This window comes from Streptomyces sp. NBC_01506, assembly GCF_045040295.1.
GTDB lineage: Bacteria > Actinomycetota > Actinomycetes > Streptomycetales > Streptomycetaceae > Streptomyces.
The window spans coordinates 3,054,459-3,112,129 of record NZ_CP109422.1 but is presented as its reverse complement, the minus strand read 5'-3'; the positions used below and the strand labels follow the sequence as shown (position 1 = coordinate 3,112,129).

General features: G+C 69.4%; 47 protein-coding genes (1 of these 47 only partly in view). 27 read left to right on the top strand and 20 right to left on the bottom strand.

Annotation, left to right across the window (positions count from 1 at the left end):
* Window positions 1-65: 65 nt before the first annotated feature.
* From OG329_RS13280 to OG329_RS13265, 4 genes are all read right to left on the bottom strand, one after another.
* Window positions 66-656, bottom strand: coding sequence for a malonic semialdehyde reductase (locus OG329_RS13280; protein WP_405795135.1), 591 nt, complete (start codon window positions 654-656; stop codon window positions 66-68).
* Between the two features lie 184 nt (window positions 657-840).
* The gene (locus OG329_RS13275; RefSeq protein ID WP_405795133.1) at window positions 841-1,092 is read right to left on the bottom strand and encodes an exodeoxyribonuclease VII small subunit; all 252 of its coding nucleotides are present in this window, start codon (window positions 1,090-1,092) and stop codon (window positions 841-843) included.
* A 99-nt stretch (window positions 1,093-1,191) separates the two neighbouring features.
* Window positions 1,192-2,445, bottom strand: coding sequence for an exodeoxyribonuclease VII large subunit (xseA, locus tag OG329_RS13270; RefSeq protein ID WP_405795131.1), 1,254 nt, complete (start codon window positions 2,443-2,445; stop codon window positions 1,192-1,194).
* A 101-nt stretch (window positions 2,446-2,546) separates the two neighbouring features.
* Entirely contained in the window at window positions 2,547-4,052 is a 1,506-nt protein-coding gene (locus OG329_RS13265; RefSeq protein WP_405795129.1) for an APC family permease, read from the bottom strand.
* Between the two features lie 85 nt (window positions 4,053-4,137).
* On the opposite strand from OG329_RS13265, the gene OG329_RS13260 reads away from it, so the two are divergent.
* A complete protein-coding gene (locus tag OG329_RS13260; protein ID WP_405795127.1) occupies window positions 4,138-5,166 on the top strand; it encodes a 4-hydroxy-3-methylbut-2-enyl diphosphate reductase in 1,029 nt (342 codons plus the stop codon).
* Window positions 5,167-5,200: 34 nt separating this feature from the next.
* Window positions 5,201-5,938, top strand: coding sequence for a polyphosphate--glucose phosphotransferase (gene ppgK, locus OG329_RS13255; protein WP_405795125.1), 738 nt, complete (start codon window positions 5,201-5,203; stop codon window positions 5,936-5,938).
* A 204-nt stretch (window positions 5,939-6,142) separates the two neighbouring features.
* Here ppgK and OG329_RS13250 read toward each other — a convergent pair whose 3' ends face one another.
* Entirely contained in the window at window positions 6,143-6,823 is a 681-nt protein-coding gene (locus OG329_RS13250) for a DUF6542 domain-containing protein (protein WP_405795123.1), read from the bottom strand.
* A gap of 267 nt (window positions 6,824-7,090) precedes the next feature.
* Here OG329_RS13250 and ychF point away from each other — a divergent pair, with 267 nt between their 5' ends.
* From ychF to OG329_RS13215, 7 genes are all read left to right on the top strand, one after another.
* Entirely contained in the window at window positions 7,091-8,179 is a 1,089-nt protein-coding gene (gene ychF, locus OG329_RS13245) for a redox-regulated ATPase YchF (RefSeq protein ID WP_383640270.1), read from the top strand.
* Window positions 8,180-8,289: 110 nt separating this feature from the next.
* The gene (locus OG329_RS13240) at window positions 8,290-8,772 is read left to right on the top strand and encodes a cupin domain-containing protein (protein ID WP_405795121.1); all 483 of its coding nucleotides are present in this window, start codon (window positions 8,290-8,292) and stop codon (window positions 8,770-8,772) included.
* 140 nt (window positions 8,773-8,912) lie between these two features.
* Window positions 8,913-9,665 (top strand): GntR family transcriptional regulator, encoded by a 753-nt coding sequence (locus OG329_RS13235; RefSeq protein ID WP_405795119.1) that lies wholly within the window; start codon window positions 8,913-8,915, stop codon window positions 9,663-9,665.
* Between the two features lie 267 nt (window positions 9,666-9,932).
* The gene (locus OG329_RS13230; protein WP_405795117.1) at window positions 9,933-10,112 is read left to right on the top strand and encodes an SPOR domain-containing protein; all 180 of its coding nucleotides are present in this window, start codon (window positions 9,933-9,935) and stop codon (window positions 10,110-10,112) included.
* A 66-nt stretch (window positions 10,113-10,178) separates the two neighbouring features.
* Window positions 10,179-10,598: an NUDIX domain-containing protein gene (locus tag OG329_RS13225; RefSeq protein WP_405795115.1), complete on the top strand. Its 420-nt coding sequence runs from the start codon at window positions 10,179-10,181 to the stop codon at window positions 10,596-10,598.
* Window positions 10,599-10,687: 89 nt separating this feature from the next.
* A complete protein-coding gene (locus OG329_RS13220) occupies window positions 10,688-11,113 on the top strand; it encodes an ATP-binding protein (RefSeq protein ID WP_405795113.1) in 426 nt (141 codons plus the stop codon).
* Between the two features lie 148 nt (window positions 11,114-11,261).
* Complete coding sequence (locus OG329_RS13215; protein WP_405795111.1) at window positions 11,262-13,820, top strand: SpoIIE family protein phosphatase; 2,559 nt, start codon at window positions 11,262-11,264, stop codon at window positions 13,818-13,820.
* A gap of 92 nt (window positions 13,821-13,912) precedes the next feature.
* Here OG329_RS13215 and OG329_RS13210 read toward each other — a convergent pair whose 3' ends face one another.
* The 9 genes from OG329_RS13210 to OG329_RS13170 all read right to left on the bottom strand — a co-directional run bounded on the left by OG329_RS13210 (window position 13,913) and on the right by OG329_RS13170 (window position 26,832).
* Window positions 13,913-14,623 (bottom strand): PspA/IM30 family protein, encoded by a 711-nt coding sequence (locus tag OG329_RS13210; protein ID WP_405795110.1) that lies wholly within the window; start codon window positions 14,621-14,623, stop codon window positions 13,913-13,915.
* Window positions 14,624-14,664: 41 nt separating this feature from the next.
* Complete coding sequence (locus tag OG329_RS13205) at window positions 14,665-16,707, bottom strand: TPM domain-containing protein (RefSeq protein WP_405801806.1); 2,043 nt, start codon at window positions 16,705-16,707, stop codon at window positions 14,665-14,667.
* Between the two features lie 229 nt (window positions 16,708-16,936).
* Window positions 16,937-18,430 carry a glucoamylase family protein gene (locus OG329_RS13200; RefSeq protein WP_405795109.1) on the bottom strand — a complete coding sequence of 498 codons (1,494 nt, stop codon included), beginning with the start codon at window positions 18,428-18,430 and terminating at the stop codon, window positions 16,937-16,939.
* 174 nt (window positions 18,431-18,604) lie between these two features.
* Complete coding sequence (locus OG329_RS13195) at window positions 18,605-20,452, bottom strand: GH39 family glycosyl hydrolase (protein ID WP_405795107.1); 1,848 nt, start codon at window positions 20,450-20,452, stop codon at window positions 18,605-18,607.
* 116 nt (window positions 20,453-20,568) lie between these two features.
* Window positions 20,569-21,531, bottom strand: a complete 963-nt coding sequence (locus OG329_RS13190; RefSeq protein WP_405795105.1) for a carbohydrate ABC transporter permease — start codon at window positions 21,529-21,531, stop codon at window positions 20,569-20,571.
* Window positions 21,528-22,508 carry a carbohydrate ABC transporter permease gene (locus OG329_RS13185; RefSeq protein WP_405795103.1) on the bottom strand — a complete coding sequence of 327 codons (981 nt, stop codon included), beginning with the start codon at window positions 22,506-22,508 and terminating at the stop codon, window positions 21,528-21,530. The genes OG329_RS13190 and OG329_RS13185 overlap by 4 nt, the downstream gene beginning before the upstream one ends.
* 5 nt (window positions 22,509-22,513) lie before the next feature.
* A complete protein-coding gene (locus OG329_RS13180) occupies window positions 22,514-23,755 on the bottom strand; it encodes a sugar ABC transporter substrate-binding protein (RefSeq protein ID WP_405795101.1) in 1,242 nt (413 codons plus the stop codon).
* A gap of 239 nt (window positions 23,756-23,994) precedes the next feature.
* Complete coding sequence (locus OG329_RS13175; protein WP_405795099.1) at window positions 23,995-25,062, bottom strand: LacI family DNA-binding transcriptional regulator; 1,068 nt, start codon at window positions 25,060-25,062, stop codon at window positions 23,995-23,997.
* 111 nt (window positions 25,063-25,173) lie between these two features.
* On the bottom strand, window positions 25,174-26,832 hold the full coding sequence (locus OG329_RS13170) for an MFS transporter (protein ID WP_405795097.1): 1,659 nt from the start codon (window positions 26,830-26,832) through the stop codon (window positions 25,174-25,176).
* Window positions 26,833-26,947: 115 nt separating this feature from the next.
* Between OG329_RS13170 and OG329_RS13165 the strand changes: the two genes are divergently transcribed.
* Window positions 26,948-27,868 carry a TetR/AcrR family transcriptional regulator C-terminal domain-containing protein gene (locus tag OG329_RS13165; protein WP_405795095.1) on the top strand — a complete coding sequence of 307 codons (921 nt, stop codon included), beginning with the start codon at window positions 26,948-26,950 and terminating at the stop codon, window positions 27,866-27,868.
* 52 nt (window positions 27,869-27,920) lie between these two features.
* Here OG329_RS13165 and OG329_RS13160 read toward each other — a convergent pair whose 3' ends face one another.
* From OG329_RS13160 to OG329_RS13145, 4 genes are all read right to left on the bottom strand, one after another.
* The gene (locus OG329_RS13160) at window positions 27,921-28,805 is read right to left on the bottom strand and encodes a succinate dehydrogenase/fumarate reductase iron-sulfur subunit (RefSeq protein WP_405795093.1); all 885 of its coding nucleotides are present in this window, start codon (window positions 28,803-28,805) and stop codon (window positions 27,921-27,923) included.
* Entirely contained in the window at window positions 28,802-30,727 is a 1,926-nt protein-coding gene (locus tag OG329_RS13155; protein ID WP_405795091.1) for a fumarate reductase/succinate dehydrogenase flavoprotein subunit, read from the bottom strand. The genes OG329_RS13160 and OG329_RS13155 overlap by 4 nt, the downstream gene beginning before the upstream one ends.
* Window positions 30,728-30,748: 21 nt before the next feature.
* The gene (locus OG329_RS13150) at window positions 30,749-31,570 is read right to left on the bottom strand and encodes a hypothetical protein (protein ID WP_405795089.1); all 822 of its coding nucleotides are present in this window, start codon (window positions 31,568-31,570) and stop codon (window positions 30,749-30,751) included.
* Between the two features lie 130 nt (window positions 31,571-31,700).
* Window positions 31,701-31,940 (bottom strand): hypothetical protein, encoded by a 240-nt coding sequence (locus OG329_RS13145; RefSeq protein WP_405795087.1) that lies wholly within the window; start codon window positions 31,938-31,940, stop codon window positions 31,701-31,703.
* 321 nt (window positions 31,941-32,261) lie between these two features.
* Here OG329_RS13145 and OG329_RS13140 point away from each other — a divergent pair, with 321 nt between their 5' ends.
* From OG329_RS13140 to OG329_RS13080, 13 genes are all read left to right on the top strand, one after another.
* Window positions 32,262-34,745, top strand: a complete 2,484-nt coding sequence (locus OG329_RS13140) for an ABC transporter substrate-binding protein (protein WP_405795085.1) — start codon at window positions 32,262-32,264, stop codon at window positions 34,743-34,745.
* A 333-nt stretch (window positions 34,746-35,078) separates the two neighbouring features.
* Entirely contained in the window at window positions 35,079-36,965 is a 1,887-nt protein-coding gene (gene typA / locus OG329_RS13135) for a translational GTPase TypA (protein WP_405795083.1), read from the top strand.
* A 499-nt stretch (window positions 36,966-37,464) separates the two neighbouring features.
* Window positions 37,465-39,108, top strand: a complete 1,644-nt coding sequence (locus tag OG329_RS13130; protein ID WP_405795081.1) for an ABC transporter substrate-binding protein — start codon at window positions 37,465-37,467, stop codon at window positions 39,106-39,108.
* A gap of 148 nt (window positions 39,109-39,256) precedes the next feature.
* Window positions 39,257-40,183, top strand: coding sequence for an ABC transporter permease (locus tag OG329_RS13125; RefSeq protein ID WP_405795079.1), 927 nt, complete (start codon window positions 39,257-39,259; stop codon window positions 40,181-40,183).
* Window positions 40,176-41,153 (top strand): ABC transporter permease, encoded by a 978-nt coding sequence (locus tag OG329_RS13120; protein ID WP_405795077.1) that lies wholly within the window; start codon window positions 40,176-40,178, stop codon window positions 41,151-41,153. The genes OG329_RS13125 and OG329_RS13120 overlap by 8 nt, the downstream gene beginning before the upstream one ends.
* An 11-nt stretch (window positions 41,154-41,164) precedes the next feature.
* Complete coding sequence (locus OG329_RS13115) at window positions 41,165-42,223, top strand: ABC transporter ATP-binding protein (RefSeq protein ID WP_405795075.1); 1,059 nt, start codon at window positions 41,165-41,167, stop codon at window positions 42,221-42,223.
* Window positions 42,216-43,388: an ABC transporter ATP-binding protein gene (locus OG329_RS13110; protein WP_405795073.1), complete on the top strand. Its 1,173-nt coding sequence runs from the start codon at window positions 42,216-42,218 to the stop codon at window positions 43,386-43,388. The genes OG329_RS13115 and OG329_RS13110 overlap by 8 nt, the downstream gene beginning before the upstream one ends.
* A 170-nt stretch (window positions 43,389-43,558) precedes the next feature.
* Complete coding sequence (locus OG329_RS13105; RefSeq protein ID WP_405795071.1) at window positions 43,559-45,193, top strand: ABC transporter substrate-binding protein; 1,635 nt, start codon at window positions 43,559-43,561, stop codon at window positions 45,191-45,193.
* A 109-nt stretch (window positions 45,194-45,302) separates the two neighbouring features.
* Window positions 45,303-46,226, top strand: a complete 924-nt coding sequence (locus tag OG329_RS13100) for an ABC transporter permease (RefSeq protein ID WP_405795069.1) — start codon at window positions 45,303-45,305, stop codon at window positions 46,224-46,226.
* Window positions 46,219-47,199, top strand: a complete 981-nt coding sequence (locus tag OG329_RS13095) for an ABC transporter permease (RefSeq protein ID WP_405795067.1) — start codon at window positions 46,219-46,221, stop codon at window positions 47,197-47,199. Before OG329_RS13100 ends, OG329_RS13095 begins: the two co-directional genes overlap by 8 nt.
* A gap of 11 nt (window positions 47,200-47,210) precedes the next feature.
* Window positions 47,211-48,194, top strand: a complete 984-nt coding sequence (locus OG329_RS13090) for an ABC transporter ATP-binding protein (protein ID WP_405795065.1) — start codon at window positions 47,211-47,213, stop codon at window positions 48,192-48,194.
* Entirely contained in the window at window positions 48,178-49,311 is a 1,134-nt protein-coding gene (locus OG329_RS13085; protein ID WP_405795063.1) for an ABC transporter ATP-binding protein, read from the top strand. Before OG329_RS13090 ends, OG329_RS13085 begins: the two co-directional genes overlap by 17 nt.
* A gap of 283 nt (window positions 49,312-49,594) precedes the next feature.
* Entirely contained in the window at window positions 49,595-50,212 is a 618-nt protein-coding gene (locus OG329_RS13080) for a hypothetical protein (RefSeq protein ID WP_405795061.1), read from the top strand.
* Between the two features lie 38 nt (window positions 50,213-50,250).
* On the opposite strand, the gene OG329_RS13075 is transcribed toward OG329_RS13080, so the two are convergent.
* Window positions 50,251-52,431, bottom strand: coding sequence for a prolyl oligopeptidase family serine peptidase (locus OG329_RS13075; protein WP_405795059.1), 2,181 nt, complete (start codon window positions 52,429-52,431; stop codon window positions 50,251-50,253).
* 180 nt (window positions 52,432-52,611) lie between these two features.
* Here OG329_RS13075 and OG329_RS13070 point away from each other — a divergent pair, with 180 nt between their 5' ends.
* From OG329_RS13070 to OG329_RS13055, 4 genes are all read left to right on the top strand, one after another.
* Window positions 52,612-52,806 carry a hypothetical protein gene (locus tag OG329_RS13070; protein WP_147874013.1) on the top strand — a complete coding sequence of 65 codons (195 nt, stop codon included), beginning with the start codon at window positions 52,612-52,614 and terminating at the stop codon, window positions 52,804-52,806.
* Between the two features lie 37 nt (window positions 52,807-52,843).
* Complete coding sequence (gene mshB / locus OG329_RS13065; RefSeq protein WP_405795057.1) at window positions 52,844-53,758, top strand: N-acetyl-1-D-myo-inositol-2-amino-2-deoxy-alpha-D-glucopyranoside deacetylase; 915 nt, start codon at window positions 52,844-52,846, stop codon at window positions 53,756-53,758.
* Entirely contained in the window at window positions 53,755-54,378 is a 624-nt protein-coding gene (locus tag OG329_RS13060; RefSeq protein WP_405795055.1) for a DUF6113 family protein, read from the top strand. Before mshB ends, OG329_RS13060 begins: the two co-directional genes overlap by 4 nt.
* 206 nt (window positions 54,379-54,584) lie before the next feature.
* On the top strand, window positions 54,585-56,828 hold the full coding sequence (locus tag OG329_RS13055; protein WP_405795054.1) for a hypothetical protein: 2,244 nt from the start codon (window positions 54,585-54,587) through the stop codon (window positions 56,826-56,828).
* A gap of 292 nt (window positions 56,829-57,120) precedes the next feature.
* Here the strand turns inward: OG329_RS13055 and OG329_RS13050 are convergent, their stop codons facing one another.
* Window positions 57,121-57,671, bottom strand: partial view of a tetratricopeptide repeat protein gene (locus tag OG329_RS13050; RefSeq protein ID WP_405795052.1) — the 3' portion only. The gene runs 295 nt beyond the window's last position; only the last 551 of its 846 coding nucleotides appear in the window; its start codon lies off the right edge, out of view — the gene reads right to left on this strand; its stop codon occupies window positions 57,121-57,123.

Here is a 57,671-nt window from a genome sequence, read left to right as displayed (position 1 = left end):
GAGCGACGACGAGGCCGCCGCCCCGGGCAGGGGCGGCGGCCTCGTCGTGCGACGTTCCTGATGCCTCAGACGGTCGTGACGACCTCGTCGAAGGTCAGACGCGGGGAGCGCTCGCCCCAGGCGCCCTCGCCGGGCTTGCCGATGTTCACGATCATCAGGGGTGTGTGGTCGCCGTCCAGGAACTCCTTCTGGACGCCGGCGTGGTCGAAGCCGCTCATCGGGCCCGCGGCCAGCCCGGCGGCTCGGATGCCGACGACGAAGTAGGCGGCCTGGAGCGTGGCGTTCATCGCGGCGTTCTGCTCACGCACCGGGCGCTCGGAGAAGAAAGCGTCCTTGAGCCCGGGGGCGGTCGGCTGGAGCTGGGGCAGCTCCTCGTGGAACTCGTTGTCGGCGGCGAAGATCGCGACCAGCGGGGCGCTGGACGTCTTGGCCTTGTTGCCTTCGCTCATGTGCTTGACCAGGCGCTCGCGGGCCTCGGCGGAGCGGACCAGGACGACACGCAGCGGCGTCTGGTTGAAGGCGGTGGGGCCGAACTTCACCAGGTCGTAGATCGCCTGAATCTGCTCTTCGGTCACCGGCTCGTCGGTGAACGTCTTGGCGGTGTGGGCCTCGCGGAAGAGGAGGTCCTGGGCGGCGGGGTCAAGAGCGAGGGACATGGGGGCGTACCTTCCGAACGGGCAGGTCGATCGAATGATCGATCAAACGACTCCGCAACCGTACGCCTGGGTGTATTAACTTTCAACTAAAACCGGGGCTGCGGTGACTCGCTTCACACGATGTTGACAATGCGCGTTCTGCGACGGCGGCCGGTGGTCCCCTCCCGGCCCGGGGTCTCGGGCGTCAGGACTCGGGGTCGGGGGCGGGCGCCGGGTCCGCGAGCGAGGCGTCGAGGCGGGCGCGCGCGCCGTCCAGCCAGCGGCGGCAGACCTTGGCCAGCTCCTCGCCCCGCTCCCACAGGGCCAGCGACTCCTCCAGCGTCGTACCGCCGGTCTCCAGACGGCGCACGACGTCGATCAGCTCGTCCCGCGCCTGCTCGTAACCGGGCGCGTCCGCGCCGGCGGCCGTTGCTGTCCCACTGTCCGTCCTGTCCATGTAATCCACCCTAAATCCGGTCTGCGACAACGAATGCGACAACGAATACGTGTAGAGATGCCCGCGCCGTACGCCCCCGGCCACCCTGGCGCCCCCGGCTCATTCGGCGCCCCCTGCGGCCCCGGTGCCCCCTGCGACCCTGGCGTCTGCGGCGACCCGCACCGTGAACTCGCCCTCCGCCACCCTGGCCCGTAGCTCCTGATCCGCCGAGACCTCCGCCGGGGAGCGGACGACGGCCCCGTCCGGCCGTTGCAGGACGGCATAGCCGCGCTCCAGCGTCGCCGCCGGCGACAGCGAGACCACGCGCGCGCGGGTGTGCGACAGCTCGGAGTCCGCGCGGTCCAGCAGATGCCGCAGCACCCGCCGGCTGCGGTCGACCAGCGCGTCGATCTCGCTCTCGCGCTCCTCCACCATCCGTAGGGGCCGCTCCATCACCGGCCGGGCCAGCGCGTGGGCGAGCCCGCGCTCCTCCCGGTCGAGCAGCCCCCGCACCGTCCGCAGCGCCCGGTCCCGCAACGCCTGCACACGGTCCAGCTCCTCACCGACGTCCGGCACGATCCTCTTCGCCGCGTCCGTGGGCGTCGACGCCCGTACGTCGGCGACCAGGTCCAGCAACGGGGAGTCGGGCTCATGGCCGATCGCCGACACGACGGGCGTACGGCAGGCGGCCACCGCCCGTACCAACTGCTCGTCCGAGAAGGGCAGCAGATCCTCCACACTGCCGCCGCCACGCGCCACGACGATCACGTCGACCTCGGGCAGGTCGTCCAGCTCCTTGACCGCCTGGACGACCTGGCTCACCGCGTTGACGCCCTGCACGGCGGTGTTGCGGACCTCGAAGCGGACGGCGGGCCAGCGCCGCCGCGCGTTCTCCAGGACGTCCCGCTCGGCCGCCGACGCCCGGCCGCAGACGAGCCCGATCAGTTGCGGCAGAAAGGGCAGCGGCCGCTTGCGATCGGCGGCGAACAGCCCTTCGGCGCCCAGCGACTTCTTCAACTGCTCCAGCCTGACGAGCAGTTCGCCGATGCCGACCGGCTTCATCTCGGTGGCCCGCAGCGAGAGCTGGCCCCTCGGCGCGTACCACTCCGGCTTCGCGTGCACCACGACGCGCGCGCCCTCGGACACGATGTCGGCGATCGCGTCGAAGACCTGCCGGTAGCAGGTGACGCTCACCGAGATGTCGTACGACGGGTCGCGCAGCGTCAGGAACACGACCCCGGCCCCCGGCCGGCGCGAGAGCTGGGTGATCTGTCCCTCGACCCAGATGGCGCCGAGCCGGTCGATCCAGCCGCCGATGAGGCGCGACACCTCACCGACGGGCAGCGGGGCGTCCGCGGACGTGTTGAGAGCCATACGGTCGAGCGTATCGGCCGCCTCCGACAACGCGGCCCGCGTCGGAGGGTGCGGGACGCGTCGGCCGCCCGTCCCTACGGGACGTACAGGCTGTCCGTCACTTACGAACCTTTCGGCGCCCCCGGCGCGAGTGCGCGACGGCGCCACTGGATCGCGAGCACCACCAGCCCCGCCGCCAGCCAGATCGCACCCACCACCTGCGCCGACCCCGACGCCTCCACGATCACGGCGACCAGCACACCGGCGCCGACGACCGGCGCCACCACATGCGCCAGGATCCGCGGCGGGCCCTCCATGCGCCGTACCGCGTACCACCCGACCACCGACGCGTGCAGCAGGATGAACGCCGACAGCGCCCCGATGTCGACCACCGACACCAGATGGTCCAGCCCGTCGTCACGCCTGGCCGCCCACACGGCGGCGATCAGCGTCACCACCGCCGCGAGCAGCAGCGCCACGCGCGGCGTCCCCCCGTCCGTACGCGACAGCAGCCGCGGCAGCCGGCGCTCCCGGCCCATCGCGAACAGCAGCCGGCCGGCCGCCGCCTGTCCCGCCAGCGCGGCGAACGCGGCGCCGATCGCCTTGCTCACCGCGACCAGGTCGTGCAGCCACGTTCCTACGGAGGCGTCCACGGCGTCGTAGAAGGCCGACCCCTGCTTGACCGGGTCGGCGGCCAGCTCCGCCGAACTGAGCGGTTCCAGGAGCGCCACAAGATAGGTCTGCGCCACGAACAGCACACCGGCGAGCGCCAGACAGAACAGCACGGCCCGCGCCACCTTCCGCGAGCCGCCCGTCACCTCCTCGGCGAACGAGGCGATCGCGTCGAAGCCCAGATACGACAGCACGGCGACCGACACCGCGCCGAGCACCGCGGTGAAGGAGAAGCTCAGGTCGCCGGTGAACGGTGACAGCCAGCCGCGCGTCGCCCCGTCCTGTACGAGCACCACGATCGCCGACACCACGAACACCATCAGCACCACAAGCTCCATCGCGAGCACGAAGAAGCCGACACGCGCGGCGGCCCGTACGCCCCAGAGATTGAGCAGCGTGGTGATCACGACGGCGATCCCGGTCCAGATCCACCGGTCGACGGAGGGCACCAGCGCCTCCATCGCGATACCGGCGAAGAGATACGCGACGGCCGGGATCAGGAGATAGTCGAGCATCGCCATCCAGCCCGCGATGAACCCCGGTCCCTCACCGAGCCCCTTGCGGGCGTACGCGAAGACCGAACCGGCCTGCGGAGCGACCCGGATCATCTGCGCGTAGCTGAAGGCCGTGAACGCCATGGCGATGGTGGCGAAGACGTAGACGAGCGCGACGGCCCCGTGCGACTTGGCGTCGAGCGTGCCGTAGACGCCGACGGGTGCCATGGGCGCGATGAAGAGGAGCCCGTAGACGACGAGATCGCGGAACCCGAGAGTCCGCCGCAGCCCGCCCAGCGCGTGCGCACCGGAGGGATCGTCAGAAATCAGGCCCGGATCAGGCTTGCGGCCGAAGCCGGAGCCGAAGCCGGAGCCGGAGCCCGCGGCGCCGTCGCCCGCACGCGGGTCCGTACCGCCCGTACCACCCGTACTGTCCGCATCGCCCGCACCGCTGTCGGCCATCGCGTCCCTCCGTCGATCACGTAGGCCCAGTTTCGGTCCTGCGGGTGATCTTCCGCCTCTTCTGGACGGCCTTACGATGGTGGGCATGACTGCTACGCCCAGCCCGTCGCCCGCCGCCACCCCGAGTGGAGACACCGCGCGCCGCGCCGGCAAGCGCGTCCTGCTCGCCGCGCCTCGTGGTTACTGCGCCGGCGTCGACCGTGCCGTGATCGCCGTGGAGAAAGCCCTGGAGCAGTACGGGGCACCGATCTATGTCCGCCACGAAATCGTCCACAACAAGTATGTCGTGCAGACCCTTCAGAGGAAGGGCGCCATTTTCGTCGAGGAGACGGCGGAGGTCCCGGAGGGATCGATCGTCATGTTCTCCGCGCACGGCGTGGCCCCCGTCGTCCACGACGAGGCCGCCGACCGCAAGCTCGCGACCATCGACGCGACCTGCCCCCTGGTCACCAAGGTCCACAAGGAAGCCGTCCGCTTCGCCAACGACGACTACGACATCCTGCTGATCGGCCACGACGGCCATGAAGAGGTCATCGGCACCTCCGGCGAGGCCCCCGACCACATCACCCTGGTCGACGGACCCGGCGATGTCGCCAACGTCGAGGTACGCGACGAGTCCAAGGTCGTCTGGCTCTCCCAGACGACGCTCTCCGTGGACGAGACGATGGAGACGGTCGACAAGCTCAAGGAGAAGTTCCCGCTGCTGATCTCGCCGCCGAGCGACGACATCTGCTACGCCACCCAGAACCGGCAGATCGCCGTCAAGCAGATGGGCGCCGACGCGGACCTGGTCATCGTCGTCGGGTCGAAGAACTCGTCCAACTCGGTACGGCTGGTCGAGGTCGCCCTCGGCGCGGGCTCCCGTGCCGCCCATCTGGTGGACTCCGCCGACGAGATCGACGAGGCGTGGCTGGCAGGCGTCACGACGGTCGGCGTCACCTCCGGCGCTTCCGTCCCCGAGATCCTGGTCGAAGGCGTCCTGGAATGGCTCACCGGGCACGGCTTCGAAGACGTCGAGATCGTCAAGGCCGCCGAGGAGTCGATCGTCTTCTCGCTGCCGAAGGAACTGCGCCGCGACCTGCGCGCGGAGGCCGCAGCCCTGGCCGAGAAGTAGGGCGACCAGGTCATCTCCCCGTAACGTTGCGTCCATGAACGTCTTCGGAGTGGACATCGGCGGCTCTGGCATCAAGGGCGCGCCCGTGGACCTGGAGCGCGGTGAGCTGGCAGAACCGCGCCACAAAGTGCTCACCCCGCAGCCGGCCACACCCGACGAGGTGGCCGGTTGTGTGGCAGAGGTGGTCGAGCACTTCAGTTGGTCCGGCCCGGTCGGCATCACCTTCCCCGGGGTGGTCACGGGCTCGGTGGTCCGCACGGCCGCCAACGTCGACAAGCGCTGGATCGACACCGACGCCGGCACACTGCTCGGCGACCGGCTGAACCTGCCCGTCACGATCGTCAACGACGGGGACGCGGCGGGCGTCGCGGAGATGACCTTCGGCGCGGGCAAGGGCCGGCACGGCACCGTCTTCCTGCTGACCTTCGGTACGGGGATCGGCAGCGCCCTCTTCATCGACGGCAGGCTCGTCCCCAACACCGAGCTGGGTCATCTGGAGCTGAACGGCCACGACGCGGAGAAGCACGCGTCGACGAAGGCCAAGGAGGACCACGACCTGAGCTGGCACCACTGGGCGCACCGGGTACAGAAGTATCTGGCGCACCTGGAGATGCTGTTCTCGCCGGAGCTGTTCATCATCGGCGGCGGCGTCAGCCGCAAGGCGGACAAGTTCATCCCGCTCATCGAAGGCGTCAAGGCGGAGATCGTCCCGGCGCAGCTTCAGAACAACGCGGGAATCGTGGGAGCGGCGATGATGGCGGCACACCACTGAGACAACGCGCCGGACGGGCTCACGGAGCCTGTCCGGCGTCTAGGTCCTGTCCGGCGGATCTTCGGGGATCAGGCCGGGGCGGCTGGTGCGGTGCGTCGCAAGGCGGAGGATCATCCTCGTACTGGACGTACTTGGATGACTCCGACAACGCGGGGAGGTGCCGTGCCAGGCGTCCCGGACCCCCGAAGATCCGCCGGACAGGGCCTAGCCCCGGCGGGCGACCGAGCTCGCGCCGCCGGTGGCGGCCTTCGCCCCGCGCTTCCCACCCGTCTTCGCGCCCGCCTTCGCACCGGCACCGGCACCGGCACTCGCGCCCGCAGCCGCGCTCGCGCTGCGGGCGGCAGCCGCGTCGCGTGCGCGCTGTCGGCGGCCCATCTGGCGGACCTTCCGTACGGAGGCGATGACCCCGGCGATGAGTGTGCCGCCGTACAGCCAGCCCGCCTGCACGGCCAGCGCGGTCACGACGGCCATCGTCTGACCGCCGAAGCCGCTCGTCCCGCCGGAGATCGGGATGGTGCCGAAGGCGAAGGCGATCGGCACGCTGATCGGGGCGGTCACCAGATCGGCGGTCCGCACCCACAGCGCGGTCAGGGCGCTGACCGGCAGGAACAGCACCCCGTAGACCAGCGGCTCACCGTCGAACAGCAACTGGTCAAGGCACCCGATCAGGAACATCGCGGCGGCGGCGAACAGCCCGGCACCCAGCCCCGTCAGCATGGGATTCGGGAGTCTGCGCAGGGTGAGTACGACGGGCGGCACCCGGCGCGTGGTCGGTGCGGGAACCCGGTGGACGGCGGCGGCCTCGGCGACGGCGCCCTGCGGGCTGAGAGGGCTCTGCGGCGGCCTCGGCCGGCGCTGGGGGGGACGTGTCCTGTGCTGCTCCACCGGAACAACCTAGGTCGCGCGGGTGCCGGATTCAGGCGATGGACACGCCCTTTGGGCGACCTTGGCGTTGCGTTCGACGGACGCCGGGCGTGTCGCGCCGACGGGTGCCGCCATCCGCGTACGCACTGCTGTACGGACTGCCGCACCGACTGCCGTCGGCCGCCGGGACGGCCCGCCCGTAAACTGGGGGATCGGCCCGCATCCGGGCAGTACAGGCCGCCCCGGCCGTACAGGCTCCGCCAGTCCTCACTTCAGGAAGTCGCCAACGTGTCGCTCACGATCGGAATCGTCGGTCTGCCGAATGTCGGCAAGTCGACCCTTTTCAACGCCCTGACCAAGAACGACGTGCTGGCGGCCAACTACCCGTTCGCCACGATCGAGCCCAACGTCGGCGTCGTCGGCGTCCCCGACCCCCGGCTGGCCGTCCTCGCCAAGATCTTCGATTCGCAGAAGATCCTCCCGGCGACAGTCGACTTCGTCGACATCGCGGGCATCGTGCGCGGCGCCTCGGAGGGCGAGGGCCTGGGCAACAAGTTCCTCGCGAACATCCGTGAGTCCGACGCGATCTGCCAGGTCATCAGGGCCTTCAAGGACGAGAACGTCGTGCATGTCGACGGCAAGGTCTCGCCGAAGGACGACATCGAGACGATCAACACCGAGCTGATCCTCGCCGACCTCCAGTCGGTCGAGAAGGCCGTCCCCCGGCTGACGAAGGAGTCCCGCCTCCAGAAGGAGAAGGTCGCCGTCCTGGCGGCGGTCGAGGAGGCCCAGAAGATCCTCGAAGCCGGTACGACTCTCTTCGCCGCGGGCATCTCGGCGGGCACGGAGAAGGGCCGCCTCCTCCACGAGCTGCACCTGCTCACCACCAAGCCCTTCCTGTACGTCTTCAACGTCGACGAGGACGAACTGGTCGACGAGGACTTCAAGAACGAACAGCGCGCCCTGGTCGCCCCGGCCGAGGCGATCTTCCTGAACGCCAAGATCGAGTCCGAACTGATCGAACTGGACGACGACGAGGCCCTGGAACTGCTCCAGTCCATGGGCCAGGACGAGCCCGGCCTCGCCACCCTGGGCCGCGTCGGCTTCGCCACCCTGGGCCTCCAGACGTACCTCACGGCAGGCCCCAAGGAGACCCGCGCCTGGACGATCAAGCAGGGCGCGACGGCCCCCGAGGCGGCCGGTGTGATCCACACCGACTTCCAGAAGGGCTTCATCAAGGCCGAGGTCATCTCCTTCGCCGACCTGGTGGAGGCGGGCTCGGTCGCCGAATCCCGCGCCAAGGGCAAGGCCCGCATGGAGGGCAAGGACTACGTGATGCAGGACGGCGACGTGGTCGAGTTCCGGTTCAACGTCTGACGAGCGCCCCGCTGCCCGTTTCCGCGCGGAGAAAACGCTTGGTGGGCATGATGGTTGACGCGTGACCGGCCGGCCGCGCGTCGACACATCACGTTCAAGGAGTGCGGAGCATGTCGTATCCGGAACCCCGCCATCTCGGGGACAGGGGCGAGGTCAACGCGGTCTTCCGGCCTGCGGACAGCCCCGCCGACGTGCGGTCTCCGTCGGGCGCCGAGACGCACTTCGTGGCTTCCAGTGTGTCCACGGGCGGTGAGTTCGGGCTCTACCGGATGGACATGCTGCCCAGGGGAGGCGGCCCGAGCACCCACTTCCACAAGACGATCTCGGAGTCGTTCTACATCCTCGACGGGACGGTCCGGCTGTACGACGGTGAGCGCTGGATCGACGCGGAGAAGGGCGATTTCCTGTACGTGCCGCCGGGCGGGCTGCACGGCTTTCGCAATGATTCGGACGAACCCGCCTCCACGCTGATCCTGTTCGCGCCCGGGGCGCCCCGCGAGGAGTACTTCGAGAAGGTCTCCACGGTCGGCGAGATGACGGACGACGAGCGGACGGCGTTCTTCCTCAAGCACGACACGTACTGGGTGGACTGACAGACGCGGGGCCGGGTCCGTGGCAAAGGTCCTGCGTAGAACGCCTGTTCTTACTCCAGGTGAAGCCGTGGCCCATGCTTGCGGTCAACAACCAACGGTTGCCAGGGTGTTGCTGTCTGTCAACCTGTTGGGAGTGGCCCGTGGCATTCGGTGAGCAGCCGGCCTATCTGCGCGTCGCGAGTGATCTTCGGCAGAAGATCGTTGACGGTGCTCTGCCGCCGCACACCCGACTGCCGTCCCAGGCCCGTATCCGCGAGGAGTACGGCGTCTCGGACACGGTCGCCCTGGAAGCCCGCAAGGTGCTGATGGCGGAAGGGCTTGTCGAGGGCCGTTCCGGGTCCGGTACGTACGTACGTGAGCGGCCCGTGCCGCGTCGTATCGCCCGCTCCGGCTACCGGCCGCCGTCCGGCGCCAACCCCTTCCGGCAGGAGCAGGCCGAGGACGGCGTGCGCGGGACGTGGGAGTCGAGCAGCGACCGGGACGTGGTGGCGCCGGAGATCGCCACGCGCCTGGGCATAGAGCCGGGCGACCCGGTGATGCGTACGCGCTATGTCTTCAGGGACGCGGGGGAGCCGATGATGCTCTCCACCTCCTGGGAGCCGCTGGAGGTCACCGGGCGCACGCCGGTGATGCTTCCCGAGGAGGGGCCGCTCGGAGGCAGCGGGGTCGTGGAGCGGATGGCGGCCATCGGCATCGTGGTGGACAACGTGGTCGAGGAGGTCGGTGCGCGCCCGGGGCTGGCGGAGGAGCTTCTGTCGCTCGGTGGTGTGCCCGGCCATGTGGTGATGGTCCTGGAGCGGACCTACTACGCGTCCGGGCGTGCGGTCGAAACGGCGGACGTGGTTGTTCCGGCGGACCGGTACCGCATCGCCTATCACCTTCCGGTCAGATGACGGATCGGTGGTCAGCGGCGGATCGAAGCGTCGCCGTCATCTCTCCACGACCATGAAGTGGCGCCTCAACAGGGCGTCGGACATGGGGAGATGACGGGCGCGCGCCCAAGCGCGTGCCTCAAGGTCCGAATCTTCTTGGCCAGATGTGTACCTCTTTGTGTAAACGCGCCTCCGCTGAGTGAAGGTCAGGCGTAGGCTCGGGCATATGCGGATTGGGGTTTCCAAGAGATCGTTCGAGTGGTGTGGGCCAATGGCGGGAGGGGCGCGATGACTGACGGTGGCGCTGCACTTCCCTGGCTGGTGATACGTCAGGACGACAACGGAAACCGGTATCGCGTGGGCAGGTATGCCACGAAGGACGAGGCGCAGAAGATCGTCGACGGCCTCGGCAGCAACGGTCACAAGCAGCTCTACTGGGTCGAGCGTCTGAGCCAGACCAGCCGCTGACCTCGTCGGCTCCGGATCGCGACCCCCGGTCGATCGGACGCGGTCCATCGCGTTACGCTCCGGCGCATGAGTGAGGGCGGAGCTGCAACGGTCTTGATCGACACAGTCGCGTGGGTCCGAGTGGAGCAGGGCAGGATCCTCTGTGCGCGTTCCCGTGGGAAGGATGTGTTCTACATCCCCGGTGGCAAGCGCGAAGGCACGGAGACCGATCTGGAGACCCTGCTGCGCGAGGTCGAGGAGGAGCTGGCCGTGGCCGTCCTTCCGGCCACGACGGCCCATCTCGGTACGTACGAGGCCCAGGCCCACGGCCAGCCGGACGGCGTCGTCGTCCGGATGAGCTGTTACTCCGGCGACTACCGGGGTACGCCGGCTGCCAGCAACGAGATCGAGGAGATCCGCTGGCTCTCCTACGGCGACCGGGGCCTGGTGGCCCCCGTCGACCAGATTCTCTTCGACGACCTCAGAGCGGCTGGGGAGCTGACATGACCCTCCGTCAAGATAGTTCCTCTCGTATTCCGGGTATGTGCTGACCAACCCCCCTATAAAGGGCATGGGCCTGCTGTCAGTCTGGGGAAGTGGTCGGCTTGATCGAGGCGGAGAGCACCTACGCCGAGTGGACCTTCCCTGCCGAGCCGGATGCCGTACGTACCGCACGCCACGCCGTACGCGACACCCTCGACCTCTGGCGGCTCGACCACCACGTTCGCGACTCGGCCGTGCTGTTGGTCAGTGAGCTGGTCACCAACTCCCTGCAGTACGCGTCGGGCCCGATCGGTGTCAGGCTGGCCATTGTTCCCGTGGGCCCCGCGGACCTCACCGGTGCCGCGCTGCTGGTGGAGGTGTCCGATCCGCTCCCCGATCCGCCGACCGCGCGGTCTCCCGGCCCTGATGAAGAAGGGGGCCGTGGGCTCCAGCTCGTCGCTTGCTCCGCGCGCCGCTGGGGTACACGCCGGGGGAAGACGGGCAAGACGGTGTGGTTCGAGCTGCCGCTCCCTGGTTAGGAGTGTGGAGGGAAACAACGATCACGTGAGTCCCGGCTCAAAAAGAACGAGACTGTGCTGTGATCGTGAACGCCGTACCTGTCAGGGCCGTAGTGCTGAATACTGCGGGGATGGCCGGTCCGGTGCGTGAGCTGGAGGGGACGGTCGCGTGAGCGAGATACCTGGAACGGCGGGCGACGTCGTGTGGCAGAGCAGTCCGCCCGGCTCGATCTATGACTACATAAGAGTCGCTTCCTTCTCGATCGGCCCCGACGGGCTGGTCGACCAGTGGAGTCTGCGAGCCGCCGAGCTGTTCGGGATCGCTCCGGACGAGGTCAGGGGCAAGGACCCGATCGAGGTGTTCGTACCCTCCGACCTGCGTCCGCGAGGGCGCAGGAAGATCGCCGAGATTCTGGACGGCAAGGAGTGGACCGGGCTGGTCCCGTTCCAGGTGCCCGGCGAACTCGGGCTGCACGGCCTCGCCGAGGTCTATGTCATGCCCAGCGAGACCGAGAACGGTGAACGGGCCGCACTCTGCATCGTCGTGGACGTCCGCGCACTTCGCCAGATCGAGACGGATCTCGCCTCGTCGCAGGCCATTTTCGGCCAATCTCCCTTCGGCTTCGTGCTGTTCGGCACGGACCTCACCGTCCAGCGGGCCAACCGGCGTTTCGCCGCGGTCTTCGGCGGCACGGCAGAGGACCACCACGGGCGCACCGTCCACGACTATCTCTCCCGCCCCGAGGCCGAGCGATTGAACGCCTCTCTCAAGCGGGTCCTGGAGACCGGCGAATCCGCCACCGACATCCAGATAGTCGGCGTCGCCCCGGGCAGCAAGGAACGCAGGCACTGGTCGGTCAACCTCTACCGCGTACTCAGCGGAGCCGGCCGCACCATAGGAGTCGCCGGACTCGGCAGCGACGTCACACGCCGTCACATCGCCGCACGTGAGGCCGCCAGCGCCCGCCGCAACCTCGCGATCCTCAACGAGGCGAGCGCCCGGATAGGCAACTCCCTCGACCTGGAGACCACCGCCAAAGAACTCCTCGACGTCGCCGTCCCCGGCTTCTGCGACCTCGCGTCCGTCGACCTCTACCAGGGGCTGCTGACCGGCGACGAGGCTCCGCCCGGACGCGGCGGCTCCTCCGGCTCCGAGTCCGGCGGCGGCAGCGCCACCCTGCGGCGCGTCGCCTTCGCCAGCGCCGTCGCCGACGCACCCCTGCTCGGAGCCGACCTGACGGGTGAAGGCGCGGTCGAGCCTCCCTCGGTCGGCTCCGTCCACCGCTACCCCTTCAACTCGCCCTGCGCGAACGCCCTGCGCACCGCCCGGGTCCAGACGGTGCCCGGCGGGGCGGGCAGCCTCATCCAGTCCACCTTCGCCGTGCCGATGGTCGCGCACGACACCGTCGTCGGACTCGCCCAGTTCTCCCGGACCAAGGGCAGCGAGCCCTTCGGGGAACGGGACCGCGCCCTCGCCGTGGAACTCGCGGCGCGCGCCGCCGTCTGCATCGACAACGCCCGCCTGTACCGCAGGGAGCACGAACGCGCGCTGATACTGCAGCGCAGTCTGCTCCCGCCCGGCGACCCCGAAGCAGCCGGGCTGGACATCGCCTGCCGCTATCTGCCGGGGAACACCGCCACCGAGGTCGGCGGCGACTGGTTCGATGTCATCGAACTGCCCGGCCACCGCACCGCGCTGGTCGTCGGCGACGTCATGGGACGGGGACTGCGCGCCGCCGTCGCCATGGGCGAGTTGCGCACCGCCGTACGCACCCTGGCACTGCTCGACCTGGAGCCGGCCGAGGTCCTGTCCGCACTGGACGAGATCGCCCGTGGCCTCGGCACACCGAGCGGCGCCCAGCAGGCTTCGCGCGTCGCCCACAAGTCGCGGGACGCCGACCTCTCCGAGGTGTATCTCGCGACCTGCGTCTACGCCGTCTACGACCCGGTCACCCGCCGCTGCACCTTCGCCAACGCCGGACACCCCCCGCCCGTACTGGTCGAACCCGGCGAAGAGGCGCTGCTCCTCGACGTACCGCCCGGAATGCCGCTGGGCGTCGGCGGAGAGCCGTTCGAGCAGGTCGAGGTCGAACTTCCCGAAGAGGCACTGCTCGCGCTCTACACGGACGGCCTCGTCGAGTCCCGCGACCATCCGATCGACGAGGGGCTGACGGCCTTCCGCCGGGCGCTCACCAATCCCGTACGCCCCCTGGAAGACGTCTGCGACCACGTACTCAACACGCTCGACACCCGGCACGGTGAGGATGACATCGCGTTGCTGATGGCCCGCATACAGGGCCTGCCCGCCGACGCAGTCGGCGACTGGCAACTGCCGCGCGAGCCACGCTCCGTCGGCCGCGCCCGCGAGGTCGCCCGCGCCCAGTTCCTGTCCTGGGGGCTCGAACCGCTGGTGGACACCGTCGAACTGCTCGTCAGCGAGCTGGTCACCAACGCGATGCGCTATGGCGAGGGCGAGATCAGGCTGCGCCTGCTCCGCGACCGCACGCTCGTCTGCGAGGTGTGGGACGCGGGGCTCGTACAACCGCGCAGGCGACGGGCGCGCGACACCGACGAAGGCGGCCGGGGCCTCCAACTGGTCGGGCTGCTCAGCGCGGCCTGGGGATCGCGCCGGACCCCGCAGGGTAAAACAGTCTGGTTCGAACTCGCCCTGCCCGACGGGGACTCGACGGCGGAGCCCACCGTCGAACAGCTCCTCAGCATGTTCTGACCCCGGACCGTCCCCGCCGGCCGGCCCACCACCCGAACCGGTCGGCCGGGCCGGGCCCACCGGACCCGCCCGCCGGAGCTGAGCCGGAGGTGTCAGGCGCCTTTCAGCGCGGCCAGACGTGCCTCGATCTCCGCCGTGTCCCCGAGACTGTCCAACTGCTCGAACTGGGCGTCCAGCGACGAGTCGGCCAGCTCCTGCTTGCCCATCGCCCTGGCCTCCTCCCGCCGCACCTTGTCCTCGAAGCGGCCCAACTCGCTCGTCGGATCCAGCACATTGATGTTCTTGGCCGCGTCCATCATCTGATTCCGCGCCCGCGCCGACTTGGACCGGGCCACCAACTCGTCGCGCTTCGACTGCAACTGCGTCAGCTTGGCCTTCATCTGGTCCAGCCCCGCCTTGAGCTTCGCGACCACCTCTGTCTGGGACGCGATCGTCGGCTCGGCGGTCTTCGCCTCGCTCTCCGACCGGAGCTGACGGCCGAGCGCCACCTTGGCCAGCCCGTCGAACTTGTCGCCGTCCTCGCCCTGGCCGCCCGAGCGCAGTTCGTCGGCCTTCCTGCTCGCCGCCAGCGCCTTCTCGCCCCACTCCCGAGCCGCGTCCAGGTCCTCCTGGTGGTCCAGCTCCAGCAGCCGCAGATTCCCGATCGTGGCGGCCACGGCCTCCTCCGCCTCCGTGATGTTGTTCGTGTAGTCGCGGATGAGCTGGTCGAGCATCTTCTGCGGATCCTCGGCCTGGTCCAGCACATCGTTGATATTGGCCTTCGCCAGTTGGGTGACGCGGCCGAGGATCGTCTGCTTCGTCATCGTGCTGCTCCTTCTTCGCGTGAGAGACAAGGGGAGTAGCGTCAGAAACGGCCGCCGCCGCCCATCCGGCCACGCGTGCCACCGCCCCCGAAACTGCCAGGACCAGCGCCACGGCCACCCCCATGACCTCCGCCGAAACCCCCGCCAAAGCCCCCACCCCCACCATGTCCGCCTCCGCCGCCGAACAGGCCGCCGAGGATGATCCCGCCGAGCACGGCACCGCCGAGCCCGCTTCCTGCCCCTGTTACACCGCCGGGGCCCGATCGGTTCCCGAACGACCGCACATCCTGCTCGGCGAGGCTCTGCGCCTGCCTGGCCAGGCCGTCCGCGTGCTGGGCCTCGGCCAGCGCGCCCGGCGCATCGCCCAGCTCCGTCAGCGTCCCGGCCTGCTCGAGCCGCCGCTGGGCCTCCGTCAGCCGGGTGCGGGCCTCGCTGCCCACCGCACCGCGATGCGTCGCGATGTAGTCGCCGGCGGCGCCGATCGCCGAGCGGGCGCCGAGCAGCGCCCGGTCCAGCAGCGCCGACGCCCGCCGTCCCCCCTCCTCGCGGGCGCGCGCGCCCGCGAGGGCTTCGTCCAGCACCGCGTCGGCCTCCTCGACCCTGCGCAGGGCGTCGATCGGGTCGTAAAGCCCGGCGTCCTGCTCCCGCCGCACGTCGGCCACCACCGTCTCCGCACGTGCGATCCGACCCTGGAGATCGGCCGTGGACGTGCCTTCCGCGGTGCCTTCGAGCAGGCCGCGCGCGTCCGCCAGGTCCGTCTGTGTCTCGGTGAGCGCGCCGGGGAGCTTGCCGGCGGCCTCGGCGAGTTCGAGTGCGCGCCGCTCCACCGAGTCGGCCAGGGTCGTCGCCTGCCCGATGGCGCTCTCCGCCGCCCGTACATGCACCGCCGCGCGGCCGTTGTCGCCCGACTGGATCGAGCGGCGCGCGTCGTCGAGATTGCTCGTCGCGAACACGGACAGGTCGTCGGCCTGTTCGACGGCACCGCCGACCGGGGCGGCGGCCGACTCCGCGTACCGCTCGCGCATCGCGGCGAGTGTGGCGGCGGCCGTCGCGGTCCTGTCCGTCAGCTCCCGGAACGCGGTCTCGGCGGCGGTCAGCGCCTCCGGGGCGTTGCGCTCCATGGCGCGCAGCGCGTCGAAGTCCGCCGACTCGGCGTCCAGCCGGCTGTTGGCGTCCGTGCACCGGGCGATGATCTCGTTCAGCATGCGACGCCGGGTGTTGTCGTCCTCCTCGAACGCGTCGTCGAGCTGCTGACGCAGCCGGAAGGCGGCCGTCAGCTCGCCCTTCGCGTATGTCACCGCGTCCTGGAACGGTCGCGCGGCGTCCTCGCCGAACTGTGCCGCGGCGAAGCCGAGTTCCTCCTGGCTGGTGCGCACGGCGTCGTCCGTGTCGACGAGGGCCAGTCCCGCCCGCCGGTCGAGCTCCGGCAGCGCGGTCCGCGGCGGCTGCCCCGGCTCTCCCCAGCCTTCCTGTCCGCCCTTGGGCGTCGTACGGGTCGAGGCGCGGCGCTTACGTTTGACGGCGGCGTACGCGGCGAGTGCCACCGCGCAGCCCACGAGGACGACGGGCAGGACGAGAGCGCTGCCTGATCTGTTGGAGGAGATGTCGGCGCCGGGGTCCGCCGGGCCGGGGGTGACGGCGGGTGTAGGGACGGGTGCGCCGGCCGCGACCGCGCGGTAGCCGTTCGCCGCCGCGATCGCGGCGCCAGCCCAGTCGCTCTCCCGGAGAGCCGGTTCGACGGCCGTTCTCGCCACGTCGGCGAGTTGGGTCTCCGTAAGAGGACCGTCGGTGGTGGCGGAGTACGCGTACTGCCGGTCGTGTGTGGCGACGGCGAGCAGGATGTCGTCGCGCCCGAGCCCGTTGCGTTCGGCCGTCGCGTCGGCCCAGCTCTGCGCGGTGCGGCCGGAGAAGTCACGCACGTAGGCGACGAAAAGCTGGATGCGGCTGTCGCTGTACAGCCGGTCGAGGGACGCGGTGACCGCTGTCTCGCGGCCGTCGAGGGCACCGACCTTGTCGGTGATCTGTCCCTGGCGCGAGAGGGTGACGGGATCTTCGGCGCGGGCGTCCGGCGAGACGGCGGGCATCAGCAGCCACCCAACCGCCACCAGCAGGGCCAGGAGGCTCCGGCCCGCTGTACGAGTCCGGTCGCGGCTTGCTGTCCGTCTCACATCTGGGAGGCTATGTCCGGCTTCGGTTGTCCGCGACCGGACGGTGCGCGGGCTGTGGAGGCACAGGAAGTGCCTGGTCGGCCCCGTTCCGACCGGCGCCACACACAGGGCGGCGCCGGTCGGCCCGCGGAATTCGGGGCGGTCATCAGATGCTGAAGCGCTCCTTGGCGAGCATCGGACGGATGCGCGAAGCGAAACCGCCGGTGCGGAAGGGACGCTGGAGCAGGCCGGGGCTCAGCTCCTGGGCGAGAGCGGCGGCGATCATGCCCTGGTCCAGCGCGAGAGCCGAACTGCTGACATGTCCGGTCCCCACATTGACCGAGTCGCGGAAACCGTAGCCGTCGTCGTACGCGCCGAAGTCGTCCGCGATCGCGTGAAGGTTGGCCAGGGCCTCCGACCGTGCGTAGGGCAGGGCGAGGAACGACGCGTGCGGGGTGACGACCCCGTTGGTGTACGCGGAGGCGGGCGGCAGTGGCTGACCGTGCGTGACATAGGTGCGGTCGGTGTTGGAGGCGTATCCGTCGATGTTCATGCCGATCGCGTCCACGCCGTACTCCTGGTAACCGCCTTCGGGCACCTCGGCGGGGGAGAACCCCCAGTAGCCGTACTCCGCCTCCTCCATGCCGTGCTCGATCTGGGAGCGGACGAAGCGCCGGTGCGTGGTGCCCCACGAGCGGGGCGACCACTCCGGCTCGGGCACGAACAGCGGCACCATCAGGGCTTCGAACATCGAGCCGCCCCAGGTCGGGACCAGCTTGCGGCCCCGGTAGGTGTAGTGCCCCTGCCAGAAACGGACGCCGTCGACCGTGTCGTACGCGCCGCCGGGCGGCTGCTCCTGGCCGTGCTCGGGAAGCATCGTGCGGAACATGTGCCAGTAGTGGTCCGAGGGCAGGCTGCCGTCCGCGATTCCCAGGTAACTGGCCATGCGCGGCTCGGTGTTGAGCGCTCCGTAGTGGTGGGCCGTCGGCTCGCCGGTGTCGGTCCAGAAGCCGCCGCGAAGCTGGCCGGGGCCGGCCACCGGGTCCGCGGCGTCGTACGGCGTGTAGAAGTACGACCAGTCGGCGGTGGCGAGGATCTTGCCGATCCGGCGGCGCAGTCGGCTGTCCGCGTCGGCGGCGATGAGCAGACCCGTCACGAGCCACGCGTTGTCGACCGAGGAGAGAAAGGGACGGACCGGGTCGCCGGTGCCGGGCCAGTTGGTGAGCACCGAGCCGTCGTGGGCGTCGTACCAGTTGAGCCAGAAGCCGTGGTGGCGCTCCAGCTTCTCGACGGCGGTGACGGTGAGGTCGAGCCGGCGGTGCAGGGTGTCCTGGTCGATGACGCCGAGTCCGGCGGCGGCGACGGTGGACCACAGACCGCAGCCGATATTGGTCGGCGAGGTGTTCTGCGAGGGGACGGGCCCGCCCGGCGCATCGAGGTTGATCTTGTCGGCGGCGAGACCGATGTCGGTCGTCATTACCTCGATCGAGTGATACGTATCGCGGAACCAGCGGCGCAGCAGCGGTGTATCAGAGGCATGAACAACACGAGCACGCGACGCGGCCGAGGCCGGCGCGGATACGGCGGGTGTGGTGACGGCTCCGAGGGACAGGGCGGTGGCCCCGGTTCCCGCAGCGGCGAGAAACGTACGACGGTCCATGAGAGTCCAGCTCCCCTTGGCAGATGTGGAGTTGTGGCCAGGGCCGGTGCCTGGGCCAGGTCTGTGGCCGCCGCCATGGCCAGAGGTGTTGCGGGGGGTCCGGCCATGGCGGCGGTGCTGGTTCGGGGGCCGACGGCGGTCAGGTGCCGCCGACCCCCGGGAATGTGGGGTGGATCAGGCGCGGGCGAGACGCAGGAAGCGGATGCCCGGGTTGGGCAGCGGGACGGTCAGCGTCGCCGTGCCCGTGTCGTCGGTGAGTACGGGCGCGAGGGGTTCCTCGGGCAGTTCGTCGGCGGACCGCAGCTTCGCCCACTGGGGATCGTCGGGCCAGTCGCCGCCGCCGAGGTCGTTCCAGACGGCCTGGATGTTGGAGTGCTGCGCGTCGACCCGGCGGGAGAGCGCGGCGTAGGTGGTGTCCGGCTCAAGTCCCTCGATCCGCACGGTCGCCGTGCGGTCCAGCAGCGTGGTGCCGTCGATCTTGGACTGGTCGAGCGTGCCGTTCCAGAGCAGTACGTCGACGGTGGAGCCGTCGTCGGCGCGGGTGGCAAGGGACTCCACCAGCGCTTCGGCGCCGTCTCCGCCGACCGCCGCGGGGACTCGCCCGCCGACGAGTTGGGACAGGAGGTACAGCGCCCAGAACCGCGGCTTGCGCAGATTGCCGACCGTGAGCAGACCGAATCCGCCGTGGAAGAGGCGGGGCGGCCAGCCCAACTCCTCGAACTGGTCGGAGGCGACCCAATAGGCGAGCGCGTCGGTGGACGCCAGGGCGCTTTTCATGCCGCGCAGGACGAACGGAGCGGCGAATACGGAGTCGCTGACCCGGTGGAAGTGGGTGGGGGTGACGCCCCACTCGGTCCACAGGATCTCCGGCTCTGGCCTGCCGGTCGCTTCCGCGAACGCGCGCGTCATCGGACGGAAGTCCAGTGGGGCGTTGCCGTAGGTATGGGTGGAGATGAAGTCGATGGGTACGTCGCGCTCCTGGCAGTACTCAAGAAGCGCGCCGACCCAGCCCGCCGCCGCGGAGGACGGGCCGCCGACCCTGATCCGTTCGTCAACACCCTTCACGGCGCGGACGGCGACCTCGTAGAGCCGGTGGTAGTCGTCCTGGGTGCCGTTCCAGAAGACCTCCAGATTGGCCTCGTTCCAGACCTCGAACTCCCAGCCCGCGACGGTGTCCCTGCCGTACCGGTCCTGGAGGTGGACGGTCAACTCGCGGCAGAGATCGCCCCAGTGCTCCCACACGGCGGGCTTGGACACCAGGGCCTGATAGTCGAAGACCGTGTAGTGCGGATCGGCGGCGAGTTCCTTGGGCATGAAGGAGAGTTCGACGACGGGTTGGAGACCGGTGGCCAGGAATCGGTCATAGACCGCGTCCAGGCCGGAGAAGTCGAAGGAGCCGTCGGGCTGGACGGTCAGCGTCTCCGGGAGGAAGGTGCCGTGCGCCCGGACGGAGCGGACGCCGATCTCGTCGCGGACGATCTCCAGGGCGCGCGCGTACTCCTTCGCGACGTCCGAGCCACCGGCGCCCGGCTTGTCCCAGGTCAGCAGCGAGAAGTGCTCGGCGCCGATCATCCTGTTCCAGACCCCGGGGAGGGGAGTGGCGGGTGCCGCCGCGTCCACGGTGACGGTGACCGGGGCGGGGCTGGATCCTGCGGCTCTGGCGCAGCCGGGGGCCGGTGCGGAGAGGGCGCCGGCCCCGGTGTCGGACCAGGTGGCGACCTTGTAGAAGTAGCCGTGGCCAGGCTCGGCGAGGGTGTCGGCGTACGGGGGATGGGGCACGGCGAGCACATCGCCGCCGAGGTGGTCGAGCGGTTCGTAAGGCCCCTCGACGGAGTCGGCGCGGTGCACGAGATATCCGAGCGCGCCCGCGACCGGCTGCCAGGTGAGCAGCACATGGCCGGTGCCGTCCTCGGCGGACAGGCCGCCGGGGGCGGGGAGTTCCCCGATGCCGGTGAGCCGCTGATCGCTGGGTTTCCCGATACGGGTCTCCCAGTCGGCGCGAGCGGTGGACTTCTCGGTCATGGTGGTACAAACCTTTTCGTCGGTGAGTGCGCGGCGCTACAGCGGCGTGGGCGTCGGCGTCGGCGTCGGAGCCGCAGTACGCGCCGGGGAGGGGGCTGGAAGGGCTGAGGCGGTGGCTACTTCATGCCGGTGGTGGCGAGGCCCTGGGTGAAGTGCCGTTGCAGGACGATGAAGACCAGCAGCACCGGCAGGATGATCAGGAGGGAGCCGACCATCAGCATGCCGTTGGAGCCGGCCGACTGGTTGGGGTCGGTGGCGAAGGTGGCGAGCGCCACCGGGAGGGTGTATTTCTCCGGGTCGTTCGTCGCGATCAGCGGCCAGACGAAGTTGTTCCAGGAGCCCAGGAAGATCAGGATCGAGAGCGTCGCCAACGCCGGTTTGACCAGCGGCATCGCGATCCGCCAGAAGATGTACCACTCGCCGGCGCCGTCGATGCGGGCCGCTTCCAGCAGTTCGTCCGGGATCGACTGCATGAACTGCCGCATCAGGAAGACGCCGAATGCCTGGGCGGCGAACGGCAGTACCAGCCCCGCGTAGCTGTCGATCAACTGGAGCTTGCTCATCAGGACGAAGAGCGGAAGCAGCATCAGGTTGCCGGGCACCATCAGGGCGGCGAGTACCAGCGCGAAGACCTTGTTCCGGCCGCCGAACCGCAGTTTGGCCAGCGCGTAGCCCAGCATCGAGCAGAACACCAGATTGGAGACGGTCACCAGGACGGCCACGGTGAGGGAGTTGAAGAAGTAGAGCGGGATGTCGAGACGGTCGAGCAGTTCCCCGAAGTGCTCAAAGGTCCACTCGGTGGGGATCCACACCGGTGGGTTGGCTGTCAGTTCCTGGTCCGTCTTGAAGGCCGACAGGCCCATCCACAGGAAGGGCGCCACCATGAGCAGCAGGCCGATCGAGAGCAGCACATAGACGCCGGACTTCCTCAGCCGTCCGCCGCTCGATGTCGGAACGGAATCGCCGGCCCTGGGGCCGGACCAGCCCGGACCCCGGGGGTCCTTGGGACCCCTGGGGTCCTCCGGGCCGGTGGGTACGGAGGGCGGGGGCGGTGGTGTGGTGGTGCGTGCGGCGCTCATTTCGTGTTGTCCTTCAGCAGACGGAGCTGGAGCACCGTGATCGCCATGATCACGACGAAGAGCACATACGCCATGGCGCTCGCGTAGCCCATGTGGAAGAAGTTGAAGCCCTCGCGGTACATGGCCAGCGACACGGTGAGCGTGCTGTCCGAGGGCCCGCCCTGTGTCATCACGAACGGCTCCTCGAAGACGTTGAGATAGCCGATGGTGGTGATGACCGTGGTGTAGAGCATCGTGGGCCGCAACAGCGGGACGGTGATGCGGCGGAACTCCTGCCAGGTGCTCGCGCCGTCCAGCCGCGCCGCCTCCCGTACCTCGGGCGGAATGGCCTGGAGACCCGCGATGAAGAGCACCATGACCGTGCCGAGATTGCGCCACACGGCCATCACGATCAGCGAGGGCATGGCAAGTGCCTCGGAGCCGAGGAAGTCCGGTGAGGTCAGGCCGACTTCGGAGGCGAGGCCCGCGATCAGTCCGTCGGACGGGTCGAGGACGAAGCGCCAGACGACCGCGATCGCGACGATGCTGGTCACGACCGGGGCGTAGAAGCCGACGCGGAAGAAGGTACGGGCCCGGTCGATGCCGTTGTTGAGCAGGACGGCGACGCCGAGCCCGAGGCATACGGTCAGCGGTACGCCGACGACCACGAAGTACGCGGTGTTGAACAGCGCCTTGAGGAACTTCTCGTCGTCGAGCAGCTTCGTGTAGTTCTCCAGGCCGATGAACTCCGCCGAGAAAGGATCGGTGACATTGCGCAGACCGAAGTCCGTGAAGCTCATGACGAGCGTCGCGACGATCGGCAGAGCCATGAAGACGGCGAAGAGCACCAGGAAGGGGGTGGAGAACAGCCAGCCGGCCAGGTGCTGCACGGCGACGGGCTGCCGCTTGCCGCGGTTCCGTCCGCCGGGCGGGGGGTGTGCTCCCGGCCCGGTCTTCATCGGGGCCGCTTCGGCGGCCGGTTCGGTCGTGGCGCTCATGACGACTACTTCACAAGCCCTTCAATTTCGGACTGGGCCTTCTTCGCGGCGTCCTCGGCGGATGCCTTGCCCTGGGTCACCTGCGAAATGGCGTCGTCGGCCTTCGAGGAGATCTCCGTCCACTCGGGCATGACCGGCCAGGACTGGGCGGTCTCCATCTGCTCACGGAAGATCTTGAAGTTGGCGTCGGCGGCGAGTTCGCCGGAGTCCCAGGCGCTGGTGTTGGCCGGCAGGTCGCCCGAGCGCTTGAACCAGTCCTTCTGGCCCTCGGTACTGGTGAGATAGCTGAGGAACTGGGTGGCGGCTTCCTTGTGTTCGCTGTCCTTGGAGACGACGAGGCTGGAGCCACCGGCCATGGAGACGGAGCCCTGGTCGGCCGGGACGTTGGCGATGGCCCACTTGCCCTTGAGGTCCGGGTAGTTGTCGTTGATACCCGCCATGGTCCAGGGACCGGAGTAGAACATCGGGACGTCGCCGGTGTTGAAGTCCTTCAGGACGTCGTAGCCGGGCTGGAAACTCTTTGTGGACAGACCCTTGTCGAAGTACGTGCCGTACTCGTTGAGGGCCCGCACGGTCTCCGGGGTGTCCATGGCGGCCTTGCCGTCGGAGACGATCGCGCCGCCGGCCGAGTACAGGAAGGGGTACCAACTCTGTACGGCGTCCAGGCCGCCGGGCTGGAAGTAGATGCCCCACTTCGTGCCGGCCTTGTCCTGGAAGTCGGTGGCCGCCTGCTGGAGTTCCGGCCAGGTGGTGGGGGGCTTGGTGATGCCGGCCTTCTTGGCCAGGTCGGTGCGGTAGTAGAGGACGCGGGTCTCGACGTACCAGGGGACGCCGTAGGTCTCGCCGTCCGCGGTGCCCTGATCCCAGGCGACCGGGAAGAAGGTGTCCTTCTTGAAGGTCTTGGTGTCGACCGGTTCGAGGACGCCGAGTTCGACGAACTCGCCCATGTAGCTGCTGCCCATCTGCGTCACGTCCGGCAGGGTGCCGGCGGCAGCGGCGGATATCAGCTTCTGGTGGGCGACGTCCCAGCCGATGGGGGTGACCTTGACGGTGATGTGGGGGTTCGCGTCCTCGTACACCTTGGCCACCTCGGCGAGCTTCTCGCCCTCGGCGCCCATGGCCCACACGGTGAGGGTCTGCTTCTTGTCGGCGGCGACCCCTTCGCCCCCCGAGCTGCCGCATGCGGTTATTCCGGCGGCCATCGTGAGAGCGATGGCGGCAGAGGCGGTTCTGGCGGTGCGATGCATGGACGGCTCCTCCTTGAGCTCACCGATGTATGCGCTGCCTGTAAGCGCATACATCACTCTGCTGCAGGCCTTTCGGGAACCGCAAGAGGGGCTTTGGTCACACTCGTGCAACATGTAGGACATCCGGAACGCCCGCCTCCGCAGGCTAGATGGGCAGTTTGCGTTGCGGAAGTAGTTGCGGTGATTCCGGTTGTGGCGCAGGCGCGGAAACCGCGCCTGCGGGCTCGCGGGGGCGTTCCTCAGGCGCAGCCGCAGCTTGTGCGGCGGGCCACCGAGACCGGGAGCATCAGCGACACCGGGTCGCGGGTGGGGTCCGCCAGGCGCTGGATCAGGAGCTCAACCGCCTCCTCGCCCAGGCGGCGCATCGGCTGGCGGACCGTCGTCAGAGGCGGCCGGACCATCCGGCTCAGCGGGATGCCGTCGAAGCCGGTCACCGCGATGTCGTCGGGCACCCGCACCCCGCGCCGTTCCAGCGCGTGCAGCGCGCCGATCGCCATCTGGTCGTTGGCGAAGAGGATCGCCTGTGGCCGTTCGCGCCCGGCGGCGGCGCGGTCCAGGAGCGCGTCGGTCGTCCGTTCGCCGTCCGCCTGCGTCATCATCTCGCCGCGCAGGTCCGGCTCGTCGGCGACGGGGAGGCCGGCCTCCCGGCACGCCTCCTGGTAGCCGCGGAACCGCGCCTCCGCGTCCGGCGACTCCCGCTGGCCGCCCACGAAGGCCAGTCGGCGCAGCCCGTGGTCACGGATCAGATGGCGGGCCAACTCCCGTTCCCCGTCGGAGTTCGCCACCTCGATGTGGTCGAGGTGGTCGATCTCGCGTGGCCCGGCCAGCATCACCACCGGGAGCCGCCGCGAGATCACCTCAAGGTCCTCGGTGGGCACGGTCCTCGCCAGTACGGCGAAGCCGTCCACCCGTCCCGCGACCTTGGCCACCAGGCTCTCCGGCCCGCCCACCAGCGAGGCGGCGATCAGCAGCGCGTACCCGTGCCGCCGCGCGGCCCGTTCCATACCGCGGATGATCTGGTCGGAGTAGAGCATCACCGCGGAGTCGTCGGCCTCAGCCTCCGCCTCCGCGTCGGTCTCGGCGTCCGGGTCCGCGTAGTCGGGAAAACAGAGTCCGAGGACGCCGGTGGTCCGGCTGGCCAGACCGCGGGCATTGCCGCTCGGTACGTACCCGAGCGCGCGGGCGGCCTCCAGCACACGGTCGCGGGTCTGGGCGCGTACGGAGTCCGGATTGCGGTAGACCCGCGAAACCGTGGCAATGGAGACGCCGGACCGCTCGGCGACGTCGTACACCGTGGGGGCACTCAACCGATCCGACCGTCCGCTCTCGCCGCTCTGACCCTTGACGGGTGACGTTCTCCGTAGCCATGTCACGCCTGCTCCACCTGGCCACACACCCACCGCTGTGTGTAAGCGCATTCACTCTAGGACGCCGGTCTGTGCACGAGCAAGGTCGCCCTCCTCCACGGAGCCCCGCTCCAGGCCGTCCCCGTCCCCGCCCCCGCCCCCGGCCCCGGTCTTGCCCGTGGCGCGCCCGGCCGTGCCCCTCAGCGCCACGAACGAGAAGGCGGCGGCCCCCACCATCACGACGGCCGCGCCGACCGACGCCAGTGCCATCCCCTGGGTGAACGCGTCCCGCGCCGCCGCCAGCACGCCGGCGCCCGTCTCGGCCGGGAGCCGGACCGCCGCGGCAGCCGCGCCGCCCAGCGTCTCCCGTACGGCGTCCGCCTCCCCGCCCGGCAGCGCGGCGACGACATCGGCTGGCAGGGCATCGGCCATCTCCCGGCTGTAGACCGCCGCCCCGACCGAGCCGAGGACGGCCATCCCCAGCGCCCCGCCCAGTTCCTGGCCCGATTCGAGTACGGCGGCGGCCGAGCCCGCGCGCTCGGGCGGGGCGGCGCCGATGGCGAGTTCGTTGGCGAGGGTCATGGCGGCGACCAGACCACCCACATAGATGCCGCCGGCCACCAGGCAGAACCAGAGCGCCGAGTCCGTCCGGACCTGGGTCAGCCAGAAGAAGCCGGTCGCCGCGAAGATGAAGGCGCCACCCATGACGTACGCGCGGTCGGTGCGCTGCGCGAGAACCGTCGCCACCGGCGCGGCCACGATCACGCCCGAAGCCGGTACGAGACTCCACAGCGCGGCTTCGAACGGGCTCAGACCTTGCACCGACTGGAGGTACTGGGTGAGGAAGACCGCCATGCCCACCGTGGCGAACATCGCGAGCAGATTCGCGAACACCGGCCCCCCGAAAGCCCGTCGCCCCAGCAGATCGAGGTCGATCATCGGGTGGGTGAGGCGCCTCTGGCGGCGTACGAAGACGTGGGCGAGCACCAGCCCCAGGACGACGGCGAGGGCGGGCACCGGTGCGAAGCCGTGCTGGGCCCACTCCTTGATGCCGTAGATGACCGTGAGCAGGGCGGTCAGTGAGAGCGCCGCGCTCACCAGGTCGAACGGATCACGTGCCCCCTCGGTACCGGAGTCCGCCGTCCTGGACTCCGGCACCAGGAACGGCACCAGTACCAGCAGCAGCACCATCGCCGGCAGGTTGATCAGGAAGACCGAACCCCACCAGAAGTGTTCGAGCAGCAGCCCGCTGACCACCGGCCCGAGCGAGATACCGGTGGTCATGACGGCCGTCCAGATCGTCACGGCCCGGCCGCGCTGCCTCGCGTCGTGGAAGAGATTGCGGATCAGCGCGAGTGTCGACGGCATGAGGGCGGCACCGCCGAGTCCGAGCAGCGCGCGGACGGCGATGAGGGCGTCGGCCGAGTGCGCGTACGCGGCGGCGACCGAGGCCGCGCCGAAGACCGCAGCGCCCGCGAGCACCAGCTTGCGCCGGCCGATCCGGTCCCCCAGCGCGCCCATCGTGATCAGCAGCCCGGCGAGTACGAAGCCGTACATGTCCAGGATCCACAACTGCTGGGTGGCGCTGGGCTCCAGATCCTGGCTGACGAACGGGATCGCGAAATAGAGGATCGAGATGTCCATCGAGACGAGCAGCAGCGGCAGCATCAGGACGCCGAGGGCGATCCATTCCCTGCGGCCGGCGAGACCGGGTGCGGGTGAGTTCTCCATGGCCGGTACGTAATCGACTTCGCGCGTACGCCGCAAACAGCGGCCTAGTGCACCAGCCTAGAAGTCCAGTCCACACGGTGATTCGGCACCGCGAGCGCACTAGTACGGTGGGTATGTGCCCATCGATCCGCCCTACCTCCGCATCGCGGCCGAACTCCGCCGCCGTATCGCCTCCGGGGAGCTGGCGCCCGGCGACCGAGTGCCGTCCACCCGCCGTATCACCCGGGAGTGGGGTGTCGCGATGGCGACCGCGACCAAGGCGCTCGCCGTGCTCAGCCAAGAAGGGCTGGTGCGGGCGGTACCCGGCGTCGGCACGGTGGTCGCACAGCCCGACCGCGCCGAAGGCTTCGGCCGCCCCACCCCCACCCCCGGCCTCAGCCGCGATCGCGTCGTACGCGCGGCCATCGCGCTCGCCGACGCCGAAGGGCTGGGCGCGCTGTCGATGCGGCGCGTGGCCACGGAGTTCGGTACGTCCACGATGGCGCTGTACCGCCATGTCCCCAGCAAGGGTGAGCTGGTCCGTCTGATGTCCGAGGCGGTGTTCAGCGGCGGGCCGTCGGGGCCCGCGCCGACCAACTGGCGCGCGCGGCTGACACGGGAGATCCGCTGGCTGTGGACCCAGTACGAGCGCCATCCCTGGCTGGCCCGTGCCATGGCGGGACTGACCCGGCCGCATGCCTCACCGCACGCGATGAGCTACACGGAGCGGGTGCTGGCGATCGTGCGCGAGCTGGGCCTCACGCCGTACGCGACGATCTACACCCATCTCGCGCTGCTCAGCTACACCCAAGGCGTGACGATGGCGGTCGAGTTGGAGTCGCAGGCGCGGCAGGACACGGGGATGACGGCCGATGAGTGGCTCGCGGCCGGCGAGGCGCGCATGGACGCGGTCCGCCTCACGGCCGACTATCCGGTCCTGTCGACCTTCTTCGGGGAGGCGGAGTTCGACCTCGAACTCGGCTCGCTCTTCGAGTTCGGGCTCGAACGGATGCTGGACGGCATCGAGTCTCTGGTCGAGCGGGAACGCGAGCGGTAGAGCTGCCGACCGCGAATCGCCGGACGGGCCGAGCCCGTCCGGCGACCCACACTCAACCGCTGTTCGTACGACGGCGGATCTTGTCGCCCAGCCAGACCAGCGGGTCGTACTTCTTGTCGGCCACCCGCTCCTTGAGCGGGATCAGCGCGTTGTCCGTGATCTTGATGTTCTCCGGGCAGACCTCCGTGCAGCACTTGGTGATGTTGCAGTAGCCGAGCCCGTGCTCGTCCTGCGCGGTCCGCTGACGGTCCAGACCGGTCTCCTCGGCCGCGTCCAGCGGGTGCATGTCCAGCTCGGCGACCCGCATCAGGAAGCGCGGCCCGGCGAACGAGGTCTTGTTCTCCTCGTGGTCCCGGACCACGTGACAGGTGTCCTGGCACAGGAAGCACTCGATGCACTTACGGAACTCCTGCGAGCGTTCCACGTCCACCTGCTGCATCCGGTACTCGCCCGCCGCGACGCCCGGCGGTGGCACGAACGCCGGTACCTCCCGCGCCTTCTGGTAGTTGAAGGACACGTTCGTCACCAGGTCCCTGACGACGGGGAAGGCCCGCAGCGGGGTGACGGTGATCGTCTCCTCGCGGCTGAACGTGGACATCCGCGTCATACAGAGCAGCCGCGGCCGGCCGTTGATCTCCGCACTGCACGAACCGCATTTGCCCGCCTTGCAGTTCCAGCGCACCGCCAGGTCGGACGCCTGTGTCGCCTGGAGGCGGTGGATGATGTCGAGGACGACCTCGCCCTCGTTCACCTCGACGGCGAAGTCCTTCAGATCGCCGCCCTCCGCGTCGCCCCGCCAGACCTTGAACGTGGCTGTGTAGGAGGTCGACGAGGCCGTCGCGGCCGATGCGCCCGGCGACGGGTACGGATCGGACGGATCGGACGAGCCGGACGGTGCGGGGGATGTGCTCGGAGTCGGAGTCGTGCTGGCACTCACTCGTGGAGCTCCTCTTCGGCGAGGTACTTGACCAGCTCTTCCTTCTCGAAGAGGTCGAGCAGGTCGGGACGGATGGGCTCGGTCGTCTTCCGTGAGAGGTCGACCCGGCCGTGCGTGGGGTCCGTCGACGGGTCCCGCGCGGAATCGCTCAGTCGGCAGTGCAGATTGACCCGGCGCCAGTCGAGAGCCATGCCGGGCCAGTCCTCGCGGGTGTGACCGCCACGGCTCTCCGTGCGCTCCAGCGCCGACCGGGCGATGCACTCGCTGACCAGCAGCATGTTCCGCAGGTCGATGGCGAGGTGCCAGCCGGGGTTGAACTGCCGGTGGCCCTCCACCCCGGCCCGCCCCGCCCGCAGTCGCAGGTCGCCCAGCCGCTCCAGCGCCTGCTCCATCTCGCCCTCGCGCCTGATGATGCCGACAAGGTCGTTCATCGTCTGCTGGAGCTCCTGATGGACGCTGTACGGGTTCTCCGGCGCGCCGCCGCCTTCCGGTGCCTCGGCGCCGAACGGCCGCAGCGCCTCGGTGGCCGCCGCGTCGATCTGGTCCTCGTCCAGGGCGGGCCGTGTGGTGAGCGCCGTCGCGTACTCGGCCGCGTGCAGTCCGGCGCGCCTGCCGAAGACCAGCAGGTCGGAGAGCGAGTTGCCGCCCAGCCGGTTGGAGCCGTGCATCCCGCCCGCGACCTCGCCGGCCGCGTACAGACCCGGGACGCCCAACGTGGCGGCGGTGTCGGAGTCGACTGCGATACCGCCCATCACGTAGTGACAGGTGGGGCCGACCTCCATCGCCTCCGCCGTGATGTCGACGTCCGCCAGCTCCTTGAACTGGTGGTACATCGAGGGCAGTCGGCGCTGGATGACCTCGGCCGGCATCCGCGTGGACACGTCCAGGAACACACCGCCGTGCGGCGAGCCCCGGCCCGCCTTGACCTCGGAGTTGATGGCACGGGCCACCTCGTCACGGGGCAGCAGCTCGGGCGGACGCCGGTTGTTGTCCGGGTCGTCGTACCAGCGGTCGCCCTCGTCCTCCGACTCCGCGTACTTCTCCTTGAAGACGTCCGGGATGTAGTCGAACATGAACCGCTTGCCTTCGGAGTTGCGCAGCACTCCGCCGTCGCCCCGCACCGACTCGGTGACGAGGATCCCCTTCACCGAGGGCGGCCAGACCATGCCCGTCGGGTGGAACTGCACGAATTCCATGTTCAGCAGCGGGGCACCGGCGAGCAGCGCCAGCGCGTGCCCGTCGCCCGTGTACTCCCACGAATTCGACGTCACCTTGAAGGACTTGCCGATGCCGCCGGTCGCGAGGACGACGGCGGGCGCCTCCAGCACGAAGAAACGGCCGGACTCGCGCTCGTAGCAGAACGTGCCCGAGACCCGCTCGCCCTCCTTCAGTACGGAGGTGACGGTGCACTCCTGGAAGACCTTCAACCGGGCTTCGTAGTCACCGAATTCACGGAAGTCCTCCTGCTGGAGGGCGACGATCTTCTGCTGGAGCGTACGGATCAGCTCAAGGCCGGTGCGGTCGCCGACGTGCGCGAGACGTGGATACTCGTGCCCGCCGAAGTTGCGCTGGGAGATCTTCCCGTCCGCCGTGCGGTCGAACAGCGCGCCCCAGGTCTCCAGCTCCCAGACCCGGTCCGGCGCTTCCTGTGCGTGCAGTTCCGCCATCCGCCACTGGTTGAGGAACTTCCCGCCGCGCATGGTGTCGCGGAAGTGGACCTGCCAGTTGTCCCCGGAGTTCACATTGCCCATGGAGGCGGCGATACCGCCCTCGGCCATCACCGTATGGGCCTTGCCGAAGAGTGATTTGCAGATGACAGCGGTACGGGCGCCACGCTCACGCGCCTCGATGGCGGCCCGCAGACCCGCTCCGCCCGCGCCCACCACCACGACGTCCCACTGCTCGCGTTCGAGTTGCGTCATTGCTGAAGGCTCTCCCTAGCACTAAAAGAGGCGCGGATCGTCGAAGACCCCGCTCGCGAGCAGATACACGTAGAAATCGGCGAGGGCGACACTGATCAAGGAGGCCCAGGCGAGCTCCATATGACGATGATTCAGCTTTCCGACCCAGCCCCACAGCCGGTAGCGGACCGGATGCTTGGAGAAGTGCTTCAGCTTGCCGCCGATGACATGGCGGCAGGAGTGGCAGGAGAGGGTGTACGCCCAGATCAGCACGATGTTGACGACCATCAGGATCGTGCCGAGGCCCATGTGGCCCCACTCGTAGTCCGAGTTGCGGAAGGCGAGCGCCGTGTCGTACGTGAGGATGGCCGCCACCGGCACGGCCGCGTAGAAGAAGTACCGGTGGATGTTCTGGAGGATCAGCGGGAAGCGCGTCTCGCCGGAGTACTTCTTGTGCGGTTCGGCGACGGCGCAGGCGGGCGGCGAGGCCCAGAAGCCGCGGTAATACGCCTTGCGGTAGTAGTAGCAGGTCATCCGGAAGCCCAGCGGGAAGATCAGGATGATCACCGCGGGGGACAGACCCCACCAGCTACCGAAGATCTCCAGGTTGGGGCCGCCCTTCATCGGCTCGCAATTCTCCGCGAGACAGGGCGAGTAGAAGGGTGAGACGTACGGGGCCGCGTAGTAGTGGGCGTTCCCGAAGGCCCGCCAGGTCGAGTAGACGACGAAGGCGAGCAGACCCGCCGCCGTGATGGCGGGAGACAGCCACCAGCGGTCGGTCCGCAGATGGCGGGCGGTGATGGCGGCACGCGAGGTGTCGTGCACGCCCGTACTCAGTTGGGGTCGTTCCGTACCTGTTGCCAACGAAAACTCCGTATGGAGATGGAGTGGGATCGGGTGGGGGGTCGAAGGGCCGGGTGGCGGTCGAAGGGCCGGAGCGGGGAGGGAAGGGCCGGGACGGCTGCCCTGTCAGGGCGGGACTTCGAAGACCGTCCTAGGGCGCGCGCCGGTCCCGTAGGCCCAGCCCCTCGTCGTCCGAATCCGTCCACAGCGCCGCGTTGTACGGCGCGTCGGGGATCGTGACCACTTCCGGACGGTCCTTGGGCGCGGGCTTGGAGGGCGCGGTCGGTACGGCCTCGTTCAGCCGGCTGACTGTCCGCTCCAGGTCCGCTACGCGTTGAACGAGCTCATCGATACGACGGTGGACTGCTGTCAGATCTTCCGGCTGGGACATGACTTGCCCTCACTTCCGCAGGGGAGCGATGCCATCGGTAACGCGCCTGCGAGTGTCGCTTGTCACATCCCCGCTTGTGAAGGGACGTGCAGGGAATCCCGGCGCATACGTCAGCCGTGCGCTCCGCGTCGTTGATGTCGCGCCCCTCCATTTTCGCCCTTTCGGCGGGCCCGTGTCCCGCTTCCCGCTGACCCGTACGGGTGGGTTTCGGACGTTCGGCCGCCGTGTCGCAGTGATCGTCCGGAATCGGTCCACTTCAGTGGGAGGGCAATAGGTGTGATCATCTCTAAATTCCACAAACAGGACGAAGAGGTAGAAGTCATGTCCCAGGTCGGCGCCCCACGCGGGAGGACATGCTCCCGGACCACCCGCTCCGTCGCACTACTCACCACCGGCGTGCTCGCACTGCCCGCGCTCGCCTCGTGCAGTTCGGGTGACGAGCGGAGCGAGGTCCCGGTCGCCGTCCAGGACGTCGGGGCGGCGGCACGGGACCGGATCGCCGACGGGGGAACGCTGCGCTGGGCCGTCGACACGGTGCCCACGACCCTCAACACCTTCCAGGCGGACGCCGACGCCACGACGTCGCGCATCGCCGGAGCCGTACTGCCCACCCTCTTCACGCTCGACAAGAAGGGCCGTCCGCAGCGCAATCCGGACTATCTGGAGTCGGCGAAGATCGTCGAGCGCGAGCCGAAGCAGGTCGTGCTCTACAAGCTCAACCAGCAGGCGGTGTGGAGCGACGGACGCGAGCTGGGCGCCCCGGACTTCGTGGCCCAGTGGCGCGCGCTGAGCGGCAAGGAATCCGCGTACTGGACCGCGCGTAACGCCGGGTACGAGCGGATCCAGAAGATCGAGCGGGGCGCGAACGACCTCGAGGTCCGGGTCACCTTCAACAAGCCGTACGCCGACTGGAAGGGCCTCTTCAGCCCGCTGTATCCGAAGGGTGTGACGGGGGCGCCGAACTCGTTCAACGACGGCGCGCGCGCCAAGCTCAAGGCAACGGCGGGGCCCTTCCAGCTCAAGGAGCTGGACCGGGCGGACGGCGAGGTGACGCTCGTCCGCAATCCCCGCTGGTGGGGCGCGCGGCCGAAGCTCGACACGATCGTCCTGAGCGCCGTGCCGCGCGACAAACGCGCCGCCGCGCTCGCCGCGGGCACCCTCGACCTCGCCGAGATCGACAGCCCGGCGGCGCAGCGGATCGACGAGGCCGCCCGCGACGACAAGAGGGGCAACGGAGCGCAACCGCAGACCGGCATCGGCCAGGAGCCCGGTACGGCCTCGCCCTCGGGCACCGCCTCGCCGTCCGGCACAGCGTCGCCGTCCGGTACGGCTTCGCCCTCCGGTACGGCGTCGCCGTCCGCCGCACCAGGTCCCGGCCAGGAGCCGCAGGGTCTGCGGGCCTATGTCGTACGGAAGTCCCTGGAGCCCGCCTTCACCCAGCTCGCGCTCAACGGGGAGACCGGACCGCTCGCCGACGAGCGGGTACGGCGCGCGGTGGCCCGCGCGCTGGACCGCAAGGAGCTGGCCGAGGCCGTACTGAAGCCGCTCGGCCTGCCGGCGCACCCGCCCGGCAGCCATCTGGCGCTGGCCGGGCAGCACGCGTACGCGGACAGCAGCGACGCGCTCGGGGACCAGGACACGCAGGAGGCGCAGGCGCTCCTCGCGGACGCGGGCTGGACGCCCGGTGGCGCTTTGAAGAAGGACGACGGTACGAAGGCCGGGAGCGAGGCCGACGCCGACAAGAAGAAGGACAGGACCGCGAAGGAAGACGAAGACAAGGACACCTCCAAGAAGGAGGACGCCACCAACCAGGAAGACAAGGACAAGGACAAGGAATCCGGTGCGACGGACTCCGGTTCCGTTTCGGAATCGGAGAGCGCGTCGGACGACGGCGCGTACATCGTCGGTGACAACAAGCCCGGACGCGGCGCCCCCCTCTCCGAGAGCGGCACCCATGTCATCGCGCCCGCCCCCGGCACCGCCTTCCAGCGCGCGGTCCTGACCCGGCAGGCCGAGTCCCGGGACGACTCGGACGTCAACGCCCAGGACCGGCAGCCGGGCGGTGGCGGCATGGCCGGCGCGTACGCCCCGAGCGGTACGGCGGCGCCCTCCGCGTCCACCTCCGCTTCCGCGTCGACCTCAGCCTCATCCTCCGCGTCGACCTCGACCACGGCCTCCGCGTCCGCCTCCGCTTCCCCCCTGCCCGGCCCGCTCGGCAAGGACGGCAAGCCCCTCACCCTCCGCTTCGTCCTCCCCTCCGGCCCCGGCTCCGAACAACTGCGTACCGTCGGCCAGAAGATCTCGAGCATGCTCGACCGCGTCGGCATCCGTACGGAGATCACCAAGGTCGCCGACGCCAGCTACTTCAAGGACCACATCGCGTCGGGCGACTACGACCTCGCCCTGTACTCGTGGCCCGCGACCGCCTATCCGGCGACCGACGGCCGGCCGATCTACGCCAAGCCCGTCCCCGCCTCCGACGGCTCGCTGCTGGTGGAGCAGAACTACACCCGCGTCGGTACGGACCACATCAACCAGCTTTTCGACCAGGCGGCCTCCGAGCTGGACGAGAAGGCGGCCCGCGATCTGCTCCGGCAGGCCGACGCCCGTATCTGGGCGGCGGCCGGGTCCATCCCCCTCTACCAGCGCCCGCAGCTCGTGGCGGCCAAGCCGGCCGTGGCGAACGCCGGCGCCTTCGCCTTCGCCGCCCCGCGCTACGAGGACATCGGCTTCAAGGACCCCGCCAAGAACGGCCCGGAGCAGTCGGCCACCCCCGGAAGCGGCCGGGAAAGCGACAAGAAGTAGAAGGGCAGCGGTAGCACAGAAGAAGAAACGGAGAGAACCGGCAGGTCAGACCCAGGAAGCCGGACGATTCACTTGCCCGCCGGGCCCACCGGCGGGCAAGATCGTGTGTACCCCCTGACCCGGGCCGTTCCACACCCCCGCAGCACGTCCCCGCAGCCCCACACACCAGCCGCCCCACCCGCGCCGCCCAGCGCCCCCGCCTCTTGTCGCAGCGGCCCCGGAAGCCCCGGACGCGCCAGCCCCGTACGATGGGTACGGCCGTGGCGTGTCCGCCCGGCAGGCGTACGAGGAAGACAACGCCGCATCCCACGATCGAGAGAAGCGCCAGCCAGCATGCCCACGCGCCACGACATCCGTAACGTCGCCATCGTCGCCCACGTCGACCATGGCAAGACCACTCTGGTCGACGCCATGCTGAAGCAGGCCGGCGCCTTCGCCGCGCACGCCGCCGAGCACCTCGACGACCGGATGATGGACTCGAACGACCTGGAGCGTGAGAAGGGCATCACGATCCTCGCCAAGAACACGGCGGTGAAGTACCACCCCAAGGAGGGTGGTACGGGTGACATCCCCAACCTGGTCACGATCAACATCATCGACACCCCCGGCCACGCCGACTTCGGCGGTGAGGTCGAACGCGGCCTGTCGATGGTCGACGCGGTCGTCCTTCTGGTCGACGCCTCCGAGGGCCCGCTGCCGCAGACCCGTTTCGTGCTGCGCAAGGCGCTGTCGGCCAAGCTGCCGGTCATCCTGTGCATCAACAAGACCGACCGGCCCGACGCCCGTATCGCCGAGGTCGTGGACGAGACGTACGACCTCTTCCTGGACCTGGACGCGGACGAGGACCAGATCGAGTTCCCGATCGTCTACGCCTGCGCGCGGGACGGCGTCGCCTCGCTGACGAAGCCGGAGGACGGCACGGTCCCGGCCGACAGCACCAATCTGGAGCCGTTCTTCACCACGATCCTGGGCACCGTCCCGGCTCCGGTGTACGACGAGGCCGCGCCGCTCCAGGCGCATGTCACCAACCTGGACGCCGACAACTTCCTCGGCCGTATCGCGCTGTGCCGCGTCGAGCAGGGCGAGTTGAAGAAGGGCCAGACCGTCACCTGGATCAAGCGTGACGGCACGATGTCCAACGTCCGGATCACCGAGCTTCTGATGACCGAGGCGCTGACCCGCAAGCCGGCCGAGAAGGCGGGCCCCGGCGACATCTGCGCCATCGCCGGTATCCCGGACATCATGATCGGCGAGACCCTGGCCGACCCGGAGAACCCGATCGCGCTGCCGCTGATCACGGTGGACGAGCCGGCCATCTCGATGACCATCGGTACGAACACCTCACCGCTCGTCGGCAAGGGCGGCAAGGGCCACAAGGTCACCGCCCGGCAGGTGAAGGACCGCCTCGACCGCGAGCTGATCGGTAACGTCTCGCTGCGCGTCCTGGAGACCGAGCGTCCCGACACCTGGGAGGTGCAGGGCCGCGGCGAGCTGGCGCTGGCCATCCTGGTCGAGCAGATGCGCCGCGAGGGCTTCGAGCTGACCGTCGGCAAGCCCGAGGTCGTCACCAAGGACATCGACGGCAAGCTGCACGAGCCGATCGAGCGCATGACGATCGACTGCCCCGAGGAGCACCTGGGCGCGATCACCCAGCTCATGGCGACCCGCAAGGGCCGTATGGAGACGATGACCAACCACGGGTCGGGCTGGATCCGGATGGAGTGGATCGTGCCGTCGCGCGGGCTCATCGGCTTCCGTACGGAGTTCCTCACCCAGACCCGGGGCACCGGCATCGCGCACTCGATCTTCGAGGGCCACGAGCCGTGGTTCGGCGAGCTGCGGACCCGTAACAACGGCTCGCTCGTCGCCGACCGTTCGGGCTCGGTCACCCCGTTCGCGATGGTCAACCTTCAGGAGCGCGGTGTCATCTTCACCGAGCCGGGCACCGAGGTGTACGAGGGCATGATCATCGGTGAGAACTCACGCGCCGACGACATGGACGTGAACATCACCAAGGAGAAGAAGCTCACCAACATGCGCGCGGCCTCCGCCGACACGACGGAGAACGTGGTGCCGCCGCGCAGGCTCTCGCTGGAGCAGTCCCTGGAGTTCTGCCGCGACGACGAGTGCATCGAGGTGACCCCGGAGACGGTCCGTATCCGCAAGGTCGTCCTGGACCAGAAGGAGCGTGGCCGCGCGGCCTCCCGCGCCAAGCGCTGACCCACCCGGGGGCACGCCGACCCACGCGGTGCCGTACGTCTTCCCGGCCCGGCCCCGAGAGGTGCCGGGCCGGAGGTCTGAGGGCCTGTCCGCGGCGACGCCCCTACCCCCGCGACGTGGTCGGACAGTAGGCTGTTTTGCCGGAGAGGCGCCTTTCTGTCAACTCGTTTTCCGTGCCGAAACGTCCGGATAGCGGGTACCGCTCACCGGAAGCTGCGTTAACAGTCCGTTTCGCGGGTGTCTGTCTGTGCTTACTTTGTCCGGATTTCGGGCCTCGTGGATGGCTCGATGTTGTCAAAACGAGACGCGGTAAGTGTGGTTTAAGGGTCGGGCGTACTTAATAGTTGGCTGCATTGAGCTCGGGTCAATGGGTCATGCGCTGTGGGGAGCGCCGACTCACGAGCACACACACGGAGCACTGATCGACCGCCGTCAGGGGTGTCGGCGTAACGATCGGTGCCCATCTTGTTGTGACAAGTGGACTCATGAGGAGGAACCCATGCGCGGTGCCAAGAGCGCCAAGTGGGTCGCGGGTGCGATAGTCATCGCCCTGGCTGCGACCGCCTGTGGCGGCGGGGACAGCGACAGCGGCGACGACATGAAGGCGGGGAAGGCCGACCCGAATGGCATTCTGACCGCACAGTTGAGCGAGCCGCAGAACCCGCTGCAGCCGGCCAACGCCAAGGAGAGCCAGGGCAGTCGTGTCCTGAAGACCATCTTCTCCGGTCTCGTGGACTACGAGCCCGGCACCGGCGAGCTCCAGATGATCAACGCCGAGTCGGTCACCCCGAACGCCGACTCGTCCGTGTGGACCGCCAAGCTCAAGCCCGGCTGGAAGTTCCACGACGGCACCCCGGTCACCGCCGAGTCCTACGTGAACGCGTGGAACTGGTCGGCCAACGTCAAGAACAACCAGACCAACTCGAGCTGGTTCCAGGACATCAAGGGCTACGCGGACGTCCACCCCGAGAAGGGTGACCCGAAGTCCGAGAAGATGTCGGGTCTGAAGGTGGTCGACGAGAACACCTTCACGATCACGCTGACCAGCTCGGTCTCGTACTTCGCGTACAAGCTGGGTTACGACGTGTGGGCCCCGCTCCCCGAGTCGTTCTACAAGGACCCGGACGCCTTCGGCGAGAAGCCGGTCGGCAACGGCCCCTACGAGTTCGTCTCCTGGGACCACAAGAAGCTGATCAAGGTCCGTAAGTTCGATGACTACACCGGCCCGAACAAGGCCAAGAACGGTGGCATCGACTTCAAGAACTACACCACCGCCGACGCCGCCTACTCGGACCTTCGGTCGGACAACCTCGACTGGATCGAGCAGGTCCCGACCACGGCTCTCACGAGCTACAAGGACGACCTGGGCGACCGCGCGATCGACCAGGAGTACTCGGCCGTCCAGTCGATCGTCCCGGCGTTCTACACGGACCAGTTCAAGGACATCGACCCCAAGGTCGTCCAGGGTCTGTCCATGGCGATCGACCGTGACACGATCACCAAGACCGTGCTGCACGGCACCCGGTCGCCGGCTGACTCGTACGTCGCCCGCGGTGTGCTCGGCTACAAGGCCGGCGCCCTGTCCGACGTCACGAAGTTCGACCCGGCCGCGGCCAAGGCCCTCATCGAGGAGGGTGGCGGCGTCCCCGGCAACAAGATCTCCATCCAGTTCAACGCCGACCAGGACCACAAGCCCTGGGTCGACGCGGTCTGCAACAGCATCCGCAAGAGCGTCGGTGTCGAGTGCACCGGTGACTCGAAGCCGGACTTCCAGGCGGACCTGGACGCGCGTGACAACAAGCAGGTCAAGTCCATGTACCGCGGTGGCTGGGTGCTCGACTACCCGGTCAACTCGAACTTCATGCGCGACCTGTACGGCACCACCGCCGCCGGTAACACCTCGGGCTACTCCAACAAGGAGTTCGACGACCTGTCCGCCGCGGCGGACAAGGCGGCGACGCTCGACGAGACGGTGAAGATGTACCAGGAGGCCGAGCAGCTCCTGAAGGCTGACATGCCTGCCATCCCGCTGTGGTTCTACAAGAACAACTCGGGTCAGTCCCGGAACGTATTCGGCAAGATCGTTTACGGCCAGGACGGCGACCCCATCTTCACCGACGTTCAGGTGAAGGCGAAGAGCTAACAAACCGGGACCGTAAGCCGGTGCCGCCGCTCCAGGGGGAGCGGCGGCACCGGCCCGGCCAGGCCGAGGCCCGGGAGACTCCACCCCATACCCCGCGGCGGAGAAAACTACGTAGGCCATCGCCGACCCCTCACGGCATGGAGGCATGATGGGGCGTTACGTCGCCAGGCGACTGCTCCAGATGATCCCGGTGTTCATCGGGACCACTCTGATTATTTTCCTTATGGTCAACATCCTGCCCGGAGACCCGATCCGGGCGATGTGGGGCGAGAAGGCGGCAGATCCCGCCCAACTCGCCGCACTGCGGGCCGAATTCGGGTACGACAAGCCGCTGTGGCAGCGGTACATCGACTACATGCTCAACCTGTTCCAGGGTGACTTCGGCGAGACCTTCGGTCGCCGTCCGGTCGCCGAGGTGATGGGCGAGGCGTTCCCGGTGACCCTGCGGCTCACCGCCGTGGCGCTGGTCATCGAGATCATCATCGGTATCGGCCTGGGTGCCTGGGCGGGCTTGAAGGCCGGCAAGGCCGTCGACACCGGTGTGCTGATCTTCAGCCTGATCGTGATCTCGATCCCGGTGTTCGTGCTCGGCTATCTCGCACGGTTCATCCTCGCGGACGAGCTGGGGTGGGTCGCGCCCAATGTGCAGGACTCCACGAGCTTCTCGCAATTGATTTTGCCAGGCTTCGTCCTGGCGATGCTCTCCATGGCGTACGTGGCCCGGCTGACCCGCACCACGTTCGCCGAGAACCTGCGCGCCGACTACATGCGTACCGCGATGGCCAAGGGCCTGCCCAGGCGCCGCGTCATCGGTGTCCATCTGCTGCGCAACTCGCTCATTCCGGTCGTCACCTTTCTCGGGACGGACGTCGGTGGCTTCATCGGCGGCGCCGTCATCACCGAGGGCATCTTCAACGTCCAGGGTGTCGGCAACCTTCTCTTCACCGGGCTTCAGCAGCGGGAGGGTTCGACGATCGTCGGCGTGGTGACGGTGTTCGTCCTCGTCATCCTGCTGATCAACCTTCTTGTCGACCTGCTGTACGCGGTCCTGGACCCGAGGATCCGGTATGCCTGACGTGACCAAGACCCCGAACATGACCAAGACCGACGCGACCACCGACGCCCTGGCGCCGGGCGCCTCGGCCCCCGAGACCGCGGCCGAGGGCCACAAGTCGCAGGGCAAGCCCCGCAGCCTGTGGGGCGACGCCTGGTACGACCTGCGGCACCGCCCGATGTTCTGGGTCTCCTCGATCCTGCTGCTCCTGCTGCTGATCGTCGCCGCGTTCCCGGGGATGTTCACCAGCGCGGACCCCCGCGACGGAGACCTGGTCAACAACTTCCTGACCAAGCCCGAGCTGGGCAAGGTCTTCCAGCCCGAATGGTTCGGCTACGACGGCCAGGGGCGTTCGATCTACGCGCGTGTCATCTACGGCACCCGCGCCTCGATCCTGGTGGGCGTCGGCGTCACGCTGGCCGTCACCTTCGTCGGTGGCCTGCTCGGCATGCTGGCCGGCTACTTCGGCGGCTGGATCGACTCGATCATCTCCCGTATCACCGACATCTTCTTCGGCATCCCCTTCCTGCTCGGCTCGATGGTCGTCCTGAACGCCTTCACCGAGCGCAAGGTCTATGTCGTGATCTTCGCCCTGGCCTTCCTGGGCTGGACGTCGATCTGCCGGGTGATGCGCTCGTCCGTGATCACCGCCAAACAGGCGGACTACGTGACGGCCGCGCGCGCACTCGGCGCCGGCACCCGGCGGATCCTGTTCCGGCACGTCCTGCCGAACGCCATGGCGCCGACCATCGTCGTCGCCACGATCGCGCTCGGCGGTTACATCTCCGCCGAGGCGACGCTGTCGTTCCTGGGCCTCGGCCTGGCCGACCCGACCATCTCCTGGGGCATCGACATCGCCCAGGGCAGCAAGGACATCAGGGACAACCCGCACGCCCTGTTCTTCCCGGCCGGAATGCTGAGCCTCACGGTCTTCGCGTTCATCATGCTGGGTGACGCCGTCCGCGACGCCCTCGACCCGAAGCTGCGCTGAGGAGGGCGTACGTGACCATCATCGAAGAAACCTCAAGTGTCCCGACGCCCCGATCGGGCGACTCGGACGCCACCCCACTGCTCGAAGTGCGCGATCTCCACGTGGAGTTCCACACCCGTGACGGTGTCGCCAAGGCCGTCAACGGCGTGAACTACAGCGTCTCCTCCGGCGAGACCCTGGCCGTGCTCGGTGAGTCCGGTTCCGGCAAGTCCGTGACCGCGCAGGCGATCATGGGCATTCTCGACATGCCGCCCGGCTCCATCCCGCAGGGCCAGATCCTGTACCGCGGGCAGGACATGCTCACCATGAGCAACGAGGAGCGGCGGAAGATCCGCGGCCGGAAGATCGCGATGATCTTCCAGGACGCGCTCTCCTCGCTCAACCCCGTGCTCTCGGTGGGCTACCAGCTCGGCGAGATGTACCGGGTCCACGAAGGGCTCTCCCGCAAGGCCGCCAAGGCCAAGGCCGTCGAGCTGATGGAGCGGGTCAACATCCCGGCGGCGAAGGCGCGGGTCAACGACTACCCGCACCAGTTCTCCGGCGGTATGCGCCAGCGCATCATGATCGCGATGGCGCTCGCCCTGGAGCCCGACCTGATCATCGCGGACGAGCCGACGACCGCGCTCGACGTGACCGTGCAGGCCCAGGTGATGGACCTGCTCGCCGATCTCCAGCGCGAGTTCAACATGGGCCTGATCCTGATCACCCACGACCTCGGCGTCGTCGCCGACGTCGCGGACAAGATCGCGGTCATGTACGCGGGCCGGATCGTGGAGACCGCACCGGTGCACGAGCTGTACAAGCGCCCGGCGCACCCGTACACGCGCGGTCTGCTCGACTCCATCCCGCGGCTCGACCAGAAGGGGCAGGAGCTCTACGCGATCAAGGGCCTGCCGCCCAACCTGCTCAAGATCCCGGCCGGCTGCGCCTTCAACCCGCGCTGCCCGAAGGCGCAGGACATCTGCCGTACGGATGTCCCGGCCCTCGACCCGGTGACCGAGCAGGACGGCACCGAGCTGCCGGGCCGCGGCAGCGCGTGCCACTTCTGGAAGGAGACGATCCATGGCTGAGCCGAAGAAGACGGCCGGCGACCCGGCCGCGGCGGACGCCGCGCCGGTGGTCGTCACCCCCAACGTCACCGAGGTGGCGGAGATCGACGTCGCCACCGAGTCGGCGGCGGTCGCCGCCATCGAGGCGCCGGTCGAGCGCGGGGAGCCGATCCTCCAGGTCCGCAATCTGGTCAAGCACTTCCCGCTGACCCAGGGCATCCTCTTCAAGCGCCAGGTCGGCGCGGTCAAGGCCGTGGACGGGGTCTCGTTCGACCTCTACCAGGGCGAGACGCTGGGCATCGTCGGCGAGTCGGGCTGTGGCAAGTCCACGGTCGCCCGGTTGCTGATGACGCTGGAGAAGGCGACCGCGGGCGAGGTCTTCTACAAGGGCCAGGACATCACCCGGCTGTCGGGGCGGGCGCTCAAGGCGGTCCGCCGGAACATCCAGATGGTCTTCCAGGACCCGTACACCTCGCTGAACCCGCGTATGACGGTCGGCGACATCATCGGCGAGCCCTTCGACATCCACCCCGAGGTGGCGCCGAAGGGTGACCGGCGGGGCAAGGTCCAGGACCTGCTCGACGTCGTGGGACTGAACCCGGAGTACATCAACAGGTACCCGCACCAGTTCTCCGGCGGTCAGCGCCAGCGCATCGGCATCGCACGCGGTCTCGCGCTCAACCCCGAGATCATCATCTGCGACGAGCCGGTCTCGGCGCTCGACGTGTCCGTGCAGGCACAGGTCATCAACCTGATGGAGAAGTTGCAGAACGAGTTCAACCTCTCCTACATCTTCATCGCGCACGACCTGTCGATCGTCCGGCACATCTCCGACCGGGTCGGGGTCATGTACCTCGGCAAGATGGCCGAGATCGGTACGGACACCCAGATCTACGACCACCCGACGCACCCCTACACCCAGGCGCTGCTCTCCGCGGTGCCGGTCCCCGATCCGGAGGCCCGTACCGGCCGCGAGCGGATCATCCTCTCCGGCGATGTGCCGTCCCCGGCGAACCCGCCGTCCGGCTGCCGCTTCCGTACCCGCTGCTGGAAGGCCGAGGACAAGTGCGCCAAGGAGATCCCGCTGCTGGCGATCCCCGAGCGCTTCGTCACCTCGACCACCCCGGCGGCGCACGAATCGGCCTGCCACTTCGCCGAGGAGAAGGACGTCATCCACGCCGGGTGACACACCGCTGAGTGCCGTTCAGTGAACGAGGAGAGGCCCGGACCGTACGCGCGTACGCGGTCCGGGCCTCTCGCTGTCCGTCTCCCCGCACGGGGGCCCAATAAATGCGCGACATCTGAAAGGGAGTGATATTTGGGCCTAAGCGACATTCAGGACTCAGGAGGAACTCCATGCGCGGAGCCACGCACGCCAAGTGGGCCGCAGGTGCGCTCGCCGTCGCCCTCACGGCGACAGCCTGCGGCGGCGGTGGGAGCGGCAGCGGTGGCGGGGGTGGCACCGACGGGGTGCTCAGCTCGTCCTGGGGTGACCCGCAGAACCCGCTGGAGCCCGCCAACACCAACGAGGTCCAGGGCGGCAAGGTCCTCGACATGGTCTTCCGGGGACTGAAGCGGTACAACCCGAAGACGGCCAAGGCCGAGAACATGCTCGCCGAGAAGATCGAGTCGACCGACTCGACCAACTTCACCATCACCGTGAAAAGCGGCTGGACCTTCAGCAACGGCGAGAAGGTCACCGCGAAGTCCTTCGTCGACGCCTGGAACTACGGCGCGAACCTGACGAACAACCAGCGCAACGCCTACTTCTTCGGCCAGATCGACGGCTACACGGCCGTCCACCCCGACTCGGGCAAGCCCACCGCCACCACGCTGTCCGGCCTCAAGGTCACCGGCCCCCAGACCTTCACCGTCAAGCTGTCCCAGAAGTTCTCCACCTGGCCGGACACCCTCGGATACGCCGCCTTCGCGCCGCTGCCCTCCGCGTTCTTCACGGACCACGCGGGCTGGCTCTCCAAGCCGGTCGGCAACGGGCCGTACACCATCGACTCGTACACCAAGGGCTCGCAGATGTCCCTGCGCAAGTGGGACAAGTACCCGGGCTCCGACAAGGCGCAGAACGGCGGCGTGGACCTCAAGGTCTACACCGACAACAACACCGCCTACACCGACCTGACGGCCGGCAATCTGGACCTCGTCGACGACATCCCGGCCTCCCAGCTCAAGAACGCGCCGGGCGACCTCGGATCGCGCTACATCAACACCCCCGCGGGCATCATCCAGACCCTCGCCTTCCCGTTCTACGACAAGGCATGGAACACCCCGGGCGCCGTGAAGGTCCGCACCGGTCTGTCGAAGGCGATCAACCGCAAGCAGATCACCGAGACGATCTTCCAGAAGACCCGTACCCCGGCCACCGACTGGACCTCCCCGGTGCTCGGCACCGCGGGCGGCTACAAGGCGGGCCTGTGCGGCACGGCGTGCGACTACGACCCCGCCGCCGCGAAGAAGCTGATCGCCGACGGCGGCGGCCTCCCCGGGGGCAGCGTCCAGATCACGTACAACGCGGACACCGGCTCCCACAAGGACTGGGTCGACGCCGTCTGCAACAGCATCAACAACACCCTGGGCAACGACCGGGCGTGCGTCGGCAGGCCGATCGGCACCTTCGCCGACTTCCGCAGCCAGATCACCGACCAGAAGATGCCCGGTCCCTTCCGGGCCGGCTGGCAGATGGACTACCCGCTGATCCAGAACTTCCTCCAGCCGCTGTACTACACCAACGCCTCGTCCAACGACGGCAAGTGGACCAACGCCGAGTTCGACAAGCTCATCAACCAGGCGAACGCCGAGACCGACACCCAGACCGCGATCAAGAAGTTCCAGCAGGCCGAGGGCGTCGTACGGGACAACATGGCCGCCATCCCGCTCTGGTACCAGAACGGCAGCGCCGGCTACTCGGAGCGGCTGAGCAACGTCGCCCTGAACCCGTTCAGCGTGCCCGTCTACAACGAGATCAAGGTGAGCTGACGCCGGAGTCGTCAGGCCCGGCGCACCCCGCGCGCCGGGCCGCACCCTTCCCCCGCCAGGCCCCGGCCACGCCCCCGCCCAGGCCCGACCACGACCCCCGGAGCCCTTCATGGGACGTTATGTGATCCGGCGTCTGCTCCAGATGATCCCGGTCTTCATCGGTGCCACCATGCTGATCTTCCTCATGGTCAACGTGATGGGTGACCCCATCGCGGGTCTGTGCGGCGAGCGGGCGTGCGACCCGGCGACCGCCGCGCGGCTGCGCAGCCAGTTCGGCCTCGACAAGCCGGTGTGGCAGCAGTACCTCACGTACATGGGCCACGTCTTCACCGGCGAATTCGGTACGGCCTTCAACGGCCAGCCGGTCACCGAGCTGATGGGCACGGCCTTCCCGATCACCATCCGGCTGACGATCGTCGCCATCGTCTTCGAGATCATCATCGGCATCACGCTCGGCGTACTCACCGGACTGCGGCGCGGCCGGCCGGTCGACAGCGGTGTCCTGCTGCTGACCCTGGTCGTCATCTCCGTACCGACCTTCGTGACCGGCCTGATCGTGCAACTGCTCCTCGGGGTGAAGTGGAACGTCATCTCCCCGTCGGTCTCCACCGCCGCCCCGCTCGGCGAACTGATCGTGCCCGGCCTCGTACTGGCCTCGGTGTCACTGGCGTACGTCACCCGGCTCAGCCGCACGTCCATCGCCGAGAACACCCGCGCCGACTACGTCCGCACCGCCGTCGCCAAGGGACTGCCCCGGCACCGCGTGATCACCCGGCATCTGCTGCGCAACTCACTGATCCCGGTGATCACCTTCATCGGCACCGACATCGGCGCCCTGATGGGCGGCGCGATCGTCACCGAGCGGATCTTCAACATCCACGGCGTCGGCTACCAGCTCTACCAGGGCATCCTGCGCCAGAACACCCAGACCGTCGTCGGCTTCGTGACGATCCTCGTCATCATCTTCCTGCTCGCGAATCTGCTGGTCGACCTTCTCTACGCCGTACTCGACCCGAGGATCCGCTATGCCTGAGCCCCAGCCCCCGAAGGACGAAGGAGCCATCGCCCCCACCGGCGCCGGCGGCTCCATGGACCTCGCCGCCGGCGACGGCACCCGCCTCGAAGGACTCGACCAGGGCGACGGCAAGGGGCCCGACGACAAGCCCCGCAGCCTCTGGTCGGACGCCTGGCGCGATCTGCGCCGCAACCCGGTCTTCATCATCTCGGGCCTCGTCATCATCTTCCTGGTGATCATCGCCATCTGGCCCCAGTCGATCGCCTCCGGCAACCCGCTCTCCTGCGACCTCTCCAAGGCCCAGCAGGGCTCCCAGCCCGGCCACCCCTTCGGCTACACCGCCCAGGGCTGCGACGTCTACACCCGTACCGTCTACGGCGCCCGCGCCTCGGTCACCGTCGGCGTCTGCGCCACCCTCGGCGTCGCGCTCGTGGGTACCGTGCTCGGCGGTCTCGCCGGCTTCTTCGGCGGCTTCTGGGACGCGATCCTCTCCCGCGTCACCGACATCTTCTTCGGCATCCCCGTGGTGCTCGGCGGCCTCGTCCTGCTCTCCGTGGTGACCAGCTCCACCGTCTGGCCCGTCATCGGATTCATGGTGCTGCTCGGCTGGCCGCAGATCTCCCGGATCGCCCGCGGCTCCGTCATCACCATCAAGCAGAACGACTTCGTCCAGGCGGCGCGGGCGCTGGGCGCCTCCAACCCCCGGATGATGCTGCGCCACATCCTGCCCAACGCCGTCGCGCCGGTCATCGTGGTGGCGACCATCGCGCTCGGCACGTACATCGCGCTGGAGGCGACGCTGTCCTATCTGGGCGTCGGTCTCAAACCGCCCTCCGTGTCCTGGGGCATCGACATCTCCGACGCGTCGAAGTTCATCCGCAACGCCCCGCACATGCTGCTGTGGCCCGCCGGTGCCCTGGCCGTCACCGTGCTCGCCTTCATCATGCTCGGCGACGCGGTGCGCGACGCCCTCGACCCCAAGCTGCGCTGAGGAGCCGGTCCATGTTGCTCGAAGTGCGCGATCTGCGTGTGGAGTTCCACACCCGCGACGGTGTCGCGAAGGCGGTCAACGGGGTCAGCTACTCGGTCGACGCGGGCGAAACACTCGCCGTGCTCGGCGAGTCGGGCTCCGGCAAGTCCGTCACCGCGCAGGCGATCATGGGCATCCTGGACGTCCCGCCCGGCCGGATCACGGGCGGCGAAGTGCTGTTCAAGGGGCAGGATCTGCTCAAGCTCAAGGAGGACCAGCGGCGGAAGATCCGCGGCGCCGACATGGCGATGATCTTCCAGGACGCGCTCTCCTCGCTCAACCCCGTGCTCAGCGTGGGCGCGCAGCTCGGCGAGATGTTCGTCGTCCACCGGGGGATGTCGCGCAAGGAGGCGCGGGCGAAGGCCGTCGAACTCATGGACCGGGTACGGATCCCGGCGGCCAAGGAGCGCGTGAACGACTACCCGCACCAGTTCTCCGGCGGTATGCGCCAGCGCATCATGATCGCCATGGCGATGGCGCTCGAACCCTCGCTGATCATCGCCGACGAGCCGACGACCGCCCTCGATGTGACCGTCCAGGCCCAGGTCATGGAGCTGCTGGCGGATCTCCAGCGCGAGCTGAACATGGGGCTGATCCTGATCACCCACGACCTCGGCGTCGTCGCCGACGTCGCGGACAAGATCGCGGTCATGTACGCGGGCCGGATCGTCGAGTCCGCCCCCGTCCACGGCATCTACAAGGCCCCCGCCCACCCCTACACGCGCGGTCTGCTCGACTCCATCCCCCGGCTCGACCAGAAGGGCCGGGACCTGTACGCGATCAAGGGCCTGCCGCCCAACCTCCAGCGCATCCCGCCCGGTTGCGCCTTCAACCCGCGCTGCCCGAGGGCGCAGGACATCTGCCGTACGGATGTGCCGCCGCTGTTCGAGGTCGACGCGAACCGGCACAGCGCGTGCTTCTTCTGGAGGGAGACTCTTGATGACGTCGAGGTCTGAGTTCATGTCCGAGACCACGTCCGATCCCATTCTCCAAGTACGCGACCTGGTCAAGCACTTCCCGCTCACCCAGGGCATCCTCTTCAAGAGGCAGATCGGCGCGGTCAAGGCGGTCGACGGCGTCTCCTTCGATCTGGCGGCCGGCGAGACGCTGGGCGTCGTGGGCGAGTCCGGCTGCGGCAAGTCGACCGTCGCGCGGATGCTGGTTAACCTGGAGCGCCCGACCGCCGGCGAGATCCGGTACAAGGGCGAGGACATCACCCGGTTGTCGGGGCGGGCGCTCAAGGCGGTCCGCCGGAACATCCAGATGGTCTTCCAGGACCCGTACACCTCGCTCAACCCGCGTATGACGGTCGGCGACATCATCGGCGAGCCCTTCGACATCCACCCCGAGGTCGCGCCGAAGGGGCAGCGGCGGCGGATGGTGCAGGACCTGCTCGACGTGGTCGGGCTCAACCCCGAGTACATCAACCGCTATCCGCACCAGTTCTCCGGCGGTCAGCGCCAGCGCATCGGCATCGCACGCGGACTGGCGCTGCGGCCGGAGATCATCGTCGCCGACGAGCCGGTATCGGCGCTCGACGTGTCCGTGCAGGCGCAGGTCATCAATCTGATGGAGAGGCTCCAGAACGAGTTCGACCTCAGTTACGTCTTCATCGCGCACGACCTGTCGATCGTCCGGCACATCTCCGACCGGGTCGGCGTCATGTATCTCGGGCGGATCATCGAGATCGGCACGGACACCCAGATCTACGACCACCCCACCCATCCCTACACGCAGGCGCTGCTCTCCGCGGTGCCGGTGCCCGATCCGGAGGCCCGCGCCGACCGCGACCGGATCATCCTGACCGGTGAGGTGCCCTCGCCGGCGCATCCGCCGTCCGGCTGCCGCTTCCGTACGCGCTGCTGGAAGGCCCAGGAGCGGTGCACGCTGGAGGTGCCGCTGCTGGCCGTGCCCGCGGTCTTCCGGGGGACGCGGGGGCCCGCGGAGCACGATTCGGCGTGCCATTTCGCCGAGGAACGCCAGGTGGTGCCGGCCACGGGTGGGCCCACCGAGGCGGGCGGGGCGGACGGCGAGGGCGGGGCGCAGGGTCCGGATCCGGACAAGGAGATGTGATTGAGACGTCAGGTCCGTTGACACGCAGGAAACTTCACCGAAGTCCCACCGATATACTCACGGGTCACATTGGTCGACGTACGGCCGTGCGGGTGCCGTTGGACCGGCCGGGATCCTGAGGTCCCGGCCGGTCGCCCCCGGGGCGTTCAGCCGGGACCATCGCACACGTGATACTCACCCGCGGGGCCCGGATCACCGGGTCGGTGCTGTGCGCCGCGCTCGCCGTCGTCACCGCCGCGTGGATCGTGCGCGACCTCACGGTGACGGACCATCCCGTGGGTCTGTGGTGGTTCTGGGCGGGCCGGAGCGACGTCCAGGCGTCGGCCCCGCCGGTGACCTCGCTGCTCGACCCCGTCCTGCTGGTCGTCTACGCCGTCGTGGCCGGCACCGTCCCGCGCTCGGCGGTCGCCGTTCTGCGCTGTTCGCCACCGGTGTCGTCACGTCGGCCGTCCGGCTGCCCGGTCTGTGGGTGCTCGGCTCGTCGTGGATGGACGGCCGGGCCCCGGACGGTCCGCGTACCCGCGCGCTGCTCTGCGCCTTCGCCGTCCTCGGGGTGGCTGGCGCGCTGTTCGGCACACCGTTCTCGCGGCCGCTCGGCATGGTGGCCGCCGCGCTGCTGGTGGGGGTCGGCGGCGCGGCTCCGGCGACCGCTGTGCGGTACGAACAGCTCGACCGCTTCGGCGAGTTGACCACCGTCGGACAACTCTCCCTGGCCAGCCTGCTGTTCGGCCTCGGCGCGGACTGCCTGGCGCTGTTCGCGCTCGCCCGCGCGGGCGAGGAGGACATACCGGGGGCCGGGCCGTACGGGCCGTACGGCCCGGCGTGGGGGCAGCCCGTGGGCCAGGGCGGCAGCGGCGGGTTCGGGCCGCCGCCGCCCTCGTCGCCGCCGCCCGATTGGTGAGGGATCAGGCCGGACGCTCTCCCTTACGGGCCCGGCGCCTACGCCGTCCCGAGCGAACGCTTCAGGAAGTCCACCTGGAGCAGCAGCAGATTCTCCGCGATCTGCTCCTGCGGCGTCATGTGCGTCACTCCGGTGAGCGGCAGCACCTCGTGCGGCCGGCCCGCCGACAGCAGCGCCGACGACAGCCGCAGCGTGTGTGTCATCACGACGTTGTCGTCCGCCAGACCGTGGATGATCATCAGCGGCCGTGCCGGGCTCGCCGGCTGCGACAGACCGTCGTCCGTGACCAGCGAGTTGGCCGCGTAGACCTCGGGCGCCAGCGCCGGATCGCCCAGATAGCGCTCGGTGTAGTGGGTGTCGTACAGCCGCCAGTCGGTGACCGGGGCGCCCGCGATCGCCGCGTGGAAGACGTCGGGGCGGCGCAGCGCGGCGAGCGCGGCGAGGTAACCGCCGTACGACCAGCCGCGGATGGCCACCCGCGACAGGTCCAGCGGGAACCGCTCGGCGAGCGCCTGGAGTGCTTCGATCTGGTCGTCCAGGGTGAGCGGCAGATTGTCCTTCACCGCCTTCTCCCAGTCGGGGGAGCGGCCCGGACTGCCCCGCCCGTCCGCGACGACGACGGCGAATCCCTGGTCGGCGAACCACTGGGACGTGAGGTACGGATTGTGCGCGGCCAGCACGCGCTGACCGTGAGGTCCCGCATAGGGATCCAACAAAACTGGAAGCGGACCATCCGGCTCCCGGTACTCCGTGGGCAGCAGAACGGCGCACGGAATCCGATGTGCGCCCCCCTCCGTGAGCTGCACGCGCGGGACGATGCTGGGCTGCTGGGCGTACGAGGCGACGACGGCGAGCTGTTTACCCTCCCGCAGCACCCGCACCACCGTCCCGCTGACGTCCGGCCGGGCGGACGCCGTCACCAGCACGCCGCCCGCGCGGACGGCGGTGTGCACGCCCGCGCCCTCCGAGACGCGCTCGGGGCCCCACGAGGCGGCTTCCCCGCCCGCGCCGTCGTCCCCGTAGGGGACACGGTAGACATGGATCTCACCGGTCTCGGGCTCCCTCGCGCCCGCGCCCGCCGCCGCCGACACCAGTACGTCCCGCTCGCCGATGTCGAGCACCGCCCGCAGTTGCAACTCCGGCCCGGTCAGTGCCCGGTCGCCGACGAACAGCACCCGCGCGCCCTCCTCGCCGTCCGGGATGTCCACGACCCGCACGATGTCGCCACCCGGCGTCAAGGCCGGTACACCGGAGAACAGTTCAAGCCATACCGGGTCCGTCTCCTCGTACACAAGCCGCGTCTCGCCGGTCGACGTGTCGACCGCCAGACAGCGCTGTTCGCGCTGGTCCCGCGCCTGGACGAGCAGCAGCGGTTCGCCCGCCGACGACCAGTGGACGGCCGCGAGATACGGCGACCCGGCCCGGTCCCAGACCACCTCCGTACGCGAACCGTCGAGGCCGATCAGGAAAAGCCGCACGTCAGCGTTGGGTGTGCCGGCCGCGGGATAGGCGATCGTCGACGGTTCGCGGTCCGGGTGCGCGGGGTCGGCGATCCACCAGCGCCGGACGTCCGCCCCGTCGACCCGCGCCACCAACAGCCGGTCCGACTCGGGCGACCACCAGAAACCGCGCGAGCGGGCCATCTCCTCGGCGGCGATGAATTCGGCCAGACCGTAGGTGATCTGCTCATCCTCCGGGGCCGCCAGCGCACGGTCGCCGCCCCCTTCGGCGTCCGTCACCCGCAGCGTGCCCCCGGCCACATAGGCGATGTGCCGCCCGTCCGGCGACGGCCGGGGGTCGATCACCGGTCCCGGTACGGGCAGTTCGCGTGTCGTCCCGGCGCGCAGCTCGGCGGTGAACAGCCGCCCGGACAGGGCGAAGGCCGCCAACTCGGCGGCGCCGTCCACCGCGTAGCCGACGATGCCGGCCGATCCCTCGCGGCTCCGCTCCCGGCGGGCGCGCTCCTCGGCCGAAAGCTCCTCAGGGGTGCCCGCCAGCAGGGCCTGCGGGTCGGCGGCGATCCGCTCGCGCGCCGTATCCGATCCGTCGTCGAGATCGAGCACCCACAGCCGGTTCGTACGGTCCGTTCCCGAGGCGGACCGCAGGAAGGCCACCCGCGAACCGTCGGGGGACACCGTGAAGGCGCGCGGAGCACCGAGCGTGAACCGCTGGGTCCTTGCGTACTGGCGAGGAAAGGAGAGTTGTTGCCTCGTGGTCATACGACCGAACCTAGCGTCCGTCCCAGGCGTTCGTGCGCCCCCGTGTGCTGCCGTGCACCGATCGATGCGTTCGGCCGGATAGTTATGATCCATAGCGCCAAGTGGGTATGTACCCGCAGGCACATGCGTGTTGCCCGTCCCGATCGAATATCCGCCGAACATCTGTGGAGGTGAACCGCCGTGGCACTCTCGATTTCGGCGGTGGTGCTGCTGGCGATCGTTGTCTTCCTGTTGGTCCGGAAATCCGGGCTGAAAGGTGGACACGCGTTGGTCTGCGTGTTACTCGGTTTCTATCTGGCCAGCTCCTCGGTGGCCCCGACGATCACCGAACTGACCTCCAACGTGGCGGGGATGATCGGCGACATCCAGTTCTAGGGTCGGCCCGCCGGACCCGGGCTCGTACGCTGTGCGTATGACCGATCTTCCCGAGCGTCGTCTGCTCCTGGTCCACGCGCACCCCGACGACGAGTCGATCAACAACGGCGCCACGATGGCCAGGTACGCGGCCGAGGGCGCCCGGGTCACCCTGGTGACCTGCACATTGGGGGAGGAGGGCGAGGTCATCCCGCCCTCGCTCGCCCATCTGGCGCCCGGCGGTGAGTCGACGGGCGTCTTCAGCGTGCCCGGACAGGCCCTCGGAGCCCACCGCGAGGGTGAACTCGCCGAGGCGATGCGGGAGCTCGGCGTGAGCGACCACCGGCTGCTGGGCGGCCGGGGGCGGTTCCGGGACTCCGGGATGATGGGCTTCCCGCAGAACGACCGTGAGGACGCCTTCTGGGGCGCGGACGTGGACGGTGCCGCCGCGTATCTCGTAGAGGTGATCCGTACCGTACGGCCGCAGGTGCTGGTCACCTACGACCCCCACGGCGGCTACGGCCACCCCGACCACATCCAGGCCCACCGCGTCGCCACACGCGCCGCCGAGCTGGCCTCGGAAGCCGCCTTCCGGCCCGGACTCGGGGCTCCGCACACCGTCGCGAAGATCTACTGGAACCGGGTGCCGCGCTCGGCCGCCGAGGAGGGCTTCGCCCGACTGCGCGCTTCCGGGGCGGACTTCGGGGGCGTGGCGGCGATCGAGGACGTCCCCGGTGTGGTGGACGACGGCGAGATCACGGCGGAGATCGACGGGACGGCGTACGCGGCGCGAAAGGCCGCGGCGATGCGCGCCCATGAGACCCAGATCGTTGTGGACGGAGCGTTCTTCGCGCTCTCCAACGGTCTCGGACAGCCGCTTTTCAGTACGGAGTACTACCAGTTGGTGCGGGGCGCCTCCGGCGCGGACGCGGGCGTACGTGAGACGGATCTCTTCGCCGGGGTGGGCGTGTGAGCCGGCGCGAGGGCGCGGGCCGCGCGGGCCGCCCGAAGGCGACGGGCGGGTCGAAGGCGGCGAGTGGGTCGAAGGCGACGGGCGAGGCGAAGGCGACGGGCGAGGCGAAGGCGACGGGCGGGGCGAGCGGTGGTGCGCGTGCGGGTGCGACCCGTGCGGGTGCCGAAACTCGTGCGGGTGGTGTGACGGGCGGTGCCACGGGTGCGGGCGCGGCGGGGCGGGGCGAGCCCGGCGGCTGGCTCGCGACGCCGCTGAGACCCGGCCGCGTCGCCGCGTATCTCGGTCTCCTGGTCCTCGGGGCGGTGGTCGGCACGGCGGGCGCGCTCGTCCAGGCCGGCTGGTTCCCCGGCGGTCTGCTCCTCGCGCTGCTCGCCGCGGCGGGCCTCTTCTACGGAGGCAGGACCGTGACCGGAACCCCTCTCGGCGTCGGGGCTCCCGCCGCGGGCTGGCTGATCGCCGTGATTATCCTGAGTCTCGGCCGTCCGGAGGGCGACGGGGTTTTCGCCGCGGGTGTGGGACCGGTCCTCTATCTGCTCGGCGGTGCGCTGGTGGCTGTGATGTGTGCCACCATGTCGCGGTCACCGCAACCGGCCGCCGAGTCCGGCCGACTTGGAAAGTGACGCGCCCGTCCAGTACCCCTCGGCCCGAATTGACCCCCTCCGTACGGTCGGTGGAATAAACGCTTCCCCCGGTCGTCGGGTGTGGTCCGGCGCAGGACAGTATGGTGGTGCGCGCTCCGGGCCGTCCCCTGGCCTCCGGCTTGGGGGACCCACACAGTTGAGTACCAGTAAGAACGGGCGGCGGAGCCAACCCGGGAGAACTTGCTTTGAGTCGTGAAACTGACAGTTCGTCCTCCGGGCCCCAGGGGCGCGGCGGAGCCGCGTACCCCTCGGGGACACCGCCGTACGGATCCCGCCAGTATCCGTCGCCGCACCCTGAGCAGGACGCTCCGGAGGAGACAGCCCTGGCCCCGGCCCAGCCGGACGAGCCCAAGACCGAGACCACGCTGACCACGCGCATCCGGATCAACATCCCGGGTTCGCGGCCGATTCCGCCCGTCGTCATGCGTACGCCCATGAGCGACACCGACAGCGGTCCGTCCGCACCGGGCGGACCGGCCGGTCCGCCCGCGCAGTCCGGCCGGGGCGCCGACGACACGGGAGGCGCGCCGCGTTCCGGCGCCGCACCCGACGCCGGTGTCCCCGACGAGGACGCCTCGGCGGCCGACAAGCCCGCCACGAGCGACTGGTTCGCGCCGCGCAAGCCCCCCGGTGGGGGCACGCTCGGCGGGGCGATGGGCGCGGGCGCCGCCGTGACGGCCCCCGGCCCGACCGTGCCCGGACCTGGTCCCGGGGCGGACGGCGTGCCCGGTCCCGGCGGCGTCGGACGCGCCGACCTGCCGTACGGCTCCGACAGCGGACCGGACACCCGGGGCGGTGCGGGCGCGGCGCGCCCGCCGGCCTCGGGAGGCAACGCCTTCATGCCGCCCGGCAGCGGCGGCACGCCCGCGTTCGGTACCGGCGCGCCCGACGGACCGACCGCGGGCCCCGCGAGCGGCACGTCGTCGCTCGCCTTCCTCGACCTGCCGCCGGGCGCCGACCTGGGCGCTTCGGCGGGGCCGACCGGACCTGCGGGAGCCGCGGGAGTTTCCGGGGCCGGGGCCGGGGTCGGGGCCGCCGCCGGACCGGCCGGTCGTGACGACCGGGACGACCGCGGCGGCCGGCCGCGCATGTCCGACGACACCGCCATACTGACCCCGCAGCAGCACGTCCCCGAGCCCGCGAGCGGGCCCGGCACCCATGTCTCGGGCGACACGCTCACCAGCGGTATCCCGGTGGTGCCGTCGGAGAGCCGCGCGGCGTTCCCGTCCGCCGGTTCCCAGACGGGCCCGGTGCCACGCGCCGACCTGTCCGGCGGACAGCTCCAGGACGGCCAACTGCCCGCGCCTCCCGGCCCGTCGGCCGGCGGCCCCCGGACGGCGGGGCCCTCGTCGCGCAACGCGGGCAACCCCGCCTTCTCGCCGCCGGACTTCCCCGGCCCGCCGGGACCGGCGTCCGGCACGCCCGCGGGCCCCGGCTCGGCCCCGGCACCCGCGCGGACGACGAGCCCGCCTCCTAAGAAGAAGGGCCGCTCCAAGCTGATGGGCGCCGGCGTGGGCATCGTCACGCTGGTCGCGATCGCCTACGGCGCCGGACTGCTCCTGAACCACTCCGACGTACCCAAGGGCACCACCGTCCTCGGGGTGGACATCGGCGGCGGCACCCGCGACGACGCGGTGGACAAGCTGGACTCGGCGCTCGGCAAGCGCTCGACCGCACCGCTCCAGCTCTCGGTCGGCGGCAAGAAGGAGGAGCTGGGGCCCGACAAGGCGGGGCTCAGCCTCGACAGCCAGGCGACCGTCCGCAGCGCGGCGGGCAGCGACTACAACCCGGTCTCCGTGATCGGCTCACTCTTCGGCGGCGAACGCGTCACCGAGCCGGTCATCCCGGTCGACGAGGAGAAGCTGCGCGTCGCGCTCACCGACCTCGCGGGCGACTCGGGCTCGGCGGCCGACGGCACGATCAAGTTCGAACCGGGCAAGGCCGTCGCCGTACCGGGCAAGCCGGGCCAGTCACTCGATGTCGAGCGCTCGATGATCTCGGTACGCGACGCCTACCGCGCCCAGGTCGAGACGGGCAAGCCCAACAGCGTCGAACTGCCTGTCAGCAGCCGGGAACCGACGATCGATCAGACCGAACTCGACCGCGCGATGAAGGACTTCGCGGAGCCGGCGATGTCGGGTCTGATCACGATAAAGGCGGGCGGCAGGCAGATTCAGTTCGGCCCCGACCGGTCACTGCCGCAGATCCTCTCCATGAAGGCGATCGACGGGAAGCTGGTCGAGGTCTACGACAGGAAGGCGATCGAGGAGCTGCTGGACGGCGTCTTCGAGGGCCTGACGATCACCAAGGCCGACGGCAAGGAGCATCCGCTGTCGGCGGCGGACGTGGCGCAGGCGATGCAGAAGCCGCTGCTGGGCAAGACCCCGGAGGAACGCACCGCGGAGATCGACCTCGACCCGCAGGGTTAGACGTCTCTCAAGCGCCGGACGGGCTGTGAGGGCCGCCTGTCCGGCGCGCGATGCCCGCACGCGCGGGCTCGCCGTGGTGTCGGGGCCATCCGTGCGGCCGGTCCGTCCGTAACGCCGGTCCTGCGCCTTGAGATCGCACCCACCGACAGGCCATCAGGCGCCGCCCGCCCCGCCTTGCGAGCGGACGGCGCCGTGGGCCGGACCCGGCCCGCGTCTGTCCTGCGACGCCGCAGGGCGAACCGACCACCGGGTGGACCCGGTGACGCACCCTGTAACGCGCCCGGCCCGCCCGTCAGTTCAGCATCGCGCGGGCCGCCCGCGCCTTGTGGCGGATCATGTCCGCCGTCGACGGCTCCACCGCCGCCACCACTTCCGCGTACTCCTCCATCTCCGCGGCCCCCGCCAGGAAATCCCCGCGCCGGACCAGCAGTTGGGCGCGTTCGTAGCGCAGCCGGGCCGGGTGGGACGGGAGCAGGAGGCTCAGTTCGACCGCCCACAGGGCGACATCGCCGCGTTCCGGGCGCGTCGACGCCCACGCGCGGATGTTGTTCAGGACGCGTACGACGACGTGCAGCGGTTCGGCCGCGGTCAGCATCGACGGCTCCAGCGGGGCGCCTGTCGCCCCCGTGACCAGCGTCTCGGTGTCCTGCCGCGTCAGGATCCGGCCGCCCGCGTACGGGTCGACCAGGACCTGCTGGTCGGGTTCCCCGGGCACGCCGAGGCCGACGACGAAGTGGCCGGGCAGGGCCACCCCGTACACGGGCGCTCCCGCGCGGCGCGCGACCTCGGTCCACAGCACGGAGAGCAGGATCGGCAGCCCGCGCCTGCGCCGCAGGACCTCGT

Bases quoted from the DNA above. Each gene is read 5' to 3' on its own strand.
- OG329_RS13280 (WP_405795135.1), bottom strand. From the start codon at position 656: ATGTCCCTCGCTCTTGACCCCGCCGCCCAGGACCTCCTCTTCCGCGAG.
- OG329_RS13275 (WP_405795133.1), bottom strand. From the start codon at position 1,092: ATGGACAGGACGGACAGTGGGACAGCAACGGCCGCCGGCGCGGACGCG.
- xseA (WP_405795131.1), bottom strand. From the start codon at position 2,445: ATGGCTCTCAACACGTCCGCGGACGCCCCGCTGCCCGTCGGTGAGGTG.
- OG329_RS13265 (WP_405795129.1), bottom strand. From the start codon at position 4,052: ATGGCCGACAGCGGTGCGGGCGATGCGGACAGTACGGGTGGTACGGGC.
- OG329_RS13260 (WP_405795127.1), top strand. From the start codon at position 4,138: ATGACTGCTACGCCCAGCCCGTCGCCCGCCGCCACCCCGAGTGGAGAC.
- ppgK (WP_405795125.1), top strand. From the start codon at position 5,201: ATGAACGTCTTCGGAGTGGACATCGGCGGCTCTGGCATCAAGGGCGCG.
- OG329_RS13240 (WP_405795121.1), top strand. From the start codon at position 8,290: ATGTCGTATCCGGAACCCCGCCATCTCGGGGACAGGGGCGAGGTCAAC.
- OG329_RS13230 (WP_405795117.1), top strand. From the start codon at position 9,933: ATGACTGACGGTGGCGCTGCACTTCCCTGGCTGGTGATACGTCAGGAC.
- OG329_RS13225 (WP_405795115.1), top strand. From the start codon at position 10,179: ATGAGTGAGGGCGGAGCTGCAACGGTCTTGATCGACACAGTCGCGTGG.
- OG329_RS13210 (WP_405795110.1), bottom strand. From the start codon at position 14,623: ATGACGAAGCAGACGATCCTCGGCCGCGTCACCCAACTGGCGAAGGCC.
- OG329_RS13205 (WP_405801806.1), bottom strand. From the start codon at position 16,707: ATGCCCGCCGTCTCGCCGGACGCCCGCGCCGAAGATCCCGTCACCCTC.
- OG329_RS13200 (WP_405795109.1), bottom strand. From the start codon at position 18,430: ATGGACCGTCGTACGTTTCTCGCCGCTGCGGGAACCGGGGCCACCGCC.
- OG329_RS13195 (WP_405795107.1), bottom strand. From the start codon at position 20,452: ATGACCGAGAAGTCCACCGCTCGCGCCGACTGGGAGACCCGTATCGGG.
- OG329_RS13190 (WP_405795105.1), bottom strand. From the start codon at position 21,531: ATGAGCGCCGCACGCACCACCACACCACCGCCCCCGCCCTCCGTACCC.
- OG329_RS13185 (WP_405795103.1), bottom strand. From the start codon at position 22,508: ATGAGCGCCACGACCGAACCGGCCGCCGAAGCGGCCCCGATGAAGACC.
- OG329_RS13180 (WP_405795101.1), bottom strand. From the start codon at position 23,755: ATGCATCGCACCGCCAGAACCGCCTCTGCCGCCATCGCTCTCACGATG.
- OG329_RS13170 (WP_405795097.1), bottom strand. From the start codon at position 26,832: ATGGAGAACTCACCCGCACCCGGTCTCGCCGGCCGCAGGGAATGGATC.
- OG329_RS13155 (WP_405795091.1), bottom strand. From the start codon at position 30,727: ATGACGCAACTCGAACGCGAGCAGTGGGACGTCGTGGTGGTGGGCGCG.
- OG329_RS13145 (WP_405795087.1), bottom strand. From the start codon at position 31,940: ATGTCCCAGCCGGAAGATCTGACAGCAGTCCACCGTCGTATCGATGAG.
- OG329_RS13140 (WP_405795085.1), top strand. From the start codon at position 32,262: ATGTCCCAGGTCGGCGCCCCACGCGGGAGGACATGCTCCCGGACCACC.
- typA (WP_405795083.1), top strand. From the start codon at position 35,079: ATGCCCACGCGCCACGACATCCGTAACGTCGCCATCGTCGCCCACGTC.
- OG329_RS13130 (WP_405795081.1), top strand. From the start codon at position 37,465: ATGCGCGGTGCCAAGAGCGCCAAGTGGGTCGCGGGTGCGATAGTCATC.
- OG329_RS13125 (WP_405795079.1), top strand. From the start codon at position 39,257: ATGGGGCGTTACGTCGCCAGGCGACTGCTCCAGATGATCCCGGTGTTC.
- OG329_RS13120 (WP_405795077.1), top strand. From the start codon at position 40,176: ATGCCTGACGTGACCAAGACCCCGAACATGACCAAGACCGACGCGACC.
- OG329_RS13110 (WP_405795073.1), top strand. From the start codon at position 42,216: ATGGCTGAGCCGAAGAAGACGGCCGGCGACCCGGCCGCGGCGGACGCC.
- OG329_RS13105 (WP_405795071.1), top strand. From the start codon at position 43,559: ATGCGCGGAGCCACGCACGCCAAGTGGGCCGCAGGTGCGCTCGCCGTC.
- OG329_RS13100 (WP_405795069.1), top strand. From the start codon at position 45,303: ATGGGACGTTATGTGATCCGGCGTCTGCTCCAGATGATCCCGGTCTTC.
- OG329_RS13095 (WP_405795067.1), top strand. From the start codon at position 46,219: ATGCCTGAGCCCCAGCCCCCGAAGGACGAAGGAGCCATCGCCCCCACC.
- OG329_RS13090 (WP_405795065.1), top strand. From the start codon at position 47,211: ATGTTGCTCGAAGTGCGCGATCTGCGTGTGGAGTTCCACACCCGCGAC.
- OG329_RS13085 (WP_405795063.1), top strand. From the start codon at position 48,178: ATGACGTCGAGGTCTGAGTTCATGTCCGAGACCACGTCCGATCCCATT.
- OG329_RS13075 (WP_405795059.1), bottom strand. From the start codon at position 52,431: ATGACCACGAGGCAACAACTCTCCTTTCCTCGCCAGTACGCAAGGACC.
- mshB (WP_405795057.1), top strand. From the start codon at position 52,844: ATGACCGATCTTCCCGAGCGTCGTCTGCTCCTGGTCCACGCGCACCCC.